This window comes from Natrinema versiforme JCM 10478 (genome assembly GCF_000337195.1).
Lineage (GTDB): Archaea > Halobacteriota > Halobacteria > Halobacteriales > Natrialbaceae > Natrinema > Natrinema versiforme.
On sequence record NZ_AOID01000045.1, the window covers coordinates 1 to 55,712 of the forward strand.

Sequence of the window (55,712 nt, forward strand, 5' to 3'; positions counted from 1 at the left end):
CGACGACGCGGGCGACGAGCCGTTCGTCGAAACGGGCTTTGGCCCGGCGGTCGCCGTCGGCTACGACGACGGCGGCGATCTGATCGCGGCTGATCCGGACGGCCGCCTCGCGTGTCGAGCGGCCGGATCCGAGGAGTGGGCCACGCTCGAGGACGAGACCGTCGCCGCGGTGCGGGCGATCGACGGCGACCTCGTCGGCACCGACAGCGGCGTCTACCGCGCCCACGACGGCGGGCTCGACCACGCCGGACTGACTGACGTCCGGGACGTCTCGGCCGCCGGCGTCCCGCTCGCGGCCACCGCCGAGGGGCTCTACAAGCTCGGCAACGGCTGGATGGAGATCCTCGAGGGCGCGTTCGACACCGTCGCGGCGGACCCGCGCTCGGAGCCCGGCCGGCTCGTCCGCGCCCACGCGGTCGCCGGCGACGCGGTCTACGAGTACGCGGCCGACGACGACGAGTGGCGAGAGCGAGCGAGCGAGCGCTCGAGCGGCCGGATCGTGGGCGTCGGCTACGGCGACACGGTGTACGCCGTCACGGAGTCGGGGACGTTCTGCTCGGCGAGCGAGGGGGAATGGCGGACGCGAACGCTGGGTGTCACCGGCGTCACGGGCCTCGCCGTTCCGCCGCGGTAGGCGGAACGCTACTCTCGAGTGCGGGACCGAGATCGCGGCCGATGTCTGACGGACGTTTATCTACTCGGCATCTCTCTGCTGCGGTATGACCGAGCTACCGCGGCGACGGCTACTGGCCGCGACCGGCACCGCACTCACCGGTGCGGTCGCCGGCTGTATGGGCAGCGACGACGGAAACGGAGATGGTGGGAACGGAGACGAAAACGAGAGCGCGAGCGCGGACCCGGAAACCGGAAGCGAGACCACCGAGGCGACCAGCGGGACGCTCCTCGGCGAAATCTCCCTCGAGAACATAGACGACGAGGCGCACACGATCGACGTCATCGTCGAGTTCGGCGACGGGCCCGAACACTGGTCGACCAACGAACTCGCCGAGGACGAGGGCGCGGAACTCGAGCGAAACTGGCCGACTGAATCGGGATCGTTCAGCGTCATGTTCCGACTCGACGGCGGCGAGCCGATGCAGGTGACGCCGGCGCGGTGGAACGATCCGGACTGTGTCAACGTCTTCGCGATGGTGGGTCGCGACGGCCAACTGAAGATCCTGAGCGACACTGAGGGCGGTCCCTGCGGCGACGGCGATGTGGACTTAGACGACGCAGAGGAGTGACTGAGCCGGTCGGGAGCCGAGTGCACGATCGCAGACGGACGCGTCGAGTCGCGCCGAGTTCGTTTAAGTGCTTCTGGTCACAAGGTGAAGCTACGAGGAGCTTTTCGCGGACTGCGAAATTGCCCGGCGAGCTGCCGCTGTCGGTCCGAGAACGAAAACTGGTTTAGCCCCCGCGCTGTCGAACCGACTATGATCGTCAGCGGATCCGCGTCGCAGGCTCTCGCCGCGGCGCTCGCACGCCATCTCGAGGAACCGCTCGCCGCCGTCGAGTACGACCGCTTTCCCGACGGCGAACTGCTCGCGGCCGTCCCCGGCGTCGCCGAGGCCGAGCCGGACCGAGCGGTGATCGTCGCCTCGACCGTCTCGAGCGACGCCCACCTCGAGGTGCTTCAGCTACAGGACGCCGTCCGCGAGGCCGGCGTCGAAGAGGTCGTCACCGTCCTGCCGTACATGGGCTACGGGCGACAGGACGACGCCTTCGAGCCGGGCCATCCGGTCTCCGCGAGAGCGGTCGCCCGCGCGATTTCGACCGGTTCGGACCGCGTGCTGACGGTCAATCCCCACGAGGCGGCCGTCTGTGACTTCTTCGAGCCGACGGCGACCGCCGTCGACGCGGCCGGCCGACTCGCCGAGCCCCTGCCCGCGGACCTCACCGATCCCGTCTTTCTCTCGCCCGATGCGGGGGCCGTCGACCTCGCCGAAACGGTTCGAGACACCTACGGTGCGGGCGATATCGACTACTTCGAAAAGACCCGCCACTCCGGCACCGAGGTCGAAATCTCGCCGAGCGACGTCGACGTGGCCGGCCGCGACGTCGTCGTCGTCGACGACATCATCGCGACGGGGTCGACGATGAGCGAGGCCGTCGCCGTCCTCGAGGATCGCGGCGTCGATCGGGTCTTCGTCACCTGCGTCCACCCGCTGCTCGCCCGCGACGCCGTCACGAAGCTCTCGCGGGCGGGTGTCGAGGCGATCTACGGCACCGACACCATCGAGCGCGGCGTCGAGACCGTCTCCGTCGCGCCGGTGCTCGCGGCACACCTGTAACTAAACGATTAAGTAGTATCCACCCAGTGGCCTAGTTGTTAGCGCGTGGCACGAGACCGACTCGGCCACACGAGCAGCCGCGGACAACGGACTACAGCAGTTAGATGCACGGAATCGTCCACAAGACCCTCAAGGAATACGTCGTCGAGCGGACCGACGACGGCACCTGGGACACGATCGTCGAGCAGTCCGGCCTCGAGCCGCAGCTATACCTCCCCGTCTCGAACTACGACGACGAGGAAGTCGACGCCATCCTCGAGACGCTCTCGACGATGGCCACCCAAGACAGGCAGGCGATCGAGCGCGACTTCGGCAAGACGCTCGCCCCCGAACTGCTCTCGACGTTCAGCGCCCACATCCGGCGCGACTGGGACCTCCCCGAACTGCTCGCCGGTTTCGATGACGTCTACGACAACATCGAGGCCGCCACGGAGAACACCGAACTCCCGGCGCTCTCCTGTACCCGCGAGGACGACCACGCGATCGTCACGTACGACACCCACCGGGAGCAGCGGTACTGCGGGCTCGCCCACGGCATCCTCGAGGGCACCGTCGCCGCGTTCGACGCGGACGCGCCCGTGACGAAAACCGCCTGCGTCGACGACGGTGCCGACGCCTGCCGGTTCCGCGTCGACCTCGAGTGATCGGCTGGATACCCATCTCAAAATCGTTCTCGGCAGAATCGACGGTTCATCGGGGTAGCTGCCGTCGTACCGACTCTTCGTCGAACTGTGTCAGTAGTCTCGGCGCTACCCACGGGACCGAACGAGCCGCGAATCGGCGCGCCGCCCGATCCGTTACCGGCGACGAGCCAGCAGTGCGCTCAGCAACGCCGCCGCCACGGCGACCAGCGCGGTCGAGATACCGAAGCCGGGGACCTCCTCGAGCCCCGCTACCGTACCGCCACCGACAGCTGCCGTCGTCGTCCGATCGTGGACCGCGATCTCGTACCGCCCGTCCTCGTCGAACCGGATCTCGGCGTCGACCGTCATCGCCTCGCCGGGCCGAATCGCGACCGGTCGCTCGGCGACGACGCCGTCGACGGTCCGGAACGCGAGGACCGCCGCTCCCGGTCGATCATCGGCGGCTTCGATCGTCGCAGTCGCAGTCACCGATTCGCCGGCGTCGATGCCCTCGGGCGCGTGCTGCAGATCGGTGACGGCCACGCTCCCGGACGATCTGACGATGGCGGTGAGTCGCTCCGACCCGACCCGAACCGTGTACTCGCCGGGTTCGGACGGCGTCCACGAGAGGGTATGGGTCGCCGCCGCTCCGGGCTCGAGGGTCCCCCGTCGGCTATCGACCACCCGGCCGCCCGCCTGGAGCGTCGCGTCGTAGGTTCCCGCCCGCTCGCCGGCGTTTGCGACCGTCGTCGGGATTGTCACGGACTCGCCGGCCGGGACCGCGATGACGGTGCGGTCCTCGCTATCGGTGCGGCCGAGGGCCGACGCGTTCCAGCGGGGCCACTCCTGTCCCGCCACCGTGAGCGATTCGACCTCGATACCGTACTCGAAGGCCGCGACCGACTGCCCGAACGCGGCCTCGTGGTGGCTTCGGTTCCACGTCTCCGGCGTCGCCTCGGTCCGCGTGTACCGCTCCGCGGCGGCGCGAACCTCCGCCCCGCCGGCGTCCTCGATCGCTTGCAGGAAGTCCGCCTCGGTCACCGTCTCTTCCTGCGCGTTCAGCGTCCGGAACACGTCCTCGAGCGTGCGGTCGCCGTCAGTGGCGAGCCGGAGCCGCCGGTCGATTTCGCCGGCGACGAGCGCCCCTTTCGCGTAGTCGGTCTCCGGGTCGTCCCACGTCGATCGATCGGCGAGGACGCCATCGGCGTAGGGCGATCGCTCGCCCCGCTCGAGGAGGGTGCTGAACTCACCGAACTCGATCCGGCCGCTCTCGAGGGCGAGCAGGCCTGCGTAGTAGTCGGCCTGCCCTTCGACGACCCAGTCGATTTTGGGAGCGGTGTCGACCGCTGCGGTCGAAAAGCGCTGGCGGACGTGGACGTACTCGTGGACCCAGACCGGGTTCCGCTCGTCGAGCGTGGCGTTTTCGACGACCCACGCGTCCGACTGGCCGTACTGGATCCCCCGATTCGAGCCCCAGTCGACATCGCTCGGAACCGCGACCATGAACACCTCGTCGCTTCGCATGCCGACCTCGAGTCGCCCGCTCGCGTCCGCGAGGGCTGTGAGGATATCGTCGGGCGACTCCTCAAGCTCCGCGACTTCGGGGACTGCCAGCCGGAACGTCTCCCCGTCGACATCGCGTTCGTACTCCCGTACCGCTCCGAAAAAGGCGATGTCGCCGCCGGTCGCGCCCGGCCCGTCGACGGTCACCGTCTTCTCGATACCGACCGGCTCGGTCCGGTGCAACGAGATCTCGACGCCTGGGACCCCCACGACGCCCCACTCGCCGGTATCGACGAACGTGTATCCCGCACTCGAGTCGGTTCCGCGCTGTTCGCCGCCCCCGCGCTGATCCGCCGGCATCGCGTACTGGATCGTCGGTTCGGCGGTTTCCTCGTCCCACCGGAAGGTCCGCTCGCCCGTTCGCTCGAAGCCCGCGATGGACTCGACGGTCGCACCCCGCTCGAGTTTGATCTCGAACTGCGTGACGGGATCGGGGACGCGGAAGGTCATCTCCGTCCCGAACGTCTCGGGGTCGTCCGGCCGATGCCGGAGGACGGTCGTCCGGTGGAAGACATCGTCGGAGCCGGCGCTCGTCCCGACCGACGCGAGCGCCTGACTCGACTCGAGTTCGGACCCCTGGACGAACTCGGCAGTTGCCGAGGGCTCGACCGCACCCGCAGACTCGAGGGAGACAGCACCGGCCGGGGGACTGGCGACGAGCAAGATGACGAAGGCGAGAACGGCGACTCGAGAGTTCACTAGCCAATGCTGGCCAGTCAGCGCCCAAGACGTTTATGGCAGCGGCACTGTCACGTCTCGGAGAAACACGTCCAAATAAGAACGATCGGGTAACGTGAGTATCGCGGTGAGTCAGTCTGACGCTTCAGCCGCCGCCAGCGGCTCGATCGCGATCTCGGCATCCACCTTTTTCCGCTCGGGTGACTCCCTCCGGTCGTCACCCTCGCGCAAAAATCTGGTCCAAAAATCCGCCTCACTACGTTCGGCGGACTAGTCCGACGCTTCCGCTGCCGCCAGCGGTTCGATCGCGATTTCCATCGTCACGCCTTCGACATCCCACTCCTTACGGTGGCCGTCCTCGACCGGGCGGCGCTCGTCGGCGCGGACCTCCTCGCTGATCAGGTCCTCGTGGTCGGCGGCGAGGTCGGCGACGCGGTCGTCGTCGATTGCGAGGTCGAGCGCGATTCGCTCCTCCACGTCGAGATCGAGGTCCTTGCGCATCTCCTGAACGCGGCGAATGACCTCGCGAGCGTAGCCCTCGCTCTCGATGTCGTCGGTCAGCGAGGCGTCGACGTAGGCGACGCCGCGGTCGTCGCCGTCGGTTCCGAACGCGGTGCCGGCGACGCTGTCGGGCGTCTGGGTGACGAAGGAGACCATCTCGTCGGTGATCTCCTCGCCGTCCTCGAGCGCGTCCGCGACAGCGTCCTCGATCGCGTCGAGGCTCGGTTCGTCGATCCGGGCCTCGTTGAGCGCGTTCATGACCCGCCCGGCGCGGTCGCCGAAGGTCGGGCCGAGTTCGCTCATGTCCGCTTCGGCGCTGTACTGCAGTTCGCCCCAGCGGTCCTCGGGCGAGACGAGTTCGATCTCGCGGGCGTTGAGCCGGTCCTCGAGCAGCCCGGTGTGGCGCTCGACGGCGTCGACGACCCGCTGGTCGTCTGCCGCCACGACGACGCGCGGAACGGGCCAGCGCAGCTTGCGGCCGGCCTGCTGGCGCGCGTTCGCGCCGGCCTCCTCGATCGCGCGGAGGAGGGCGACGTCCTCCTCGAGTTGCTGGTCCTGCCAGTACTCGTCGACTTCGGGCCAGTCCTCCATATGAACCGTGGGGTGGCCCTCGTCGCCGGTCAGGGTGCCGTAGATCTCCTCGCTGATGAACGGCGCGTAGGGCGCGAGCAGGGCGACGCTCTCCCGGAGGACCCGGTAGATCGTCGCGTAGGCGGCCTGTTTCGAGCCGCTGTCCGCTTCGTCCCACATCCGCTCGCGGACCGCCTGCACGTAGAACCGCGAGACGTCTTCGACGACGAACTCGAGCAGGGCGTCGATCGCCTTGTCCTGCCGGAAGTCCTCGAAGTGGGCGGTCATCTCGGCTTTGGTGGACTGGAGGCGAGCGAGCACCCACTCATCGATCAACTCGAGGTCCGAGTCGACATCGTCCAAGGTCGTCTCCTGTGGATCGAACTCGTCCAAGCGCATGTACGGCAGCGGGAACCGGAAGACGTTCCACAGCGTCCGGAGGTGGTTCTCCATCGTCTGCATCCCGTCCCAGTCGAAGCGCATGTCCTCGCCCTGCGGGTTGTTCGACAGGAGGAACAGCCGCATGGTGTCCCGGCCGTGGCGGTCGATCGCCTCGTGGGGATCGATCAGGATGTCCTTGGACTTGCTCATCGCGCGGCCGTCGGGCATCAGCGCGTGGCCGTGCATCAGGACCTCCTGATACGGGCTCTCACCGATTGCGGCGGTGCCCATCCCCAGCTGGGACCAGAACCAGCCCCGCGTCTGATCGTGAGCCTCGAGGATGAAGTCAGCGGGCCAGAGTTCGTCGAACTCGCTGTCGTCGGACGGGTAGTCGAGGGTTCCCCACGACGCGACCGAGGAGTCGAGCCAGACGTCGAACACGTCCTGGACGCGGGTGTAGGTGGTTCCGTCCTCGGTGATCGTCAGGTCGTCGACAGTGTCCTTGTGGAGGTCGACCGCCTCGGGGTCGATATTCTGGTCGACCCGTTCGGCGAGTTCCTCGCGGTCGCTGACGACGATTCGATCCTCGTCGTCGTCCCGGTCTTCGGGCGTCCACACCGGCAGCGGGATGCCCCAGTAGCGCTGTCGCGAGACGTTCCAGTCGGGGGCCTCCTCGACGAAGTCCCGGAAGCGGTTGTCCCGTGCCCACTCGGGGTGCCACTCGCTGTCCTCGATGTTCTTGAGGAGTTCGTCCTTAACGTCGGTGATCGTGATGAACCACTGGTCGGTGACGATCTGGAGGATGCCCGTGTCACAGCGCCAACAGTGGCCGTAGCTGTGCTGAACCGTTCCGGACGCGAGCAGCGCGCCGTTGTCCTCGAGGTCGGCCGTGATCTCGTCGTCGGCGTCCTTGACGAACTGGCCCTCGTACTTGCCGGCCTCCTCGGTGTAGACGCCGTCGCCGCCGACGGGACAGAAGATCGGGAAGCCGAGTTCGCGGCCGCGCTCGAAGTCCACTTCACCGTGGCCGGGCGCGGAGTGGACGAGGCCGGTGCCGTCGCCGCCCGTATCGACGTAGTCGGCCGCGTAGACCTCGAACGCGCCCTCGGCGTCGACGTGGTCGGGAACCTCCTCGGCCAGCGGGTGCTCGTAGGCCCAGCCGAGCAGTTCCTTGCCCGTGTGTTCCTCGACGACCTCGTAGTCGTCGTAGCGGCCCTCGCGGAGGACTTCCTCGTGTTTTGCCTCGGCGATATAGAGGAGTTCCTCCTCGCCGTCTTTCTCCGCGCGGACGCCGACGTAGTCGCCCTCCTCGTCGACGGCGACAAAGGTGTTCGCCGGCACCGTCCACGGGGTCGTCGTCCAGATGACGAGTTTCCCCTCGCGATCCTCGAGGTCGAATTTGACGTAGATCGAGGGGTCCTCGACGTCCTCGTACTCGACCTCGTTGTTCGCGATGGCGGTCTCACAGCGCGGACACTGCGAGATCGAGCGGTGGCCCTTCTCGACTAAGCCGCGGTCGGCGGCCTTCGAAAAGCCCCACCACGCCGCTTCCATGTACTCCGGTTCGACCGTCTTGTACGGGTCGTCCCAGTCCATCCAGACGCCGAAGTCCTGGAAGTCGGACTGGAGCCCCTCGAGTTGCTCCTCGGCGTAGTCCTTGCACTCCTGAATGAAGTTCTCCTCGCCGAACTCCTCGATGTCCTTCTTGTTCTCGAAGCCTAGTCGCTCCTCGACGCGGGTCTCGATGGGGAGCCCGTGCATGTCGTAGCCCGGCCGGTCGGTGACGTCGTACCCCTGCATCCGCAGGAAGCGCAGGTAGACGTCCTTCAGCGACTTGTTCCACGTGGTTCCCATATGCGCCGATCCCGACGTGTACGGCGGGCCGTCGACGAAAAAGTAGGACTCGCCGTCCGATCGGTGCTCGACCGTCTGCTCGTAGGCGTCGACGTCGTCCCAGTACTCGAAGACCCGCTGCTCGAGTTCGTGTGGGTCGTACTGGTCGTCGACCTCGCCGAACCTGCTCATACCCGACCTAATCGCCTCCGGCAGTAAAGAGGAATCGATATTGCAGGTCGCTCGCGGAACGTCGGCTCGAAAACGAAGACGGTGCTCGCGGCCGCTCAGACGTACTGCGAGAGGACCTTCTGGTAGCCCAGTCCGTACGCGCCGGCATAGAGCATGACGCCGCCGAGGGCGGCCAGCCACAGCGCGATCATCGCCTCACCGGCCCCGTAGTGTTGCAGGCTCGCCTGTTCGACGAGGACGCCGCCGACCGTCAGCGCACCGGCGACGACGGTATAGAGGACCAGTTGGAGTGATTCCGCGAGTAGTTCCGGACCGATCGATGTCATTAGCCTCCTGTTACCGGCCCATCGAAGGTAAACCTGTCCCCTCGCGTGTGACGCGACCGCACGATAGGCCGCACGAACCGACTCGCATAACTCGTCGCAGACGTATCCCCGTGTGTGCCCGCGTCCGAACCCGATCCCGATACCGGAGCCGATTCGGCCGCAGCCGGAGAGCCGCCCTACCCGACCAGCCGCAACATCCTCGAGCCCGATTGCGCGCGCTGTCCCGCCCTCGCGGAGAGCCGCGAGTGCATCTCGTGGGGGACCGGTGATCTCGAGGCCGGTATCGTGGTCGTCGGCGAAGCACCCGGCTACGGCAACCCCGAGGCCGACCCGTGGCGGGGCGGCAACTGGACCGGCAAGGCCTACACCTCGCGCCACTCCGGCCGGCGCATCCGCCGGATGGTCGAGCAGGTCGGCTACGGCGACGACGCCTACTACACGAACGCGGTCAAGTGCTTTCCAGCCGACCCCGAGGAGCCGACGAGCAACCGCGAACCCACCGCCGAGGAGCGCACGAACTGCCGCACCCACCTGTTGACCGAACTCGAGACGATCGATCCGACGGTCGTGCTCGCGACGGGCAAGCACGCGACGCAGACAGTGCTCGCGGCCGAGGACCGGGACCTCGAGGGCTTTATCGACAGCGTCCTCGAGCCGGTGTGGTGTGAACGGCTCGACGTTTCCCTCGTGCCGATTCTGCATCCGTCCTATCAAGACGTCTGGATCGGCCGGCTGGGGTACGAGCCGGCGGACTATCTCGAGGCGATCGGCGAGACGCTCGACGACCTGTGTGGGCCCAGCGAGCGCGAGTAGCTGCTCCCCCGACCGCGTCGAACGTCGGGTAACCTTCATACGACGAGACGACACACACTCGAGTATGAGTACGATCTTCAGCCAGATCGTGGAGGGAGAGATCCCCGCGCGAATCGTGTACGAAGACGAGACGACGGTCGCCTTCCTCGACGCCAACCCGCTCGCGCCGGGCCACACGCTGGTGATCCCGAAAGACGAGTACGAGCGGCTGAACGACGTTCCCGACGACATCGCGACGGATCTCTACGCGACCGTCCACCGGATGGTCCCCGTCGTCGAGGACGCGGTCGACGCCGACGCGACTACCGTCGCGTTCAACAACGGCGAGGAGGCGGGACAGGAAGTTCCCCACGTCCACTGTCACATCGTCCCGCGCTTCGAGGGCGACGGCGGCGGCCCCATCCACGCCGTCGCGGGCGACCGACCCAGCCTCGCCGACGACGAACTCGACGACATCGCCGACGATATCGAGTCTCGAGTCTGAGTCCCCCGAAGACTCGAGGCGTCGCTTCTCGCCGTCAGTTCGTGGCTCGACCGACCGCCGATACCGCCGAAGATGTTCGTAGCGAGATCCTTGCGCCGCCGCCGTGATCGGGGACACATGAGCGATCGAGAGGCGGCCCTCGAGGACCTCGCGACGAGGCTCCGCGGATACGACGCCGTCGCCGACGCCTTCATCGCGAAGAGTTTCACCGATCAACACCTGATTCTCGACCTCGAGGAGGGCACGTCGGTTCCGCAGGCGGTCCGCGAGTTGCTCGTCGACCACGACCTTCGCGGGGCCAACGAGGTGTACGGAAACGGCGGCGAGAACCCGTCGTTCGCGGGTGATCTCGACAGAGGAACCCGCCATCAGTTCGTCGACACGCGGACCCGCGGCGACCACCAGTCGTACGTCGTGGATTGACGCCGCCGACCGCCGTTGGACGATGCCGCAGGCCGCCGTGACGTTTTTACGATCACCGGACGAGGCTCGCGTATGGCTATCGCCGGCATCGTCGCCCAACTTCGTGCCCACCCCGTCGCTACCGTTCTCGAGGTCGGCAGCGTCCTCGTCTGTTGTCTGCTGTTCATCGGGACGTTCGTCCTCCTCTCGAGCGGGGTGCCGACCGGCAGGGGCGACCCGTGGCTGGCGCTGATCGGCGTCGGTGTCGTCTTCGTGCTTTTCTGGACCGTCGTCGTGCCGCTGTACGAGCGGACGTTGTAGGTAGTTCGTGGAACAGTCACGACAAAAATAGTGCCCTGCTACCGTGGCGGCAGGGAATCGCCACGCCCTCCCCAGCCGATTCGCTCACTCACTCCGTTCGCTCGCTCATCCCTCGCACGGCTTCATGCCGTGGTTCGGTATCCACTCGCGGTTCCCTGCGGTCACCGCTCGTTTTTCGAGGCCTCGCTTCGCTCGGCCTCGTAGCCTCACCACGGCACAGCGCGCGCCACCGCACTCGGTTGATTAGACGGGACGAGATATCGCTGGCCGATATCAACCGCGGGTTCCGCGGATAGCTCGAACGCGAAAAGCGCACGCGCAGTGGCTGTCAGAACAGCGTTCCCAGCAGCAGATCGCCGTAGACCAGCGCGATGACCAGTCCGACGAACACCGGGACGAGGAACGGCGTTCCCGGCGAGATCCAGACCGTCTCTTCGTCGGCGAGCACCTCGAGGCCCTCGCGCAGCGTCTCAGGGGTCGTGCCGTAGGCCGAGCCGTCGATGTCCGCGAGGAACGCGTCAGCACCCCACGGATCGTCGTAGTCGGCGGGTCGCGTTTCCGACTCGGACTCGGCCGCGGGCGTCTCATTGTCAGCAACCGACTCGAGCGCGCCGCCGTCGCTGCGAGTTTGACTATCCGCGGCCACCGCGCCGTCGGTCGGCGAATTCGGCTCGGCGGGCAGCGTGGCCGGATTTCGGTAGCGCTCGGGCGCGTCCCGCAACTCGGCCAGCGAGAGGCCCCGCCAGCGCAGGTACATCCGCAGTGCGTCGAGGTCGAGGCCGGCGCGGGAGAGCCCCGCCGGCGTCGAGAGCAGGCGGCCGTGGGTCTCCGGCACCCGGTCCCACGAGATCGGCCAACCGACGAACATGACCGGAGCGATCCGGCCCGCGGCGGCGTTGCGGACGGCGAGGGCGAGCGGCAAGGCGATACCCACGAGGACGGCATTCGTCAGGATGGTAAACGAGAACGTCCCGACGTTTGTCGGTCCGGCGAGCGGGAACGTCCACGATCCCAGCGCGTACTCGGGAAAGGTCGGAAAGAGCACGGCGAGGACGAGCAGGGCCTTCGCGTCGGCCCCGCCGAAGCCGCCGAACCACCAGAACAGATAGGCGATGGGGACGACCAGCCCGAGGCTGATCGCCGTCGGGATCAGGAACTCGTAAGTCCAGGCGTTCCCGCCGGCGGCCCACGCCAGTCGGGCGTCCCAGCAGAGCAAAACGGCTCCGAGAAGCGCGAGGGGAATCCAGACGGTACTCGAGACGCGGCGGGTCTCGATGTCGCGGTAGGCGACCAACGCGAAGACGGGCACGGCGACGAGTCGAAGGAGATCCGGACCCGTCGCGACGGCACCAGCGATCGTCACGACCGTTCCTCCGAAGCGCGGTGCCGTTACGTTTTCGGCCTCCCGCCGAGTCGGCGGCGGCTCGGTCGCTTCGGGTTCAGGTTCGGTCGCGGACTCGAGCAAGGGCCCCCAACTCGCGGGAGTACCGGCGTGTCACGGGGAGACCGCCGAAAAGTGAACGGCGCGGCCGATCATGACTGGTATCAGCCGATTTCGGGCGATTAATCGCTCGAATCAGTGACAATCGTGACAACGAACGGCATATCAGGCCGTCTCGCCAATGCGACGAGCATGAGGGAGGGCGCGGCGTTTTCGACCCTGTACGTCGGCGTTTTACTCGCGGTCCCGGGACTGCTGGCGTGGGTGACCGGGCAGCCGCTTATCTTCCCGAGTCTCGGCCCCTCCGCCTTCCTGCTCGCGACGGTCCGAGAGGGGGAGGTGACCGCGCCCCATCGGGTGATCGGCGGTCACGTCATCGGCGTCGCGGCTGGGCTGGTGGCCTATCACGCGATCGCGCCCGAACTCGGCGTGAGCGTGACCGCGGCCGCGCCGATGCTTGCCACCGCACAGCTCCGTTTCGTCGCCAGCGGCGTGGTCGCCGTCGTCCTCACCACCGGCGGCATGCTCGCGACCGAGACGGCCCATCCACCCGCCTGCGCGACGACGCTGATCGTCTCGCTCGGCTTGCTCCCCTCGATCATAGACGGCGCGCTGATCGTCGTCGCCGTCGTCGTCCTCGTCGCCGTCCACGAACTCGTCACGCACGAGCGCTCGGTCGGCGAGTCCGTGCCGATCTGAACCGGAAAACGGGAACCGAGTGCGCTCGAGTTATGCGGGATCGCTGAACTCGTCGAACAGCGCGACGACCCGCCGCTCGATCTCGTCGCGGGTCTCGCGGACCTCCTCGAGGTCGCTCCCGTCGGGATCCTCGAGCGCCCAGTCGCGGATATCGACATCGTCGCCGACCTCGCCGACATCGAGCGTCGAACAGCCCATCGTCGCGACGATGTCACACGACTGGAGTTCCTCGAGCGAGATCTCCCGCGGCGTTCGGTCGGCGAGATCGAACCCCGCTTCGGCCATCACCTCGATCACTTCCTCGTGGACGCGGTCGGCGGGATGGGTCCCGCCAGTGCGGAGTTCGACGCGGTCCTCGAGCCCGCGCCGGTCGCGTTCGCGCTCGGCGAAGGCGGTGGACATCTGGGAGCGGCCGGCGTTTTGGACGCACATGAAGGCGATACGAATCGGGTCGTCTGCGGTGGGTTCAGTTGTCATGATCGTGGACTGTGTGTCATTAGTCGTCACTCGGTGAGTCGGCTGTCGTCGGCTCGAGGCTGCCGGTGTCGAACCCGCCCCAGTCGAAGCGGCGCTGGAAGTACAGCGCGACGTTGACCAGCGCGAGCAACACGGGGACCTCGATGAGCGGGCCGACGACGGTCGCGAAGGCGACGCCGGAGCCGACGCCGAAGACGGCGACGGCGACGGCGATCGCGAGTTCGAAGTTGTTCGAGGCCGCGGTGAAGCCGATCGCGGTCGTCGTGGAGTAGTCGGCACCGATGCCCCGTCCCATCCCGAAGCTCACGAAGAACATGACGACGAAGTAGATCGTTAGCGGGACGGCGATCAGCAACACGTCTGCGGGCGCGGCGACGATGTTCTCGCCCTGCGTGGCGAACATCACGACGATTGTGAACAGCAGAGCGACCAGCGTGAGCGGGTCGATCGTCGGAATGAACTCCTCGTCGTACCACTCTTCGCTCTTCGATCGAGTCCCGACGTATCGGGTGAGAATTCCCCCGGCGAAGGGGATCCCGAGGAAGACGACGATCGCCCAGAACACCTGCTCGGGCGAGACGTTGAACGTCGTGATCTCGGCCGCGAGAGCGTCCATGCCAAGCAGCGGCGGCAGGACGAGCGCGAAGAACCAGACGTACACCCCGTAGGTGACTATCTGGAAGAGGCTGTTGAACGCCACGAGACCGGTCACGTACTCGGTCGAGCCCTCCGCGAGTTCGTTCCAGACCAGTACCATCGCGATACACCGGGCCATCCCGATGAAGACGAGTCCGAGGAAGTACTCGGGGCGGGCCGGCAGACCGGGAACGAGGCCGCTGAAGAAGAATACCGCGAGCCCGAACATCAGCGTTGGGCCGATGAGCCAGTTCTGGACGAGGCTCAGGCCGAGGACGCGCCAGTTGCTAAAGACCGTCGGGAGCCGCGAGTAGTCGGCCTTCGCCAGCGGCGGGTACATCATCGCCACGAGCCCGATCTCCACGAGGTGGAGGTCTCGGATCGGCCCCGTCACCGACGGGGCGACCTGCCCGAGGCCGACGCCGACGATCATCGCCGCGAAGATCCACACGGTGAGATACTTATCCAGAAAATCCATCGAACTCGGGTCACCGCAGCTCTCGCAGCCGCAGTCCGGCCCGTGCTCGTGGGTCGCGTTACTCATGAACGGTCCCCTCGAGGACGGTCACGAGAGCGACGGCGCGGTTGGTCGCCCGGTACTTCTTCCAGCGGCCGTCCTTCCGACCGTCGACGAGTCCGGCGTCGACGAGTTGCGAGAGCGCGTGACTGAGCCCGCTCTCGGTCACGTCGACGACCGCCTGGAGCTCGCAGACACAGAGCTCCGCCTCGGCCGCGACGAGCACGCGGACGAGCGTGTACCGCGTCTCGTTTGCCAGCGCCGAGAGCACGTCGAGTTCCGTCTCGACCTGCTCCGCGCCGATCGCCGTCTCGAGCGTCTCGAGTTCACCCAGTCGCCGTTCGACGTCCTCCTCGCGACACGCGTCGAGTTCGTCCTCGAGATAGCGTTGTAATCGGTCCGTAGCTTGTGCCATCAACACTGAGTTGAGCGACAACTAAATTAATAGCTTCGGTCCGACAGCGAGTATCGCCGCTATGGTGCAGGAAGTGGGATTTCTTGGACCCGTATAGCAACCAGTCCGCATAAGTTGGTTGAGTATATACACAACTGTATGTCGAACGAATCGGCGACCCGATCTCGCGTCGTCTCACGTGCAAGCGAACCGTATCCGGCTCGATCGACGGTCGGCGTCTGCGACCTGCTCGGCGGTGCGACGGTGATGATCGACGCTGTCGTTGCGATCGAGTAACGCGGGTCGCTGCGCGCTGGCCCCTTCCGCGACCGAAACGGGGCGATGGCTCTCGAGTCCGGTGAGACGGCAGTCACTGAGCGTCGCCAACTGAGCGAGCGGTCTCGAGAGCGCGCCGATCGCGGACACGTCAGTAACGGGCGTGAAAACGCGATCCCGAAGCGGGATCGCCGGCAACGGCACACCGCAGTGCCAGTGTCAGTTTAAATAACGCGGTTCTGCAGGTAGTCGAGGTGCTTTGCGTTGTAGACGATCTTGACCTCGTCGGTCTCGGCCGATCCGATGCAGGTCAGGCGGACGTTCTTCTCCTCGACCTCCTCGTCCGAGAGGATCTGCTGCATGTCCATGTTGATCTCGCCCTCGAAGACGATCGCTGCACAGTTCGCACAGGCACCGGCGCGACACGAGAAGGGCCAATCGTAGCCCTGCGCCTCGGCCGCCTCGAGGATGTATTCGCCCTCGGCGACGTCGAGCGTCCCGTAGTCCTCGTCGTCAAGGCCGGCGTCTGCGGCCTCCTCGAAGAGGTCGTCGTCGTCCATGTCCCAGCCCTGGTCGTCCAGTACTTCGTAGTTGAGGTATTCTACCGTGGGCATCACTTGGCGATTCAAGGGCCGCACTGGTATAGCTTGCTGTTCAGTCCTAAATTGTCTTTGAGTCGGAATTGGCCAATTCGAAGGAAAGAACGCGGCGATTCCTGACAAGAACGGGGATCGAACGGGAGAGGGGAAAGAAACGTCCGAACCTGTTCGACGGAGCGTCGTGTTTGTTTCCGAACCCGAAACCACCGGTTTCGGCGGCCAGCGAGTTCGATGTCGACCGCTCGATCTCGAGACGCGGTACAGCGCCACGACGAGGAAGAGTGCGGAGGCCGGCCCGGCCGCGGCGAAGGGGCCGGTGATCCAGAACGTGACGAGCCCGCGTTCCGATCAGAACCCGAAAATCGGGATGAACCGGAACGTGAGGTAGGCACCGATCGTCGAGATGGCCGGCACGACGTTCTGCATGAGGATCACGCGGGCCGTCGTCGAGGGGTCGAACAGGTCCGAGGCCTTCGGGATGTCCTCGACGTCTTCCTCGCCGATTTCGGGGGAACGTTCTCCTTCCTCCTCGGCAGTGAGTGCGCCGACGGAGACGCGAGTTTCTTCGCCGCGGGCGGCATCGGACAGCGTCGTCGTCCGGGTGGCTCGGCCCCAGCCCAGTCCGACGATGCTCATCGTCGCGATGACGACGAAACTCGCGGGGATCCCGATCGACGAGAGACCGATGACGATCCCGGAGCTGATGACGGCGACGACGATCGCCGCGGTCAGCGGGAGGTTCGTGATGTCGTTGCCAAGCGTGTCGAGGGTGCGGCGGGCGATCGTAAAGCAGCCGACCGCGACCGCCGCCGAGCCGATCAGGATCAGCGGGATCATATCGACGTCGCCGGTGCCGTAGATCGGCGCGATCGCGTTGGCGATGTTGCTCGTCCCCGAGGCAAAGCCCATCAGACAGCCGATCCCGACGACGGTCAGCGCTCCTGTGATCTCCCGGCGATCGGCGTCGACGCCGAACTGGAGTCGCGGGACGAGTCCGGACCGGTCGACCGAAACCATCGGGCGTCCCCCCTGTTTCTCCTCGATTGCGACCCACGCGTTGATCTGCGGATAGAAGTACCGGCCGACCACACCGGCCACCCAGAACCCGATGATCGGCGCGACGACCCACCAGACGGCGATCTGGCCGAGTTCGTTCCAGTTGAGTTCGCCGGTCGCCATCCCCAGCGCGGCGATCGCACCGACCGCGGTCATCGACGTCGAAGCGGGGACGCCGGCGTAGTTGCCGATGAACAGCGCGCCGCCGATGAAAAAGAGGACGGCGACGTTCGAGCGCAGCGTGAAGATCGACGTGTCAGTAACGAGTTCCTCGCCGAGGGTGGTGACGACCTGCGGACCGATGGTGTAGGCCCCGATGAAGAAGAAAATCGACATCAGGCCCGCGGCCATCACCTTCGTGATCACGTTCGCGCCGACGGCCGGCCCGAACGCGGGACCGGTCGTCGAGCCACCGATGTTATACCCGACGAAAATCGCAGTGAGGATCCCGATGATAAGTAGCGGTTCCGCGTTCACGTTCGGAAGTCACGCGATCCGATAGTAAAAACGCGCCTATTCGTTCCCGCTCGTGAAACGAACGGGGAGCGATCCCGAGAAACGGGTAGCGGCTCAGACGCCCCAGAAGAACGCGATGCCGAGAACGGTCGGCGAAACCGTCGCCTTTACTCGCGTTGGCCTCGCGGACACGGGTATGACCAGCGACGACGCGAGCGGCGAGTTCGAGAGCTTCGAGGTGATCCCCGCGGTCGACATTCAAGACGGCGAGGTCGTCCAACTCGTCCAGGGAGAACGCGGGACCGAGAAGCGCTACGGCGACCCCGTCGAGGCCGCCCGGCGGTGGATCGACGCCGGTGCCGAAACGCTGCACCTCGTCGACCTCGACGGCGCGTTCGAGGGCGAGCGGGGAAACGCGGCCGCGATCGAGGCCGTGATCGACGCCGTCGACGTGCCGACGCAACTCGGCGGCGGAATCCGTACCGCCGAAGGTGCGATCGACCTGCTCGAGCGCGGCGTCGACCGCGTCATCCTCGGCACGGCAGCCGTCGAGAACCCCGAAATCGTCGCGGAAATCAGCGAGACACATCCCGACAGCGTGGTCGTCAGCCTCGACGCGAAAGACGGCGAAGTCGTCGTCGAGGGCTGGACCGAAGGTGCTGGGATCTCGCCGGTCGAGGCCGCCGAGCGATACGAAGAACTGGGGGCCGCCGCGATCCTCTTTACCAACGTCGATGTCGAGGGTCGACTCGAGGGCGTCGCGACCGACCCCGTCCGCGAACTAGTCGACGCGACCGAGATCCCCGTGATCGCCAGCGGCGGGGTAGCGACGCTCGCGGACGTGCGCGACCTCGAAGACGCCGGCGCAGCGGCCGTCGTCATCGGGAGCGCGCTCTACGAGGGGAACTTCACGCTCGCGGAAGCGCAGGCGACGGTCGAACCGGACGAGTAGCCGGCTCGCGCGACGAACGAGATTGAAGGCGATGGACGACGAACCGTCTCCCGATGGCTGACGCGGACTCTCACTGGTCCGACCACATCCGAATGGCCGCCGTGTTCGCTCTGCTACCGGCGATGATCTTCGTCGGCCCGCTCGCCGCGATTCTCGGACTCGCAGTCGTACTATTCTTCCTTCCCGACGACGACTCGAACGATGATGCGCTGTCCGAGACGGCGTAAGCAACCGAGAACAAGCTATTTTCGGTGGCCGGGAGCACGGCTCGAGCGCTGCGAGAGCCGTGCGAACCTACGGAAGAGCAAGCTCTTCCGAACTGCGAGGGACCTTTGGTCCCTCGAGCAGTCGGCGCGAAGCGCCGACGACCTCGCGGAAGCGAGCTTCCGCTCAGCGGGGGAGGGCAGGCGGTTTACCGATATCACCGCGAGCGAACCCGAAGGGTGAGCGAGCGGGCGGACGACCGACCTGTAAGGGAGGGAGGAGTGCTTTTATACTAAATTTTGCCGAGGGCCAGCTGTGCTGGCCCGCAGAGCAAAATTTAGGAACGCCAGAACGCCGGCGTCAACAGCACGAGAACGGGGATGATCTCGATGCGGCCGATCCACATCATGACGATCATGATCGTCCGGGTCAGCGGCGAAAAGGCCAGATAGTTGTCGAACGGGCCGGCGACGCCGAACGCGGGGCCGATGTTGAGGAAGATCGAAGCGGCCGCGCCGAGGGCGTCGAACTCGTCGACCGGGGTCCCGACGCGGGCGGCGTCGACGACGATCACGACCGTCAGCAGGAAGAAGATGACCAGCGCGAGGGTGACGTACGTGAAGACGTCGCTGATCGTCTCCTCGTCAACTACCGAGTCGTCGAGCCGGAGCGGCCGCACGGCGTTCGGGTGAACGGCGGTAAACAGGGTCCGGCGGAACGCCTTCAGGATGACCAGCCAGCGCAGCGACTTGATCGAACACGTCGTCGAGCCGGCCATCCCACCGGTGAACATACAGAGAAAGAGCATGTGTTTCGCGCCGGGCGACCAGAGATCGAAATTAACCGAGGCGTAGCCCGTCGTCGTCAGCATCGAGACTACGTTGAACAGCCCGTGACGGATCGTCGGCTCGAGCCCCATCGCGAGATCGGGGTCGAGGACGAGCATGGCGATGACGATCGCCGTGACCGACGCGAGGAGGCCGGCGTAGAACCGGAATTCGTCGGACTCGAGCGGCCGGCGGATATCGCCCTGGGTCACGGCATAGAGGAGCACGAAGTTGGTCGCGCCGAGGAACATCACCGGGATCAGCGTCCACTGAACCGACGCGGAGAACGCGCCGATGCTGTCGGGTTGGGGCGAGAATCCGGCGGTGGAGACGCTGGTAAGCGCGTGCGCGACGGCGTTGTAGAGGTCCATGTCCGGCGCGAGACCGACGAGAGAGAGCGCGAAGAGCGCGACCGTCGTGAGAACCGTCAGGCCGATGTACAACCCCCAGATGAGCCGTGCGGTCTCGTCGAGATGGGGGCGGAGCTTGTGGACGTTCTGGGTCTGCGATTCGGTCTCCATCAGCTGGGCACCACCGACGAGCAGGTGCGAGAACAGGCCGATAGCGACGATCAGGATTCCGAGACCCCCGAGCCACTGGAGGACCGCCCGCCAGAGCAGGATTGCCCGCGAGTGCGCACCGAAGTCCTCGATAACGGTCGCGCCCGTCGTCGTCACGCCGCTGGTGCTCTCGAAGACGGCGTTGACCGGGTGTGCGAGCACGCCGTCCCCCGCGACGAGAAACGGGATCGCGCCGACCAGCGCGACCCCGAGCCACGTCAGGGCAACCATCAGGAACGCCTCCCGTTGTTGAATCTCGCGGTCGGCGGTCAGTCGCTCGAGGGCGGTCCCGAGGACGACCGTGACGGCGACGGTGAGCAAAAACGGGACCGGGTCGTCGCCGTCGACGACCGCGAGGGCGAGCGGCCCGCCCAGTGGAACGGCGAGCCACTTCAGGACCGTCCCGGTGAGGCTACAGCTCGAGCGCCAATCGACGCGAATCGTCATCGACTGTCTGCACGTGTACTACGGGAAGGGATAACAGTTCGGAAGAGATCAGGACGAGCGGAGCAGTCGAATCCGAGGAGGGAGTCGAATTCGACTCGACGCAGCGATCTCAGCTATCGTAGCCGTGGCCGGCGTAGAGGGCGAAGACATTGGCCACCAATAGGACACCGAAAGTCAGCGTGACGGTCGGATCGCCGAGCCCCTGTGCGAGGAGGGGGAGGTGCACGAAGGGCAGGGCGATGGCGACCCAGAACGACAGGAACTGGGCGGGCCCTTTGATCGAGCGGACGACGCGGCGGGTACGCTGGGGCTCCGTCTCAGGGCTCGACGGGGGAATCGATTCGTTCGAAACGGGGGAGGGGTTGGACATGGGATCGGGACACCTCGTCTCACCTACGACATTCACCCAACCCATCATATAATCGGCCGAAGATTGGCGTGGTTTCGGTCCGTTTCACCCCGTTAGTGAGATCGAAATCACATTTTTAAACGTTTGCAGAATCGATTAGACGGTTTATAACTCTTTTTGAGTTCTTTTTCAGCATATAATATACGTCCGACGGGGTTCGGTCAGTCCCCGACCGACGACTGACTGCCGGCGATGAGCGGAATCCCCTTGTACTGGGGACGGTATGGATCCAGCATGAGCGAGCGAACGGCGACGATCACGCGCGAGACGGCCGAGACGGCGATCGAGTGCGACCTCGAGATCGACGGGAGCGGCGCGGCCGCGGTCGACACCGGGATCGGCTTCTTCGATCACATGCTGACGTCGTTCGCCAAACACGGCCTGTTCGACCTCGCAATCGACTGCGACGGCGACCTCGAGATCGACGACCACCACACGGTCGAAGACGTCGCGATCGTCCTCGGCGAGGCGATCGACGAGGCGCTGGGCGATCGCTCGGGGATCGTCCGGTACGCGGACCGGCGGGTGCCGCTGGACGAGGCCGTCGCGGGCGCGGTCGTCGACGTGAGCGGGCGACCGCGCTTTTACTTCGACGGTGACTTCTCGCAGGCGGAAATCGGCGAGTTCACAAGCGACATGGCGCGTCACTTCGGAGAATCGGTCGCGATGAACGCCGGGCTGACGCTGCACCTCACGGTCGACGGCGAGAACGCCCACCACGAGGTCGAGGCGCTGTTCAAGGCTCTCGCCCGGAGCCTCGACGACGCGACGCGACTCGACGAGCGGCGGGACGGAACCCCGAGCACGAAAGGAACGCTGTAGTTCTACGTTTCGCTCCCGAAGCCGTCGCGTCGCACACGGTCGGTCGCGCCGGCGGTCGGGATCGACGCGACCTACGTCCGGCGAAGCATTCCCCGTTTCTCCACGAACTCGCCATCCTCGACGGCGTAGTCGATGATCGCCTCGACCTCGTGACTCTCGAGGTCGTAGGCACCCGCGGCCAGTTCTTCGACGGCGGTCCGTTTCATCGGGAACTCTCGGTTACGGAGGAGGCGGATGACCTTGTTGTACGCCGTCGGCGGGCGACTGCTCGAGCCAGTCGGCTCGGCGTCGGGCGTCGACCGATCGGCATCGTCGGCGTTGTCGTCGGTATCGGACGGGGCCGCTGCGTTCGACGTATCTCCCGTCTCAGTCTCTCCGTTCGACGCTCCGTCCGCCGGGTCATCGCTGTCGTCGGCCGCCGACCCAGCGGAGTCGACCGTTCCCTCGTCGCGTTCGAAGGTGATGCCGTCCTCGAGTCCCGCTTCAGCGGTCGACCCCGAGTCGGGATCGGAGTCGGCCTCGCCGGCGGGCTGGGATGGGTTCGAGTCGTCGGACTCCGCAGGCGATCCCGAGACGGTCGCGTTCGGGCTGGTCGACCGCGGGCGTTTCTCCGTCGATTCGTCGGCGGTGGCGACGACGGACCTCGAGCCGTCGGTCCGGTCGTCGTCGGCGGTCGAGTCGGGGTCGGCGGGATCGGTTTCGGTCCCGGCCCCACTCTCGGCCCCGGCGCGGGCGAGCAGCGGTTCGAGCAGCGTCTCGAGTCGATCCTTGCAGTCGGCACAGGGGACCACGCGGCGCTGTTCGGCCTCGGTCGGCTCGAGTGCGGGCGGGACGATCTCGAACGCGCCGACGGCCTCGGCGTCACAGAAGTCACAGCTCCGGAGTTCGCGCATAGTGTCGGCTCTCACGGGGACAGTAAAAAAGCATCCGTCAGACGGCGTTCGGGACAGCGTCCGCGGCCGCGTGTGATCGACGGGATCGCCGCTCGAGACCGATCACCGGACATTATATCGGCGCGGCCGTACACCCGGCAACGAATGTTCGACGAGATCATGGAGAAATTCGAAGGGTCACCGAGCCAGCAGGCGGTGATCCGGCTGCTGCTCGAGCGGGGCTTCTCCGTCAACGACGACGGGCGGGTCGTCTCTGGCGGGATCGAGATCCCGAACACGGGGATCGCCCGCGAGATCGGCGTCGACCGACGGGTCGTCGACTCCACGACCGATGTGATCCTCAAGGACGACGAACTGCGCCGCATCTTCCAGAACATCTCGCAGGTGCCGAGCCTGATGGACTTAGCGCCGGTCTTGGATCTGACGGTGCTCTCGATCGAAGTGAACGACGCCGAGCAAGAGGGGATCGTCGCGCAGGTCACTGGGACGCTGGCCGATCACGGCATCTCGATCCGCCAAACGATCAGCGAGGACCCCGAGTTCACGGACGAACCACGGCTCTACCTGATCACGGACGAGGAACTCCCCGGCGAGACGATCACCGCGATCCGCGACCTCGAGTTCGTCCGGAAGATCGAAATCCAGTGACCGGCGTTCGGGACGTTCAGTCCTCGCCCGCGTCGACGTCGACGGTGTCCGCGAAGTCGTCGAGGACCGACTCGAGGGCGCTCGTGAGTTCCTCGAAACGCTCCATCGACATCTCGTCGGTCGTCACCCAGACGCCGTGTGGCCCGCGGATGACCCGCGACAGGTAGCCGTTCTCGAACATGCGGATCGTCGCCTGGTACTCGCCGAGTTGCGTGTTCCGGTAGGCCGACTGGGAGCGAAAGCCAAGCCGCTCGTGTTCGGCGAAGCCGATGAGGTCGGCGGTCTGCTCCAAGTCCGACCGCAGGTACAGCTGCTCGATGTCGGCCTCGGTGAAGTAGGTGATACTGCGCAGTTCGTCCCCGACCGTCGTCCGGCAGACGCTGCGGAGTTCGTCCGCCAGTTCGGCGTCGATGGTTTCGCCGTCCATGTGTGCACATAACGCATAGAGAAGTAATAGCGTACGGGTCCGGGCGAAACGTCCGCTGCAACCGCACCCACACCCGTCAAACCTCGGGGACCGATGGGCTCTTTTCGCCGGCCGAGGTACCACCGACCATCGCTATGGCCAGCCTCGAGCACCGAGATCGGCGGCGCGACCGACGAGACGCGGAGCGTGAGCGGGCGTGAGCGACGTGTATCGCACCGTCGCGGAGTCCGCCACCGCCGAGTTCGTCGTCCAAGGATCCGAGTTCCTCGGCCACGTCCGGCCCGTCGAATCCGTCGCCGCCGCCGAGTCGTTCGTCGACACCGTCCGCGAGGAGTACGCCGACGCCACCCACAACGTCCCCGCCTACCGCGTGCGGACCGACGACGACGGGACCGAGGACCACTTCCTCCGGGAGTACTCGAGCGACGACGGCGAGCCCTCCAGTTCGGCCGGCAAGCCGGCGCTGAACGTCCTGACCCAGCAAGACCTCGAGAACTGCGCGGTCGTCGTGACCCGCTACTACGGCGGGACGAACCTCGGCGTCGGCGGTCTCGTTCGGGCGTACTCCCGCGCAGTGAAAGAGGCGGTCGAGAAAGCCGGCGTCGTCGAGGAACAACCCCACGAGCAACTGCAGGTCACCGTCGAGTACGACGACTCGGGGACCGTGCGGTCGATTCTGGAGAGCGAGGGCTACGAGTTCGAGGCCGACTACGCGGCCGCGGTCAGCTTCGACGTGCGCGTCCCGCTCGCCGACGGAGAGGCGCTCCGGGACCGGATTCGGAGCGCGACGAGCGACCGGGCCGACCTCGAGTGAGCCGTCAACGGTAGAGACAGGTATTGGCCGTCAACAGACGGCTACTGTGCGGAAACCGCAGGCGCGTCGTCCGGCAGGTGGCGCTCGGTTTCCGTCTGAAGCGCCTCGAGGTCCGCGAGTTCGTCGCGGTCGAAACGAACGTCGAAGAAGCCGCGATCGATCACGAGTTCGTCCTCGCGCAGCCGAACGTGCGAGACCTCGGTCCACGGGACCAGCGAGCGCGTGTACGGCCGTCGTTTGACGAGGCCGGCCTCGTAAACCCGGACTTCGGGCGCGTCGCCAAGCGATCCCACGCGCCAGCGGCCCTCGGCGAGGCCGCCACAGACCCAGAATATCGCCAGTCCGAACCACACGATCGACGCCGTCCAATCGCCGGTGGCGGCGTTCATCCCGCCCAACAGGAGCCACAGTGCGAGCACGACGACATCCAGTATCGGGTTGCTCGGTGGGGTCCACGGCCACGCGGCCCCGGGGTCGTCGCCCGTGACCGCGTCGACGTACCGGGTCTGTGCGACCCACTCCAGTAGCGAGCCGGTGACGGCGACGGCGACCGCCGAAAGGAGCGCAACGGGCGCGAGCCGCGACTCGAGCGTGCCGAACACCGATACGGCGGTCACTACCCCGAACGGGACGGAAAACAGGACGACCGCCACCCGACGGCGACGGGTTCGACCGATTCGACCCGCGAGTCCGCGAACGCGCCTCGCGAGTACGAGACCGACGAGACAGCCGCTCGAGACCCCTGCAATGGCCGCGCCGAGCACGAGCGTCGGCTGCGCGGTAGTGAACGCGGCGACGACCGCTGCGACGCCTGCGGCGAGAACGCCGACGTACCCGCCGAACGCGAGTTGTAACGCCGCGTCCGGTCGGTCGCCGGTGCTGCCAGCGGTATCGGTCGCGGTGGACGGCTTCCGGTCGGACACGGGTAGGCGTTCGACCGCACGTGTTAAAATTGTAACCGAACCGAAAGCGAGACCGTTCGGGGCCAGCTATACCCGCATCGAGGTCGTCCGCCCGCTCATGGACCGAAACGTCGGCGGGTTCGACCGGCTCGGCCGGCTCGTCCTCGCCGCGATACTCCTCGTCGTCGGCTACCGGAATCGGGATCGAACGCGCGGTACGCTGGCGTTTATCGCCGGGAGCGACATCCTCGCAACCGCAATCATCCAGCGGTGTCCAGTGAACGCGGTGCTGGGAATCGACACCTGCGGGACCGGAGAGTAACGGCACAGTTCGAGACGAGAGGGGGCTCGAGGCGGAAAAAGGATCTCGAGAAGCACTCGAGAGCGGTCGAAAACCGCGCGGCGATCACTCCTCGGGCTCGTACGGGACGGCGTCACCGTCGACCGGCGGCGCGCCGATCGCGATCACCGAGACCGCGTCGTCGGCGTCGTCGGGGTTGTACGCCCGCTGGGGCGCGCCGGGTTCGACCGCGAACAGCGACCCCTGCGGGACCGTAAACTCCTCGTCGGGCGTCTCGACGTGAAGCGTTCCGGAAAGGACGACGAACGCCTCCTCTTGGGTTTCGTGATAGTGATAGGCCAGCGGCAACTGCTCGCCCGGCTCCGCGTCAAACCGGTTGATCGCGACGTTTTCCATGCCCGCCGCGTCGCTCAGTCGGCGGAGATCACAGGGGCGTTCATCGACTCGCTCGAGGTCGTCCGGATCGACGACGGTATAACTCATAGCAAGTCGATTCGAGGCGATCCGCAAAAGTCCGTCGCCACCCGTACGGGACGCCGGATCGGCCGGTTACGTCGTCCGGAACGCGCGGTCACCGGCGTCACCGAGGCCGGGCACGATGAAGCCGTCGTCGTCGAGGCGGTCGTCGATCGACACCGTCAGCAGATCGGCCTCGTCGACCGCCTCGTTGACCCGAAGCAGCCCTTCGGGTGCCGACACCGCGGAGAGGACGATCAGGTTCTCCGGTTGCACGGCGTTCTCGACGACGTGCTCGAGGACGGTACACATCGTACTCCCCGTCGCGAGCATCGGATCGGCGATGATGACCGTGTCCTCCTCGTGGATCTCGGGCAGTTTCACGTAGTCGACGGTGATGGGGAACGAGCCGTCCTCGGCGCGGCCGGCCTCCTCGTTGCGACTCGCGCTGATGACGCCCTGTCGCGCCCGCGGGAACGCCTTCAGTAGTCCCTCGACGAACGGCGTCGCGGCGCGCAAGACGTTGATGATGACGACGTCGTCGAGCCCGCGGACGCGCTCGCCCATCGTCTGCTCGAGGGGCGTTTCGATCTCGACGTACTCGGTCTCCATGCGGCCGTCGATGATCTCGTAGCCACAGATCCGACCGAGTTTGACCAGCCCCTTTCGGAAGCTGACCTGCTCGGTCTCGACGTCGCGCAGGCGCGAGAGCGTGTCCTTCGCCAATGCATGTGTGATGAGATACGCGTTGTCCCGGTCTTCGATCGGCATACCTCAACAGCCACTCGCCGGATAGTTCACAGTATCGATCAGCCGCGAGCCCCGCGACGGCCCGCGGTCTCGAGGGACCGACTGAGTTCGAAATCCCGGGTTGGTACCGCTAGCTCGGTATTACCGAACCGTGACCGTCGCTGCGGGCCGAATTCGATCGCCGGTCTCCCGGATCGAAAACGATGCTTGGCTGTGAGAAACGGTCGAAACGGTGGGTCCGGTTTAATCGCTCGATCGGCGTAGACTTCGGCGCTCCACCACGGGCACTGCATTCCAATGGATCACCAGAACCAACAGCCACGGCAGGGCGGACAGCAGCCGACACGGACGGCGGGCGAGTACGGCACCCCCGGCGGGCAACAGCCGACGGGCGGCCAACAGCTGGGGAGACAGCAAACCGGTGGCCAGCAGCCGACGGGCGGGCAGCAAGCCGGCGGCCAACAAATGGGTGAACAGATGGGACCGCAGGGAACGGGCGGCCAACAGATGACCCAGCAGGGGATGGGTAGCCAGCCAACGCAAGGCCGGCAATCGTTCGAGAACCACCTCACGAACGAACTCCGGATCGCGCTCGAGGACTTCACCGAACTGTCCCACATCGCCGACTGGTGTGCGAAGATGTGCGCGTCGGAGGGGCCACAGCTCGCGACCTGTGCGGCGATCTGTCGAGACATCGCGGAGCTGGCCGAATTCAACGAGAAGCTGATCGCGCGCGACTCGATGTTCGGGCCCGAGATCGCGGACACGTTCGTCCGGATCGCAACCGAGAGCCTGCCCGAACTCCAGCAGTTCCAACAGCATCCCCACGTCGCCGAGACGATTTCGGCGACCGACCGCACGATCGACTCCTGTACGACGCTGCTCGAGATGGTCGGTGGCGACCAGCAGATGAGAGGTCAACAGCAGACGAGCGGACAGCAATCCATGGGTGGCCAACAAATGGGCGGGCAGCAGTCGACGGGCGGCGGCCAACAGATGAGCGGCCAGGAAATGGGTGGACGACGCTAGCACCTCACATCATCGAGCCCGGACAGGCGAGTCACGGCAGAGAAGTTTATACCTATCCGCACGCTATCACTCGGTCAGTCGAATGGAAGAGAGCATCTCGGGGTTCAAAGTTCGCGGTGACTGGGGCGACATCGTCGAACACGGCGAGCGTATCACGCGCGCGCTTCGAGACGTCGATGTCCACGATCCTGACCAGGACGACGCACGCTTTGTGCGCGCCTTCGAGGAGTGGGACGAGTGGCGTCCCAAGGCCCACGAAACCCTCGAGTCCGACGTCAGTGAAAAGACCGCCGATCAGGCCAGCGTCGAGGAAGGCAAAGGCGAGAAAGCCGGCAAAGAGCCGGACGAAGACATCAAGACCGCCGGCGAGAAGCTCTCGGAGTCCTACGAGCAACTCGAGGACGACGACGCCGAGGCCGCGGTCGACAACTGGAAGGAGTCGATCGATTACGTCGCGCGCGCGGCCGACTCCGCGAGCCGGAAGGCCCTGCGTCGGGTCGAGGACACGGTCTACCAGAACGTGATGACCCAGCTCGCGCCCTACTACTTCGACAACGAACTCATCAGCGCCAACATCCAGCAGGCCGCGCGCAACGGCGGGAACGGCGAACAGTTCGTCTTCGAAGTCAACGTCAACGACGACGTGCTCAAAGAGAACGTCTCCGACCGACTCGCCGAGTACGAAGACGAGGTCGACCGCTGGCACGTCGAAGTCGAGAAAGACACCGACGCGGCCGAAGCCATCGAAGGTGCCGAGCCGCCGCCGGAACCCGACGACAACTCGAGATCGACAACGAACTGAGCCGGGTCGACGACGCGCAACCGACGACCACTGGCAATCGCAGGTCGGCACACACTTGTACGGTCCGCTAATAGGAAGCCAGTAGATGGTCGAAATCGCCACGCTGGGAACATTTCTCGTGGCCGCACTTGCGAGTCTCTTCATGGCATGGGCGATCGGTGCGGGCTCGAGCGGCTCGACACCCTTCGCCCCCGCGGTCGGCGCGAACGCGATTTCGGTGATGCGGGCCGGCTTTCTCGTCGGGCTGCTCGGCTTCGCCGGCGCGGTCTTACAGGGCGCGAACGTCTCCGAGGCAGTCGGGACGGAACTGATCGGCGGCGTGACGCTGTCGTCGCTGGCCGCGACGATCGCCCTGCTCATCGCGGCCGGACTGGTGGCGATCGGGATCTTCACGGGGTATCCCATAGCGACGGCGTTTACGGTTACCGGGGCGGTCATCGGGGTCGGGTTCGCCATGGGCGGCGACCCCGCGTGGGCCAAGTACACCGAAATCGCCACGCTGTGGGTGTTGACGCCGTTCATCGGGGGATCCATCGCCTACGCGGTCGCCCGGGCACTGCGCTCCGAGGTGGTCGCCGAGGAGTACCTCATCATCGTGTTGGCCGCCGTCGTCGGTGCGATCGTCGCCAACATCGAGTTCGCGCTCCTCGGATCCGGATCCGGCGGAGAATCGATCGCACAGGCCTCGAGCGGCTGGATTGGTGGACCAGCGATCGCCGGGACCGCCGCCGTGACGCTCGTGATCGCGGCGCTTTGGGCGGGCGCGATCGCGCTCGATCTCAGGAACGGAACCGAACGCGGCGAGCGCCACTTCCTACTGATCCTCGGGGGGCTCGTCGCCTTCTCCGCCGGCGGCAGTCAGGTCGGGCTCGCGATCGGCCCGCTGATCCCGCTGTCGGGTGAGCTCGATCTGCCGTTGATCGCGATGCTCGTCGGCGGCGGCTTCGGCCTGTTGCTGGGGTCGTGGACCGGCGCGCCGCGGATGATCAAGGCGATTTCGCAGGACTACTCCTCGCTGGGGCCGCGGCGGTCGATCGCCGCGCTCATCCCCTCGTTTATGATCGCCCAGAGCGCGGTCCTCTTCGGAATCCCCGTCTCGTTCAACGAAATCATCGTCAGCGCGATCATCGGAAGCGGCTACGCCGCGGCCGGCAGCGGCGGCGGCGTCAGCGGTCGCAAAATGGGCTTTACCGTGCTTGCGTGGATCGGGTCGCTCGCCGGCGCGATCATCGTCTCCTACGTCGGCTACATCGCCGTCGCCGCGGTCATCCTCTGAGTGGTGAGCGGGCCGACATCGAACGGTCTTTACACGACGGATCGTGAGTTCGAGTATGGACGAGGACGCCGTCGACGTCACCGAGACCCCCGACGAGACGATCCAGTGGCGGCGGGACGCAACCACCTCGCGCACCGTCCGCCTCCTGTGGATGGTCGGGGTCGGGACCTTCTTCGCCGCGATCGGCATCGTCATCTGGTGGCGACTGTACAGGGTCGCCGGCGAAGCCGCCGGCGGGGCCGGCCGGACCATCATCACTGCGCTCGTCGTCGCATTCGCCGCGACGGTCCTCGCGCTGGCCGCCTCGAGTCAAACCGAACGACACCTCGAGCGGCTCGTCCGGCGGCTCCCCGTCGACGCGCCCTCGGGAGCGAGCCTGAGACGGGCGATGGACGCCGCCGTCGGCACGGTCGTGATGGCGGCGGTCATCGGTGGGCTGATGGGAATCGGCCGGTACGTCTCCCAGACCGGGTTGCTGGCCGGTGCCGGTCCCTTTACCGGGCTGGCGGCGCTCTGTCTCCCGCTCGCGCTCGTCGCGCTCGTCCTCGCCTCGTTCTTGCAGTCCGTCGGCGCGCTCGACCGCGAGGAGGGAACGATCTACCTCTACGAGCCGGAGCAGGCGATCGACCTCGCGGTGATCGACGCCGTGTCAGTCCGAGAAATCGGGGACGCCGCGGTGCTGGGACTCACGTACGCGCAACCGGACGGCCAGTACGTACAGGGACCGCGCCGGATCGTCGTTCCGCCGGCGGTCGCCCGCGACGTCGCGGCGATCGTCGAATCGCGGGACTGACGGGTCGAAACACTCGAGCGGCGACGTTACTCGTCGTTCTCGTCGACTTCCATCGGCGCAGCCTCGCTTTCCGGCTCCGCCTCGCTCTCCTCGTCGGGCACCTCGAGTTTCTTGAGCCGGGCTTTCAGAATGCGGGTGTTCTCGACGGTCTCGACCGTGATGCGGACGCCGTCGTAGGTGATCTCCTCGCCTTCCTCGACGAGCCGGCCCGCGCGGTTGAAGATGAAGCCGGCGATGGTCTCGAATTCTTGGCCCTCGGGGAGGTCGATCTCGAGGGATTCGTTGACGTCCTCGATGTTGACCTCGCCGCGGACGAGGACGGTGTCGTCGTCGATCGTCTCGATGGGCTGTTCCTCGCCGCCCTCTAAGATCTCGCCGATGATCTCCTCGATCATGTCCTCCATCGTCACCAGCCCCTCCGTGGTGCCGAACTCGTCGATGACGATCGCCATGTGCATCCGGTTTTCCCGCATCTCGGTCAGGAGTTCGTCGACGTTCTTCGATTCGGGCACGTGCAGCGTCGGCTGAATGAGATCGGCGAGTTCGAGTTCGGCGTCGGCGGCCTCGCCGTAGTTGAGATCGCGCACCAGATCGCGGATGTGGACGACGCCTTGGACGTTGTCGAGGCTCCCCTCGTAGACGGGGACGCGGGCGTGACCGCTCTGAATACAGGTCTCGATCGCCTCGTCGATCTCGGCGTCTTTCGGAACCGCCGTCATGTCGAGTCGCGGGGTCATCACCTCCTTGACGATCGTGTTGTTAAAGCGGAAGATCCGCTGGAGCATCTCGTGTTCTTCCTCCTCTAAGACGCCCTCACGCTCGCCGGACTCGATCATCTCCTGAATTTCGTCGCGGGTGACGTAGGGCGACTCGATCGCGCCCGTCGACCCGATCAGGTTGTTGATCTGGCGCGTGAGATAATCGAAAAGGGCGATCAGTGGAAAGAGGAAGTACTCCGTCGCCTTCAGCGGTCTCGCGATGCGAATCGACCACGATTCGGTGTTCTCGACGGCGTAGGACTTGGGGACGCTCTCGCCGAACAGGAGGACGAGCGCAGTGATCCCGAACGTCGCCAGCAAGACCCCGACCAGCCCGCCAAAGTGCATCGAGAGGATCGCCGTCGCGATCGAGGACATCGCGATGTTGACGATGTTGTTGCCGACCAGGATCGTCACGAGCAGCCGGTGGGGGTCGTCCTTGAGCCCTTTGACCAACTCCGCGCCGGGAACGTCGTCCTCGATCATCCCTTCGAGTCGGTGTCTCGGCAGGTTGAACATCGCGATCTCGGACGAAGAGAAGAACGCGGAGAGGGCGATGAGGACGACGACGGCGAGCGCGCCGAGAGTCGTCACTACCGACTGATCGAACTCGAGTCCCACGAACGGGACTTTGTAGGCAGCCAACGGAACCGCAAGCAGCGGAGACAACGCCATTGATGTACAGCCTTATAGCCGGATCGGTTAACCGTTTCCCATTTTACAACGGGTCACGGACAGCGCCGCCGGCGACGACACGTTTACCCGATCCGTTCCCCTACAAGCGTCCATGAGCGAGACCGCAGCGCCACCGATCACGTTCTACCGGCTCCAGGGCTGTCCGTACTGCGAGCGGGTCGCTCGGCTGCTCACCGAGTACGACCTCGAGTACCGGTCGCGGTTCGTCGAACCGATGCACTCCGAGCGGAACGTCGTCAAGCGCGTCGCCGGCGTCCGGACCGTTCCCGTCGTCGTCGACGAGACCACGGGCGTGACGATGGCGGAAAGCGCCAACATCGTGGACTACCTCGAGTCGACCTACGGCGAGGACAACCGTCCCGACGCGGCCGCGGCGGGTGCCGGAGGTGACGACTGATGCCGGAGTTCGACGTCGTCGAACTCGGTCCGGCAGACCATCCCGAACCGGGCGAGCAAGCCCCCGAGTTCACCCGACCGCTCGTCACCGACGAGTTCTGGGAGGACCGAACGCTGTCGGAGTTCGTCGGCGAGGGCGACGGCCAAACGATCCTCGTCTTCACCCCGATGACCGGCTCCTTTGTCGCCAAGTACGTCTGGGACGAACTCGCGGAGCGCAACTGGGACGAGCGCGCGGATCGCGTCGTCGGCATTACAGCCTCGACGCCCTACGGCGTCAAGCGGTTCCTCGAGGACAACGACTCGCCCTTCACGTTCTTCGCCGACCCTGGCAACAGGGTCGCGGAATCGTACGGGATCGACCACGACCTCGACGGCATGACCGGCATCAGCGAGCCCCGGGTTGCCTTCTTCGCGCTCGATTCGGATCGCACCATCGAGGGCGCGTGGGTCGCCACCGACTGGCCCAACTTCCCCGACTACGACGCCCTCGAGTCGGAACTCGGCCTCGAGTGAGCGGCCGGCACTGAGCGACAGCTTTTTGCGCGCGATCCGCCGATTTCGAACCGAATGAGCGAGTTCGACCGCGCAGCCGAGGCGATCGAGGCGGGGGAGCTCGTCGTCTACCCGACGGAGACGGTCTACGGCCTCGCCGCGGACGCCCTCGAGGGAGTCGCCGTCGAGCGGGTCTTCGAGACGAAAGGCCGGGATCGATCGAAACCGATCTCGATGGCGGTGCCCTCGGTCCCGTCGGCGCTCCAACACGTCCGCGCGACCGAGCGGGAGCGGCAATTTATGGGAACCTTTCTCCCCGGCCCCGTGACGGTCCTCTGTCGGCGACGCGAGGCCGTCCCCGACGAACTCACGGCCGGGCGGGACCGCGTCGGAATTCGGGTGCCCGACAACGAGATCGCGCTGCGGCTCTGCGAGCGGACCGGCACGCCGATCACGGCGACCAGCGCGAACGTCAGCGGGCGGGAAAGCGCCCGCCGGCCCGCCGATCTCGATCCCGAGATCCGCGAGGCCGCAGCCGTCGTCCTCGACGGGGGCGAAACCGACGGCGGGACCGAGAGCACCGTCGTCGACGTCTCGAGCGGGACGATCCACCGCCGCGGCGCGAAGGCCGACGAAATCGAGGCGTGGCTCGAGCGACACTGAACCTCGACAGTCGCGACTGCCGATCGCCCGGTTCCCGCTGCTGCCGTCCCGTTTGGCGACGGTAGCTATATAAGACAACGACCCGACAGGTTCGCATACGTCGCCCCATGAGCAGTCATCCCACCAACGAGTCGTGGTTCCGGACGCAACCAGTGCTGTGGTTCCTCCTCGCCATCGCGGTCCCCGGCGGCGTGTACGCCGGCAGTGGGATTGTATTCGGCGGGCAGTCCCGCGAGAGAGCGGTGCTGATCGGCATCACCTTCGGGCTCGTCTTCGCCGTCACGACCGCGGTCCTGAAAGACGCGCTAGGTCGGTAGCTCGTGCCGACGGGCTACAATCCCAGCAGCGACCGCACGGTCCGGGTTTTGACGCCACACTCCGCGGCGAACTCACAGGACTCACACTTCGAGCGATTGCTCGTCCGAGACGGTGGCCCATCCAGTTCCCGAACCGTCCGGAGCGCGCTCCGATACTTGGCTTTCCGTCGCGTCGTCATCCGGACGGATCGGATCACACCATAGGCCGGATACTCGAGCCACGCCCGTTCGACCGGTTCCTGGTGTTCCCACGCCAGCGCCTTGGCGGCCGCGACCGCGTGGACCGACTGGGGCCCCCAGACGCCGTTTTCGGGGGGTTTGCCCGGCGAGATCACTACCGGCTCGAGCGGCTCCCCGAGCACCTTGTGGACGATCCCGCGACAGTCCCGACCGGTCGCGAACACCTCCCGATCGCGGGGGTTTCGGAGCCGCTCCCACTGGCCCGCGTCCTCGAGTCGCCGTTTGGTCCCGGCCAACCGATCGCGGTACTGGGCCGGCGAGTGGGCGATCGGTTCCGCCGCGAGGTCACCGGACGGGGCCTCGAGCAGGGCTTCGTACCGGGGCTCGAGGTCCCGAATCCGTGCGACCTCGGGTGGCGGCTCGCGGTCGACGTCGTCGCGGGTCCGCTCGTAGTAACACTTCCGCGTGCAGTAGGCGGCGGTCCGCAAATCGCTAAACGAGACTCGAGTGTCAGTCACGAACCGTCTGGCCGCCCGCTATTATAAAAAGCCTCGTCCGAAACGGCGGTGCAATCAGTCGCACCGAGCGCGCCCGCGGCGCGCTCGGCCTTTTTTCATCGAAGTTTTTTGGCCGGGTTTGAGCGAGTAGCGCGGGACCGAAGGTCCCGCGGACCGTTCGCGCGGCTTCGCCGCGCGAAGACGAAGCGAGCGAGGACCCGGTGAAAAAAGTTCGTTGTTAGAAGTCCACGTTGGTTTCCATTCCCTCCGTCGCGTCCTCGAGGCCGTCCTCACGGAGATCGGACGTTATCTGCTCGGAGAGCTCCGAGTCCGCGAGGATGCTATCGAACTCGTCGCGGTAGCGGTCGTTTGCCGCTCGCGATTCGTCTTCGGCCGCGGCGACGCGGCGGTAGCGCCGGATTCGATCCGCGCTGACGTCGTACTCATCCGCGAGCGTGGCGTCGTCTTCCTCGCGATCACGGATCGCCGCGAGGTCGACTTCGTCGGCGTCGTCCTCGCCCACGAGGTGAAGCGACATGCGGGCCTCGAAGACGTCGGCGGTGTCGACACCGAGGTCGTCGGCGATCGCCTCGTCGCTCCGGTCGTCGTAGAAGGCCCTGGCGACTGATATCAGTTCGTCGTCCGAGAGCCCCGTCTCGAACGCGTAGCGTTCGCGCATCTGTTGGACGACGCTCTCGAGGCGGTCCTCGTCCGAGCGCTCGTCTCGCTCGAGGGAACCGCGGGTGTTCTCTTGGGACTCGGTGACAGTTTCCTCGCCGTCGGTGACATCGGTGAAGATATCCCGGAGTTCCTCGGTTTTATCGTTCATGGGTGGACACTCCAGATAGGAGTCTATTTAAACCTGTTGCCAGTCTACGTTGGCTCAGACTATTGACAGCAACGACAATTATAAACTCGAAATGGCCAAGAAATTTTCGCAAGACGGCGTCGAGGTGGTCTGGCAGCCGGTGTGGCAAGAATTAAGTTACAGCCCTCCCCCTCTACTGGACATGCACGCGCTAGCACAGTCGGACGTCGCGAGGGAAACGTACTGGGGAATCACCAGCGTGGAATACGCGGTGTTTTACCTCCTCGCGTTTACCGCCATCGCCGTCTTCACCTACGGCGTGTACCGGCGGTTCGCCCGCTACGCGGCGGGCGACGACGATTCGTTCCCGCGTCTGAACGATCTGCAAAGCCGTATTGCGAGCGCGGCCAAAATCGCGCTCTCGAACGAGAAACAGTTCAACAGGGACCTCTACGGCGGCCTGATGCACTCGTTTATCCTCTGGGGCTTCCTGACGCTGTTTATCGCGACATCCATTCTGATGGTCGACGAGTACGCCGCCCAGAAGCTTCTCGGCTTCTCGTTCTGGGACGGTGACTTCTATCTCGCCTACCAGTTCATGGTCGACGCCATGGGCCTGCTCTTCGTCGTCGGCATCGGCATGGCGATGTACCGCCGCTACTGGGTCCGTAACCACCGCCTCTGGGGCCGCCACACCTCGAGCGAGGACGATCTCTTCATCTGGACGCTGTTCGCGCTCGGTATCGGGGGCTTCCTGCTCGAGGGGCTGCGCGTCTACAGCGCCGGGATTCCCGAACACGAGGTCGTCAGCTTCGTCGCCTACGGGATGGCGCTTAGCTTCGACGCCGTCGGGCTCCCGACGATGGGTGCCGAGCAGGCCGGACTGAACGGGGCCGGCTTCAACGTCGAGAACCTCCACTGGCTCGCGTGGTGGTCCCACTCGCTGATCGCGTTCTTCTTCATCGCGTGGATCCCCTACGCCAAGCCGTTCCACATGATCTCCTCGTTCGCGAACGTCGTCACGCGGGACGAGAAAGCCGGCAAGCGCCTGCCGAACGTCCCCTCGGATCTGGACGCGACCAACGCCGAGTCCATCGACGACTTCACCTGGAAGGAGATCCTCGATCAGGACGCCTGTACCAAGTGCGGTCGCTGTTCCTCCGTCTGTCCCGCCAAAGCGTCCGATCGCCCGCTCGACCCGCGGAACGTCATCCTCGACCTGAAATCCTACCGCGAGGATCTCGACGCCGGCGGCGAGGAACAACCGATCGTCGCCGACGGCGGCACCTCGGTGATCAACTCCGAGACGATGGACTCCTGTATGGCCTGTATGGCCTGTATGGACGCCTGCCCCGTCGAGATCGAACACCTCAAGAGCTTCACCCGGCTCAACCGCCAGCTGACCGATCAGGGTGACGTCTCCTCGAGCATGCAAGACGTCTTCCAGAACGTCATGCAGAACGGCAATACCTTCGGCGACTCGCCGCGCAATCGCGGCGACTGGGCCGACGAACTCGAGTTCGACGTCACCGACGCCCGCGAGGAGGAAGTCGACTACCTCTGGTACGTCGGCGACTTCCCGAGCTACGACGAGCGCAACAAGCAGGTCGCCCGCTCGCTGGCGACCATTCTCAAAGAGGCCGACGTCAGCTTCGGCATCCTCTTCGACGACGAGAAGTTCGACGGCAACGACATCCGTCGAGTCGGCGAGGAACTGCTCTACGTCGAACTGGCCGGCCACCACGTCGAGACGTGGGAGGACTGCGAGTTCGACAAAATCGTCTGTACGGACCCCCACTCCTACAACACGTTCAAAAACGAGTATCCCGAGGTCAACTTCGACGAGTTCGCGGACGACCCGATGATGCCCTTCGACTACGAGGAACAGTGGAACGAAGACGGCGAGATCGACGTCTACCACTGGACCCAAGCTGTCGAGGAACTCGTCGAGGACGGCAAGCTCGACCTCGACGGGACCGAACTCGACTACACCGTTACCTACCACGACCCGTGTCACCTCGGCCGGTACAACGACGAGTACGAGGCCCCGCGCGAACTCATCAAAGCAACGGGCTGTACGTTAGACGAGATGCCCCGCAACCGCAGCAACTCCTTCTGCTGTGGCGGCGGCGGTGGCGGCCTCTGGATGGACTTCGAAGAGGAGCCAAAACCCAGCGAGGAACGGCTCCGCGAGGCGCTCGAGGACACCGACGCCGGCAGCGGCGTCGAGAAGTTCGTCGTCGCCTGTCCGATGTGCATGACGATGTACGAGGACGGCCGCAAGACCGGCGGCTACGAGGACGAAATCGAGGTCGTCGACGTGGCCGAACTCATCGTCGAGGCGATCGGCAAGGCCGACGAGGCACAGGTCGAAGTCGCCGCGGACTGACGACTGCCGAGGCTGTGGCCGTTTTTGCGGACGGATACTGTTTTTCGCTCCGATCCCGCTACTCGAAGATCCTCATCGAAACTAGCGGCGTCGAAAATCAGTAGACCCGTCGTTAGTCTGACCCGCGAACCGCCGACACGTCTCCCGTCGCTTCATCGCCGACGACGCCGTCGGCTCGCTTTACCTCGCGGGCGAACTCGAGGAAGTTGTCGAAGACCAGTTTCGCCTCGCAGGACCGCTGATAGTTCGATTCGGTGATCTCGCCGAGGATCGACTCGAGGCGCTCGTCGGAGAGTTCCTTCCGGTGGACGAGTTCGCGGGCGGTCTTGGTGTCGTACTCGGGGTGGAACTGGACGCCGAAGACCCGGTCCTTGCGGAAGCCGTGGTTCGAGTAGTCGTTTTCCGCGAGGGGTTCGGCACCCGGCGGGAGGGCGGCGACCTCGTCGGAGTGGCTGGTAAAGGAGAGGAACCGCTCGTCGATGCCCTCGAACAGCCGCGAGTCGCCGAGTCGGTCGATCTCGCTGTAGCCGACCTCGTAGACGCCCATATCTTCGACCGTCCCGCCGAGGACGTCGGCCAGTAGCTGGTGGCCCCAACAGACCCCAAGGAAAGGGACGCCACGATCGATCGCCTCGCCGACCCACTCCTTGATGGGCTCCATCCAGTCTTCGTCCCAGTAGACCGACGATCGGGAGCCGGTGACGACGGCCCCGTCGTATGCGAAATCGTCGGGGACCGTGCCGTCGGTGGCGTCGAATTCGGCGAGCGAAGCGTCGAGTTCGCGGCGGAAGTTCCGCGTCGTGTTCTCGTCCTGATGGGCCGCGTTCAGGACGGCGATTCGGAGTTGACTCATTGGATCCTAGTGGCGACTCGACGGGAATAGGTGTTCCGCCCCGTGCCGTCGTTGCCGCGACCGCGGACGGCTATCTCGAGGCCCGCCCCCGTGTCGATCAACGGAACCGAGTACGACCGCCGCGCGTTACAGCAGGACGTAGGTGCCGTCCTCGGCTCGGCGAAACCGGTCGCCGGTGTGAAACCAGCCGTCCACGAACCGACCGTGGTCGTCGCTCTCGTCGTATTCGTCGCTCTCGAGTTCGGCGGGGTCGTACCAGTTCTCGCCGTCGGTTCCGGTAGGTGGTACGTACCCGTCCGCGACCATCGGTCCCGAAAGCTGCAGCCGACCCTCGGTCGCGCCTTCGAGGACCGCCCCCGCGTCGTCGACCAATCGAGCGCGGCAGTCCGGCACCGGCGTCCCGATGGCGGTTCCGTCGGCGTCGGATTCCATCGCCGCTTTCTCCTCCTCGAACGCCTGACTCAGGGCGATCGGACACTCGAGGCGGCCGTAGACCCGGGCGACCGAAATCCCCCGGTCGCGGTAGGCCGCGACGACGTCTTCGGCGACCGGGGCCGCACAGAGTACTCGCTCGAGCGAGTCGACGGCGGCGTCGAACCCGGATTCGGCGGCGAGATCGCGAAGAGCGGCCGCTCGGCTGGGTAGGAACGTCGCCGACTCGGCCTCGATCGCGGCGAGCGCGTCACCGGGGTCGAACGCGCGATCGAGCAAGAGCGTGCCGCCGACGTGTAGCACCGACAGCGCGGTGCGGACGAGGCCGTCGACGGCCGACAGCCGCGCGGTCAGCGGGACGGTATCGTTTGCGGCGAGCCCCCACGCCGCGACGGCCGTGGTGCAGTTGCGCTCGACGGCCGCCGCCGAATAGCCGGCGATCGGACGCCCCGTCCCACCGTGGAGGGCCAGTAGCGGGTTCTCGCCGGCCGCGTGCTGCTCGTCGAGATCGATATCGGCGCGATCAGCGTCGGCGAGTTCCTCGAGCGTCACCGTTCGGTCGAACGGAATCGATCGCACCAGATCCCGTTGGGCCGCCTCCGAGACGACCAGATCGGGCTCGAGAACGTCGAACGGGCGTTCGACGGAGGCCGGTGTCAGCAGGTGGGAAATCGGGGCGAACGTCGCGCCGAGTCGCCGGCAGGCGAAAAACAGGGCGAGCGCCGCGACCCGGTTTCGCGTGACGAGACAGACAGTATCCCCCGGGCCGATATCCAGCGCCGCGAGCCGCTCTGCCGTCCGCGTCGCGATCGTCGAGAGGTCGTCGTAGGAGACCCGATCCTCGTGGATCGTCTCCGCCGGCGCGTACAGCCGCTGCTCGGAGATGTCGACGACCGCCGTCCGATCCGGGAACTGCTCGGCCCGGCGAGCCAGCGAGAGGGTCACGATGGGCCCTCCCACGCTCGAGTACGTAGTAGATAGGTGGTCAGTCGCAAGCACGGGACGACGGGCCCCGAGAGACAGTACGCTAAATAGCGGCGAGCCGATTCAGTCGTCGTCAGTGTGCTCCGCGAGAAAGCCCAGCAACAGATCGTTGACCGTCCGGGAGCGCTCGACGAAGGCGAGGTGACCCGCGCCCTCGAGTCCTCTGAACTCCCCGCGCGGAAGCCCGCGAGCCAGTTCCCGGCCCGCCGCGGGCGACACCAACTCGTCCGCACTGCCGTGAATTACCTGCGTCGGCTGGGTCACTTCGACTAGCCACTCGGTCGCATCGAACTCCTCGAGCGCCGCGACCTGTGCCGCCCAGCCCGCCCGATCGGCGTCGCCGTCGGCCCGCCAGTCAACGATGCCCTCCACTGCGTCGGGCTGGGCCTCGCGGAACTCTTCGGAGAAACCCGCCTCGAGCGACTCCCGAAGTGCATCGGCGTCGTCCCGCGGCGCGAACAGCGGTTCGAGATCGAACGCCGAGCCCGCAGCCGCCGTCCCGAACAGCGTCAGCGTCTCGACGCGACTCGAGGTCCGGGCCGCCGACAGCGCGATCGCGCCGCCGAGCCCGCAGCCGACGAGGTGGGCGTTGGTGAGCTCGCAGTCGGCGAGGACCGCCTCGAGGTCGGCGACGAGCGTCTCGAGGTCGTAGGGGCCCGGCGGCGCGTCCGAGCGGCCCGTCCCGCGGAGGTCCCAAACGACGGCCTCGTAGGGGCCGGCGACGGCGGCGTGTTGCCAGCCCCAGAGCCAGCCGCCGAGCCCGGCCTCGGGGACGAAGACGACCGGGTCGCCCTCGCCCGCGCGGTCGTAGTACAGCGAGACCGATCCGTTCGATACAGTGGGCATGCACGCACCCAGCAGCCGAAGCAATGCGACGGTTTCGATTCCGCTCGAGCGGCGGGGCGATTGCGACAGTCGGAAACGCCATACTCGTTCTGAACACAGAACTGCATCTGGTTTCGATGAATAGCTCCGTTTTACAGAATACTAAATGAAATGGTAGATAGCAGTGAAACGCACACAGTCAACTGACTGCACCGGGGTCGCTGTCAGTCCGCGACTCGAGATCGCGGTGGCCGGTTCGATTCGTCCGGGAACGGTGTGAGACGACTCGAGGGGTCGTCACACGGTTGGCAGTGTACACAGCGATGGTGCAGGACTGAAACGGCGGCACGGACGATCGACCGTACTTCCGGTGGTTCGAGAGGATCAGACGTGGCTCTATCGACGAGTACGTCCGCTGAACCGGACCGTCGCTGACACACCGACTCTCCTCGAATCGAGCGTCGTAGAACCGGGAACGCTATACAATTATCTCTGTGACATAATAAGGGGATAGCTGTCTAATTAACATTCTATTTGAGTTGAATAGAAGCAGGTGTCAGATTTATAGAAACCAGCGTGTGAGCCGGTTTCGCGTCAATCGCAGCGGTCGGGACCGGTGTCGTCGGACACGCCTGTGATAACGACCATCGTCATCCCGAGCGACCGGGGATCCACGTCCGCGGAGATCGCCGATATCACGCCGCGTTCCCTCAGTTGGGTCAGTCGATAGTGGCCCGTCGACTTCGAGAGGTCGAACTCCGCGGCGAGAGCGCCGAGGTTCTTCTCGGTGCTTCGCTCGAGTTCGGAGAGGTGTTCGAGATCGGGTTCGTCGAGATCCGGCATGGCGGTGGTGTGGTTCATGATGATTCGTACGGCGGTGGTCAGAGAAGGTCGAAGAGCGGAGGCGTAGCGTTTCCAAAGAACAGGCCCGAAACGAATCCGCAGTCCGATAGTAGCCACTGAAACGAGAGACACACTGGTCGCGGCGCGTCGTGCGATCAGGTGTGCACTGACTTTCAGTGGCGACGGTAGTATCGGGCAGTTTGACTTGGACTTTGAGGAGCGGTTAGAAACTATTCGCCGGTTTAGTATCTTTCAGATTCGAACTACTGTTCCGAGTACTCGGATAGATAGACTAATATATTTATCTATACATTCGGTATCAAACACGGTCACACACTCGTTCACAACTGGGCCACAACGCAGATCTACAATCCGGTTTCGATCGCCGTCCGAATCACGTCGCGGTCGACGAAACGGTGATCCGACTCGACGGCGAGCGGTATTGGCTGTACGCTGGAATCGACCCGGGATCGAAAGCTAGCCATACAAGCCTTGGTTCGACCATATTGATGGGGACTAGTTCGCTCCTTACGGCATGATCCGGGAACGCGATGTCGACCGCACAGGGTTTCTCGTCGGTGGAGGAGAGTCCCTGAAGTATGCCCGTCAGCGACAGGCTCTCGATTTCGGAGACGAATGACACGGAAATCGGACCAGTATTGAACATGTACTACAGTAGGTAAAAAATATAATATGTGGTTATTTAGTTGTTATATAGGCTGCCATATAGAAACTGTCGATTAGTTTCTTATATAACCGCTTCGCGTTGGATCAGCGTCTTCGAATACTCCTGTTCGTACCGGGCTCGAGATAACGAGGGACGGTGGTCGATGATCCGAACTGCTCAGAAGAGGCAGCGATCGCCTCAACTGCTGGTCAATTCACGGGTTGTGGAACGACCCGCCGGAGCGGCGAACTCGTCAATCCGGCGGAAGTCCGCCACTGACAGCTCGATGACCGCGGGGTCTCTCGAGCACTGAGACGCGGTCGACCGTGGTGAGCTACGCGGGAGCGCCGGCGGCGAACGGCGAGTTGTGCTCGTCGTCGGGAGCGGAGATCGTCCCAGCGCGGGAGGTTCGTCGTGGTTCGGTTTCCGGGCACAGGTTCGTTTCGGGTTGTAATCGCTCGGAAGGGGAGTACAGATAGCGGTCGGAATCGGGCAGTTCGTCGCCTGTAACGGCGGCTGGCAGTCCGTCAGCGGTCCATCGCGGCGTCGGAGACCTCGAGGGCCGTATCGAGGGCCGCGACGGCCTCGTCGATATCGGTCTCGGTGATCGGCAGCGGCGGGGCGATGATGAGCGTGTTGATCATGTTTGCGACGTAGACGCCCTCGTCGTGGGCGGCCGCCGCGACCTCGTCGACGATCGTCGAGCCGGTCGAGATCTTGTCCTCGCGCTCCCCGAAGGGGACGCGCTCGTCTGGGTCCCGCGTCAGCTCGATGCCCCGGAAGAGGCCGACCCCGCGCGTGTCGCCGACGCTCGGGTGGGCCTCGGCCAGCTCCTCAAGCCGATCGCCGAGGTAGTCGCCGACCTCGTCGGCGTGTTCGATGAGGTTTTCCTCCTGATAGGTCTCGACGGCTGCGAGCCCGGCGGCGCAGGCGACGGGGTGGCCCGCGTACGTATGCCCGTGACAGAACATTTCGTCCTGGAAGTGGTCGGCGATCTCGTCGGTGACGATCGTTGCACCCAGCGGGGCGTACGCGCCGGAGAGCCCCTTTGCCATCGTCATGATATCGGGGGTCACGTCGAAGACATCACAACCGAACCACTCGCCAGTGCGGCCGAAGCCGGCCATCACTTCGTCACAGATCAACAGCGCGCCGTGCTCGTGGGCGATCTCCTTGAGCCGCGGCAGGTACTCGTCGGGTGGGACGAGGATGCCGTTCGAGCCGACGATCGGTTCGACGAGGACCGCCGCGACCGTGTCACCCTCGAGCATCAGCATCTCGTCGATGTACTCTAGGCTCTCCATGGGGTCGAGCGTCGAGCCGTAGGCGTAGGGGTCTGGAGCCTTGATCGCGCCGGGGACGCCGGGCTCGGCCATCAAGCGCCGGGGATCGCCGGTGACGCTGATCGAACCGGCCGTCGCGCCGTGGTACGAGCGGTACCGCGAGATGACCTTCTGTTTGCCCGTGTACAGACGGGCGATCTTGATCGCGGCCTCGACGGCTTCGGTGCCGCTGGTCGAGAAGAACGTCTTCGAGAGGGTGCCCGGGGTGACCTCGGCGAGTTTCTCGCCGAGGCGGGCGCGGGCCTCGGTCGCGAAGCCGGGTGCGAAGTACGCGCCCTCGCGGGCCTGTTCGGCGATCGCGTCGGCGACCGCGTCGGCCGAGTGGCCGAGGTTCGAACACATGAGTTGCCCGGAGAAGTCGATGAACTCCTCGCCCGCCCCGTCAGTGAACCGGACGCCCTCACCGCCGACGACTTCGGTTGGGTCGACCTCGCTCTGGAACGACCACGTCCCGAAAACGTACTCTTTGTCGAGCCGTTCTATCTCGCTTCGCTCCTCCGACAGTGATGTTTCGTCTGCCATCCGTTCGCATCCGTATGAAGTCGTTAGTTATTAATCTTTCCGAGATCGGTATCATTTCACCAGTAACATTCAGAATATATGCATAGAGGTGGGATAGTGTGGGGCTATTCGGAGAGATATTCGAAGAGTGTCCTAAGACACCGAAGATTTTATTTCACCGCTACCGGTAGTCAGCCTCATGGTTGAACGACAGTCGATCGGTCAGAGCAAGACGGTACGGAATTACGTCGACGGAAACTGGCGGGACGCCACCGGCGACGACGAGCTGACGAGCGTGAACCCGGCGACCGGGGAAGAGCTCGCGACCGTCCCGTTCAGTTCGGACGCGGATGTCGACGAGATCGTCGCCACGGGCAACGAGGCCTTCGAAACGTGGTCGTCCCGGCCCGTCGAAGAGCGAATCCAACCGCTCTTTCGGCTGAAGATGCTGCTCGAGGAGCACCAAGACGAGCTCGCGGAGCTACTGGTCAGGGATCACGGGAAGACGCTCGCGGAGGCCCGCGGCGAACTCCGCCGGGGCATCGAGAACGTCGAGGTCGCCTGCGGCATCCCGTCGATGATGCAGAGCGGCTCCCTGCTGAACGCCGCCCCCGATATCGACGAGAGCGCAGTCAGGAAGCCACTGGGCGTCTTCGCAGCGATCACGCCGTTCAACTTCCCCGGCATGATCCCGCTATGGTTCCTGCCCTACGCCGTCGCGACCGGGAACAGCTTCGTCCTCAAACCCAGCGAGCAGAACCCGCTTGTCGCCCAGCGGCTGTTCGAACTCATCGACGAGGCCGGCTTCCCCGATGGCGTCTTACAGCTCGTCAACGGCGGCCCCGATACCGTCAACGCCCTGCTGGACCACGAGGGCGTGGAGGGAATCTCCTTCGTCGGCAGTACGCCCATCGCGAAGCTCGTCTACGAGCGCGCGGCACAGAACGGCAAGCGCGTCCAGGCCCAAGGCGGCGCGAAGAACCACATCATCGTCACGGAGACCGCCGACCTCGAGTTCGCCGCGGCGAAGGCCGTCTCGTCGGCCACCGCCTGCGGCGGCGAGCGGTGTCTCGCCAACGACGTGATCCTCGTCGAGGAGTCGATCTACGACGAGTTCACCGACCTCGTCCTCGAGGAGGCCGCCGCGCAGGTGGTCGGCTACGGGCTCGACGAGGAGACTGACATCGGGGCGCTCATCAGCTCCGAACACGAGGAGACGGTCCGTGACTACATCCAAGCGGGGATCGAGGAGGGCGCGGAGCTCCTGCTCGACGGCCGGGAGGTCGCCGTCGACGGCTACGAGGACGGTAACTTCCTCGGCCCGACGGTCTTCGGCGACGTCACCGCCGACATGGTCATCTCCCGGGAGGAGATCTTCGGCCCGGTGCTCGGCCTCGCACCCGTCGCGGACATCGACGAGGCCATCGACCGGATGAACGAGAGCCGGTACGGGAACGCGGCGAGCCTGTTCACCGGCAGCGGCGCGGACGCACGGAAGTTCCGCCACGAGGCTGAGATCGGGAACCTCGGCGTCAACGTCGGTACTTCGGCCCCGATGGCCTTCTTCCACTTCGGCGGCTGGAAGGACTCGTTCTTCGGCGACCTCCACGCCCAGGGCGAGGACATGATCCACTTCTACACCGACAAGGGCGTCTACATCGAACGCTGGCCGGACGCCTGATACGGTTTGCCGGAACGATGTACCGTACGAACCCGACCGCTCTGGGGTTACACTGCCGTACAGTGGATCGTATGAGCCGGGGGACAATAGAACCGTGACCACCTATCGTTCGTATCCTGCTACGTCGCCGGCACGCACCTCGAGCCGATTCTCGTCGTGGCGCTGCCGATTATCTCGCCGGGCGTGCTCCGCAGTGGTGATCGTCTTCTCGTGTCGTTCGGTGCGAGGCAGTTCGCGAGCTCCGCGGACGCGACTGCGAGTCCGGTGATCATCCACGCGGCGCCCCGGTCTGGCCGGGCTCCGAGACCAGCGCCCTCTCGACGGCGCTCGCACTCGCGGTGATCGGAGCCGGACTTAGCGGCACGTTCTCGCGGTCGGGAGCGCCGCAGGATGGTGTTCGGGATCGAGACCGGTATCGCCCGACCAGTTGCGGGATCGTACCGAACGGAAGGAGTCGCACACCGATCGCACAGCCGTCTCACGCGTGCTGTCGGAACGCCGACGGAACTGCCGAACCGTCGTCCGCCCCGTCGGCTCGCTCGAGCGTGCCGCAACTCGGTGCCGATACTCCGCCAGACGACGTCGTACCGGGGACGCTCGTCCAGAGCATGACGGCGGCCGATCCGGACGCGGCGTTCGAACCGAGTTTACACCCATATGTCCGTAAGAAATGTGCGAATGTCGCTCTAGAAATGGAATACCGATTATATATTACCTATTCGTGGACTTCCGACAAGATCGGATCGGCGGTCTTGTGGGCCTCAAGTGGCGGAATAGAGGTATTTCCAGCGTGCTACTGTGCTATTACCGAACAAAATTAACGTGACAGGTATAACTGCGAGAGTGAAAAACAAGCGAAAATGATCGTCTATCGATCGAACCGGAGGAACGAACGGGAACGCGGAACCGCGGGTCGAACGGTCCGATTCCTCGAGACCGAAACGAACGGCCGACGCACCGCTAACTGACCCGTCGCGCCCGGCTGGCCCACACGGGTCCGAGGACGGCGAGGCTCAGTGCATCACGTCGCCGCCGTCCGGACTGAGCGTCTGTCCCGTGTAGTAACTGCTCTCGTCGGACGCGAGGAACACCGCCGTCGGGACCACGTCGTTGACGGTCCCGAGTCGGTCCATCGGGAGTTCCGCCTCCTTCGCGTCGCGCCACTCCTCGGAGATGTCGTCCAGCAGCTCGGTCCGGACCGGTCCCGGTGCAATCGCGTTGACGCGGACCGTCGGGGCGACCTCTCGGGCCAGCGCGCGTGTCATCGCGATCACGCCGCCTTTCGCCGCAGAGTAGTGGACGAGTTCTTCGCCGCCCTCGAGCCCGAGCTGTGAAGCGACGTTGACGATCGATCCGTTCCCCGCCTCGAGCATCCCGGGAAGCGCGAACCGCGTCGTCAGGAAGACGCCGCGGAGGTCCACGGCCATGGTCTCGTCCCACATCTCGACGGGCATCTCCGCCAGCGGGGACTGGGTGAGGATCCCCGCGTTGTTCACCAGGACGTCGATCGGGCCGAGCATCGACTCGAAGGCGTCGATCATCTCGCTGACGTCGTCGGCGTCGCTCACGTCGGCTTCGAACGCGACCGCGTCACCGCCGTCGCGTTCGATCGATTCGACGACCGCGTCGGCCGCGGCCGCCTCGCCGGGCGGGTGGTTGACGCCGACCGTCGCCCCCGCCGCCGCGAGCCCCTCCGCGATTCCGCGACCGATTCCACGGGTGCCGCCCGTTACCAGTGCTCGTTTGCCGTCTAATCGTGACATCGTCTCAGTATCTGTGTTCCGTCGGTAGTGATCAGTCGTTCGATAGCGGGCCTCACGAGTCCGATTCCGCGATATCGAGCGCGGCGTTTGCCAGCGTGTTCGCGGACGCGTAACAGTCGTCCCAGCTCGTGTACTCCGCTTCGGTGTGGCTCTTGCCGTCCTCGCTGACGGCGAACACCATCCCCGTATCGCAGATTTCGGTCAGATGGGTCGCGTCGTGGCCCGCGCCGCTGAAGATGTGCATGCTGTCGTAGCCGAGGTCGGCGGCGGCCGCGTCGACCGCGTCGATACACTGGTCCGCGAAATCGACGCTCGGCGCTCGCATCCGCTCTTCCCACTCCCAGTCGAGCCCCTCGCGGTCGGCCGCGGCTTCGGCCTCGTCGAGGACGCGAGCGAACGCCTCCTCGACCACCGCGTCGTCGGGGTCCCGGAACCCCCACGTGAACGTGACCTCGCTCGGGATGATGTTGATCGAGTTGGGTTCGGCGTCGATGTAGCCGGTCGTCCCGACGGTTCGATCGCCGAGCGTCGACGGGATGCGCCGGATCTGAGTGATGACGTCCGCCGCCGCGACCAGTGCGTCCGACCGGTAGTGCATCGGCGTCGGACCGGAGTGGTCGGCCTCCCCGTAGTAGGTGATCGCTCCCCACGTGAAGCCGACGATCCCGGTCACGACGCCGACGTCTTTCCCCTCGAGTTCGAGAGACGGTCCCTGCTCGATGTGTAACTCGAGGTAGGCCTCGTACTCGGTCGTCGGCTCGGCCGGCACGTCGCCCTTGTAGCCGATCCGCTCGAGTTCCGCCTCGAACTCGACGCCGTCGGCGTCGGTCGTGGCGTACTCCTCTTCGAGGTCGTGTGCGCCGGCCCAGACACCGCTGCCCTGCATCGCGGGCTGAAAGCGCGAGCCCTCCTCGTTCGTCCAGTTGACGATCTCGATGGGATGGGTCGTCTCGATCCCCTCCTCGTTGAGTGTGCGAACGAGTTCGAGCGCGCTGATTACGCCCATCGCCCCGTCGTAGATGCCGCCGTAGGGTTGGGAATCGAGGTGTGAGCCGACCAGAACGGGGTCCGCGTCCGGGTCCGTCCCCTCGCGTCGTCCGAACATGTTTCCGAACTCGTCGACGCGAACCTCGAGCCCCTCGGCCTCCATTCGGTCGGCGAACCAGTCTCGGATCCGTTTGTCCTCGTCGGACAACGCGAGGCGGTGGAGGCCGCCGTCTTCGGTGCCACCGATCTCGGCCTGTTCTCTCATCGTCTCGATAAACCGCTCGCGGTCGAGCTGAATACGCATACGGAAACGATTTCGCAAGTGATACCTTAAATGTTCCCTTCCAGAATTCATTCGTAGTGTAAAACACCTGTATTGCAGACAATCGTATTTCTATATCCCATATTCCATGCAATCCGAGAGTATATGTGCCAGAAGTGTTCGCGTTCGCCGTAAGGAGTAGCATTAAATAGAACCCCCGACAGGATACGATGTAATGACGGTTACCGAGATTGCGATCGAATCGTTACAGAAATCGTTCCGTAGCGAGACCGTGCTGCGGGATATCGAGCTCAACGTCGAAAAAGGAGAGTTCTGCGTCGTCATCGGCCCCAGCGGCTGTGGGAAGAGTACGCTGCTCAAGTGCATCGCCGGCCTGGTCGACCACGAAGCCGGCACGGTCACACTGAACGGAACGGATGCCGACGAACTGTCCGTCCAGGAGCGGGACATCGGGTTCGTCTTTCAGGAGTTCGAGGAGACGCTGTTCGCGCACAAGACGGTCGCCGAAAACGTCGCGTTCGGATTGGAACAACAGGACCGGGAGTTCACCGAGGGGGAAATCGACGACCGGATCGACGAGATGCTGTCGATGCTGGCGATCGAACACACGAAAGACGACTACCCAGGGGAGCTCTCCGGCGGACAACAACAGCGGGTCGAGCTCGCGCGCCAACTCGTGCGAGAGTGCGACGTCATGTTGCTCGACGACCCGCTGGCCGACCTCGACTACAAGCTCCAAAAGCGGATGGAACTCGAGATGCGCCAGATCCACCGCTCGCTGGGCAGTACGTTCATCTACGTCACGCACAACCAAGACCAGGCGCTGACGCTCGCGGATACGCTCGTCGTGATGAACCACGGGAAGATCGAACAGATCGGATCGCCGACCGAGGTCTACGAGTCGCCGGCGACGGCCTTTACCGCGCGCTTCGTGGGCGACTCGAACGTCTTCGTCGCGGACGGCACCGTGGCGACGGACGGCGACGCCGTCGCCGTCGACACGAGCATCGGGACGCTCGAGGCGGTTCCCCGAAACGGCAGCGTCTCGGGCGGGGACGGACTCTACCTCGTTCGCCCGGAGTCAGTCGAAATCGGCGACGACGACTGCGACACCGTGATCACCGGGACGCTCGAGGGGCGGACGTACACCGGCGAGACGACCGAGTTCGCGTTCTCGATCGACGGCCTCGACCGGGAGTTCCTCGCCGTCGCGGCCGGTCGCCCCGACGTCGGCACCGTCGGCGACGATCTCGCGCTCGGCTGGGACCGGACGGACGCGTGGTACTTCGAAAATATCAGTGCGACCGACACCGTTACCGCGGCGGATCTCGTGGAGGAGTGATAATGGCTAACATAGAACAGACTGGGGCGAACCCCGAGGCCGAGGACGTACAGCGGGCGACGACCGAACCCGACCGAGAGCTCACGCTCGAGGTCGACGGGCTGACGAAAATCTATCCGGACGGGACGCTGGCGGTCGACGAGATCGACTTCGGCATCGAGGCGGGCGACTTCTGTGTCCTGATCGGGCCCAGCGGCTGCGGGAAGTCGACGACCCTGCACTCGATCATCGGCAACATCCCCGTCACGGAGGGGCAGGTCCTCCTCGAAGGGGAGGATATCACCGAGACGCCGACCTACGATCGGGACATCGGGCTGGTGTTCCAGGACTTCCAGCTGTTCCCGCACATGACCGTCCGGGAGAACATCACCTACGGGCTCGAGCGGATCGACTGCCCGCCCGACGAAATCGAGCGCCGGGTCGACGACGCCATCGACCTGATGCACCTTGAGGGGCTCGAGGAGCGGACCCCCGAAGAGCTGTCCGCGGGCCAGCAACAGCGGGTCGCCCTGACCCGCAGCATCGTCCTCGAGCCACAGCTTCTCTTGCTCGACGAGCCGCTGGGGGACATGGACTACAAGCTCCAAAAGCGGATGGAGCGGGAACTGCTGCGGATCCACCGGGAGCTCGATACGACCTTCGTCTACGTGACCCACGACCAGACTCAGGCCATGCGCCTCGCCGACCAGATCGTCGTGATGAACGACGGCAAGGTCGAACAGTCCGACTCCGTCGAGAACGTCTACAACTCCCCGGCGACCGCGTTCGTCTCCACCTTCGTCGGCGACTCGAACGTGTTCAGAGGCGAGCTCGCGGACGTCTCCGAGAACGGCGAGCACGCGCTGATCGAGACGCCGCTAGGGTCTTTCCACACGTCGACGGAGAACCTCCGGTCGCCGCCGTCGTCGCTCGTCGGGGAGCGGATCCCGTTCTCGGTGCGCCCACAACACATCGCGCTCGGTCCGGAGCTGGAAAACGAACTCGAGTGCCGCGTCGACGACGTGATCCACCAGCCCGGCTCGGGCACGAAGGTGATCCTCACCGCGACGGCCGAGGACGGGACGGAGACGGAGCTCCAGCTCAAGTCGTTCGACCGGATCGACCCGGCCGGAACCGTTACCGTCAGCTGGAGCGCCGACCACGGAACCCTGCTCGAGGAAACGAGCGTCGTCGACGGGATCGACCTCGAGACGGACGTGCTGGGCGAGTGAGGCGGCCGGTGCGAAAGTGCGATCGGACACCAGTGGTCGATTCACCAATAATTACCCGAATCGTACCCGTAGTCAGGGATCGATATCGTATATTCCGCGTAATTACGGTACCGAACGGGGGTAAGTTTGGGAAACCTTTAACACACATTGGGAGAATTGGTATTGACGTGCTATGACGAACGGATCTAGCAGTAATCTCAGCAGACGCAACTTCGTACAGCTAACTGCCGCGGGAGCCGCCGCCGGAGCGGCCGGCTGTGTCGGAGGGGGAGACGGGGACGACACCATCAGCGATTCGGTCGGGCGAGACAGCGACTCGCTCGACGACGGCGAGCGACCGGTCGAGTGGATCGGCCCCGACTGGGCGGTCGCCGACGCGCAGGCTAACAAGTTCACCGAGATGACCGACGTCGACATCAACACGACGATCGCGACGATCGGGGACACGCAGGCCCAGATCCTCGGGGGCGGCTCCACGAACATCGACGTGGTCACCACCGACACGTCGGGCTCGGCCGCGATGACCCGCGATAACCCGGTCACGCTGCCGATGGCCGTCGACGACCTCGAGAACTGGAACGAGGACAACGTCTCGGACCTGTTCACCGATCCGGAGTCGGCGCTCGGCCACCTCGACGAGCAGGTCGAGACGTTCACCCGGGAGCTGTGGGCCGACGGGGACGCGAAGGACGAACTGCTGTTCTCGCCGTACGCGTACAACTTCGACGCGATGGGGTACAACCCGTCGTACGTCGACGACGTCTCCCTCTGGAGCGCGCTGTTCGACGACCAGTACAGCGGGGAGGTCATCGTCGGCGAGACCGCGGCGATCACGATTCCGCAGACGATGATGCACCTGCTGGACAACGACATGATCGACGCGAACATCGGTGAGTTGAACGATCCGTCACAGGACCAGCTCGACACCGCGATCGACTTCCTGGTCGAGCAGAAGGAGGCCGGCCAGTTCCGTTCGACGTGGGAGGCGTACGGCGAGTCGGTGACCCTGATGGCCGGCGAGGAGGCCGTCATCGGCGACGTCTGGCAGCCGGCCGCGATGGACGTCAGGCGCGACGGCACGCCGTGTACGTACGCCACCATGAGCGACGGCGTGCAGGGCTACCGGTTCTGGTACGGCGGGATGTCGATCCTCGAGGGGGCCGCGGAGCGGGACAACGTCGCGGAGGCGTACTCGCTGTACGACGACGTACACATGGGCGCGTGGTTCCCCGGCTTCGTCCAGCAACGCGGCTACTCGGTTCCCCACTACGAGAACCGAGAGCTCGTCCGGGACGGCTCGGACGACTCGGGCGAGGGCATGGGGCCGGAGTACTACGACTGGGCCTACGAGGGCGAGTCGACCTACGAACCCGTCGACGAACCGGCCCTCTTCGACCCGGCCGAGTACGACTGGTCGATGGAAGAAGGCGAGCCGGATTCGAACGGCGGCACTCGAGACAGCGGCCCCATCGAGGAGCGGATCAACCGCATCGGGTTCTTCCAGATCTGGCCCAGCGAAGCCGACTACATGACCCAGCGCTGGGAGGAGTTCCTCAGTGCATAGCACGCCGATCCCAAAGCCACGAACGATACTGCCATGAGCTCGAAAACTGCGGACGACGGGAGCGGGGTCTCACGATATCTGCCGGGGGACCGATCGGTGTCGATCACCGAAGTGACCGCGCTGACGATGCCGACCGTCGGGTGGTTCCTGCTGTTCCTGATGGTCCCGCTGTTGGTGGTCCTGTACTACAGCTTCCTCACCTATCAGTCGTTCAGCGTCGTCAACGAGATTTCGACGTTCGCCTGGGTCAACGGCGTGTTCACCTCGAGCGTCGTCCACAGCGCGTTCGTCCGCACGCTGGGCGTGGCGATCGTCGTGACGGCGATCACGCTCCTGTTCGGCTACCCGATCGGGTACTACCTGCGATTCCACACCGGACAGATCGGCGGCACGATACTGTTGTTGTTCCTCGTGATCCCGTTCTGGACGGCGGAACTGATCCGAACGTTCGGCTGGCTCCCGATCCTGGGACAGAACGGCGCCGTCAACGGCGTCCTCATGGGACTGGGAATTACCAGCGGCCCCCTCGAGTGGCTGCTGTACTCGCGGTTCTCGCAGGCCGTCGGCTACCTCCAAAACTACGTCGTGTTCATGGCCGCGCCGATCTACATCTCCCTGTCCCAGATCGACGACGACTTACTCGACGCCTCGGAGACGCTCCGGGGAGACCCCATCGACACCTTCCGGAACGTCACCTGGCCGCTGAGCAAACCGGGCGTGGCGATCGGCTGTATGTTCACGTTCGTGCTGACGATCGGGAACTTCACCGTGCCGACGTTCCTCAGCGGCGGCTCGAGTACCGTCTCCTCCCTGATCTACAACCGCTACAGTCAGGGGCTCAACTACCCCAGTGCGGCGGCGCTGTCGATCACGCTACTGGTCGTGATCTTCCTGTTCGTCTTCGTCCTGTTCCGGTACGTCGACATCACGGAGATCGCGAACTAAGCCGGCGGCCGGCGTTCTTTTCTGCGCGCGACGAGAAACCGATGGACGAGCGACCGGCTACTGGTCCCAGATCGTGTCTTCGGTTTCCTCGAGGTGGTCCTGGTGTTTCTCGGCGTGCTCGTCGTAGATCGCATCACCCGGCTCCGTCGGCTCCTTGCCGAACGTCGCGTCGATCGCGTCGTCGACCCGGAGGATCATCGTCGCGACCTCGACGGCGGCCTCGTAACATCCCAGCCGAACGTCGAGCGGATCGACGATTCCGGCCGCGAACGCGTCCGTAATCGCCCCGTCCGGCAGCGAGAGTCCGACCGACGCCGTCGCGTCGCCGTCGGTTCGCGCGCGGAGCGTCGCGAGCGTCGTCTGCGGGTCCAGTCCGGCGTTCCGGGCCAGAAGCGAGACGAAACCGTCGGCTGCATCCGCGAACGCCTCGAGCGCCAGTTGCGTTCGGGAGTCGACGCCCGGCGCGGCCTCCCGAACCGTGCGCGCGACCTGCAGTTCGGGTGCGCCGCCGCCCGGCAGGACGCCCGGTCGGGCGATGCCGTGCCCGTTCGCGGCCGCAACGGCGGCCGCGGCCTTGCGGACCTCCGTCGTCGCCTGCTCGGCGAGCTGCCCCCGGACCCCTCTGAGCATGACCGTTACCGAGGCCGGCTCGGGACAGTCGTCGAAGACGACGATCGGTCGGCGGGCTTTTCGGTTTCGGCGCGGCTCGACTCGCCGTTCCTCGACGAGTCCGGCGGTTCCGAGGTGGGCCGGATCGATGTCGTCGGGGTCGGTGACGAGCGTCGCGCCGGTCGCTCGAGCGAGTTGCGTGAGCTTCAGCCGGTTGACGCCCCGAATCCCGACGATGCCGCGGTCGGCGAGTAAGTCCTGGAAGGCGTCGTTGATACCGAGCCGGGTCGCGACGACATCGACACCGGCCTCGACGAGTCCGTCGGCGATCCGCTCGCGGCGGCGCTCGAAGACGGCCTCGTACTCGCCGATCTCGTCCGGGGAGTCGATCAGGATCCGCTCGCCGTCTCGCTGAAAGTCCGGGTCGCGGAGCCCGCCCGTCTTGCCGTCGTTGGCCGTGTCCCGCTTGAACCCCTCGAGGGCGAGCACGGTCGCGTCGGTCACGGTCCGGGGCATCCGATCGTCGACGATCTCGTCCCGGTCGAGGACCGTCCCGCGGACGAGCCGCGAGTCGGCGATCGAGCCCGAGCGGAGCTGGCGCACTGCGAAGGAGACCTCGTCCGGGGGGCCGACCGATGCGACGGCCTCGGCGGCGATCTCGGCCCACGTGTCGCCCTGCCCGCCGACGTCGTTCCCCGTCATCGCCGAGCGGGCGATCGACACGTTCGCCGCGCGCTCGTCCGGGAACGAGCCGATCGGCCGCGACAGCGACCGCAGCGTCCGGGTGGCGTGCTCGAGCCCGGCGAGATAGCCCCGTTCGATGGTCGATGGGTGGACGC

57 protein-coding genes (1 of these 57 running past the window's edge) are annotated in these 55,712 nt (G+C 65.4%); 30 read left to right on the forward strand and 27 right to left on the reverse strand.

The features are described 5' to 3' along the window. From C489_RS14000 to C489_RS14015, 4 genes are all read left to right on the forward strand, one after another. On the forward strand, window positions 1-634 hold a 634-nt coding region (locus C489_RS14000), incomplete at its 5' end, for an HVO_0234 family beta-propeller protein (protein ID WP_006431957.1). Window positions 635-719: 85 nt separating this feature from the next. Continuing rightward, complete coding sequence (locus C489_RS14005; RefSeq protein WP_006431958.1) at window positions 720-1,244, forward strand: hypothetical protein; 525 nt, start codon at window positions 720-722, stop codon at window positions 1,242-1,244. 189 nt (window positions 1,245-1,433) lie between these two features. Beyond that, window positions 1,434-2,291, forward strand: a complete 858-nt coding sequence (locus C489_RS14010; protein ID WP_006431959.1) for a ribose-phosphate diphosphokinase — start codon at window positions 1,434-1,436, stop codon at window positions 2,289-2,291. Window positions 2,292-2,395: 104 nt separating this feature from the next. Beyond that, window positions 2,396-2,935, forward strand: coding sequence for a heme NO-binding domain-containing protein (locus C489_RS14015; RefSeq protein WP_006431960.1), 540 nt, complete (start codon window positions 2,396-2,398; stop codon window positions 2,933-2,935). A gap of 153 nt (window positions 2,936-3,088) precedes the next feature. Here the strand turns inward: C489_RS14015 and C489_RS14020 are convergent, their stop codons facing one another. The 3 genes from C489_RS14020 to C489_RS14030 all read right to left on the reverse strand — a co-directional run bounded on the left by C489_RS14020 (window position 3,089) and on the right by C489_RS14030 (window position 8,958). Then, complete coding sequence (locus C489_RS14020; RefSeq protein WP_006431961.1) at window positions 3,089-5,176, reverse strand: CARDB domain-containing protein; 2,088 nt, start codon at window positions 5,174-5,176, stop codon at window positions 3,089-3,091. A 249-nt stretch (window positions 5,177-5,425) separates the two neighbouring features. Further along, window positions 5,426-8,632, reverse strand: coding sequence for an isoleucine--tRNA ligase (gene ileS, locus C489_RS14025; RefSeq protein ID WP_006431962.1), 3,207 nt, complete (start codon window positions 8,630-8,632; stop codon window positions 5,426-5,428). Between the two features lie 95 nt (window positions 8,633-8,727). Next, the gene (locus C489_RS14030) at window positions 8,728-8,958 is read right to left on the reverse strand and encodes a hypothetical protein (RefSeq protein WP_006431963.1); all 231 of its coding nucleotides are present in this window, start codon (window positions 8,956-8,958) and stop codon (window positions 8,728-8,730) included. A 114-nt stretch (window positions 8,959-9,072) separates the two neighbouring features. Here C489_RS14030 and C489_RS14035 point away from each other — a divergent pair, with 114 nt between their 5' ends. The 4 genes from C489_RS14035 to C489_RS14050 all read left to right on the forward strand — a co-directional run bounded on the left by C489_RS14035 (window position 9,073) and on the right by C489_RS14050 (window position 10,978). Further along, window positions 9,073-9,771, forward strand: a complete 699-nt coding sequence (locus tag C489_RS14035; protein WP_006431964.1) for a uracil-DNA glycosylase — start codon at window positions 9,073-9,075, stop codon at window positions 9,769-9,771. A 64-nt stretch (window positions 9,772-9,835) separates the two neighbouring features. Beyond that, entirely contained in the window at window positions 9,836-10,255 is a 420-nt protein-coding gene (locus C489_RS14040) for an HIT family protein (protein WP_006431966.1), read from the forward strand. Window positions 10,256-10,372: 117 nt separating this feature from the next. Further along, window positions 10,373-10,678, forward strand: a complete 306-nt coding sequence (locus tag C489_RS14045; RefSeq protein ID WP_006431967.1) for a hypothetical protein — start codon at window positions 10,373-10,375, stop codon at window positions 10,676-10,678. Between the two features lie 72 nt (window positions 10,679-10,750). After that, the gene (locus C489_RS14050) at window positions 10,751-10,978 is read left to right on the forward strand and encodes a hypothetical protein (RefSeq protein ID WP_006431968.1); all 228 of its coding nucleotides are present in this window, start codon (window positions 10,751-10,753) and stop codon (window positions 10,976-10,978) included. Window positions 10,979-11,306: 328 nt separating this feature from the next. Here the strand turns inward: C489_RS14050 and C489_RS14055 are convergent, their stop codons facing one another. Then, entirely contained in the window at window positions 11,307-12,341 is a 1,035-nt protein-coding gene (locus tag C489_RS14055) for an A24 family peptidase (RefSeq protein ID WP_049890895.1), read from the reverse strand. A gap of 270 nt (window positions 12,342-12,611) precedes the next feature. Between C489_RS14055 and C489_RS14060 the strand changes: the two genes are divergently transcribed. After that, on the forward strand, window positions 12,612-13,118 hold the full coding sequence (locus C489_RS14060) for an HPP family protein (RefSeq protein ID WP_006431970.1): 507 nt from the start codon (window positions 12,612-12,614) through the stop codon (window positions 13,116-13,118). A 30-nt stretch (window positions 13,119-13,148) separates the two neighbouring features. Here the strand turns inward: C489_RS14060 and C489_RS14065 are convergent, their stop codons facing one another. Genes C489_RS14065 through C489_RS14075 form a run of 3 tightly spaced genes read right to left on the reverse strand, consistent with a single transcriptional unit; the run spans window position 13,149 to window position 15,163 of the window. Beyond that, entirely contained in the window at window positions 13,149-13,595 is a 447-nt protein-coding gene (locus C489_RS14065; RefSeq protein WP_006431971.1) for a low molecular weight phosphatase family protein, read from the reverse strand. A 19-nt stretch (window positions 13,596-13,614) separates the two neighbouring features. Then, the gene (gene arsB / locus C489_RS14070; protein WP_006431972.1) at window positions 13,615-14,775 is read right to left on the reverse strand and encodes an ACR3 family arsenite efflux transporter; all 1,161 of its coding nucleotides are present in this window, start codon (window positions 14,773-14,775) and stop codon (window positions 13,615-13,617) included. Continuing rightward, complete coding sequence (locus tag C489_RS14075) at window positions 14,768-15,163, reverse strand: ArsR/SmtB family transcription factor (protein ID WP_006431973.1); 396 nt, start codon at window positions 15,161-15,163, stop codon at window positions 14,768-14,770. The genes arsB and C489_RS14075 overlap by 8 nt, the downstream gene beginning before the upstream one ends. Window positions 15,164-15,301: 138 nt before the next feature. On the opposite strand from C489_RS14075, the gene C489_RS22220 reads away from it, so the two are divergent. Next, window positions 15,302-15,439 (forward strand): hypothetical protein, encoded by a 138-nt coding sequence (locus C489_RS22220; RefSeq protein WP_006431974.1) that lies wholly within the window; start codon window positions 15,302-15,304, stop codon window positions 15,437-15,439. A 203-nt stretch (window positions 15,440-15,642) separates the two neighbouring features. Here C489_RS22220 and fer read toward each other — a convergent pair whose 3' ends face one another. Together fer and C489_RS14085 are read right to left on the reverse strand one after the other, a co-directional pair. Continuing rightward, the gene (gene fer, locus C489_RS14080) at window positions 15,643-16,032 is read right to left on the reverse strand and encodes a ferredoxin Fer (RefSeq protein ID WP_006431975.1); all 390 of its coding nucleotides are present in this window, start codon (window positions 16,030-16,032) and stop codon (window positions 15,643-15,645) included. Window positions 16,033-16,365: 333 nt separating this feature from the next. After that, a complete protein-coding gene (locus tag C489_RS14085) occupies window positions 16,366-17,550 on the reverse strand; it encodes an inorganic phosphate transporter (protein ID WP_006431976.1) in 1,185 nt (394 codons plus the stop codon). 175 nt (window positions 17,551-17,725) lie between these two features. Here C489_RS14085 and hisA point away from each other — a divergent pair, with 175 nt between their 5' ends. Together hisA and C489_RS21910 are read left to right on the forward strand one after the other, a co-directional pair. Next, window positions 17,726-18,481: a 1-(5-phosphoribosyl)-5-[(5-phosphoribosylamino)methylideneamino]imidazole-4-carboxamide isomerase gene (hisA, locus tag C489_RS14090; RefSeq protein WP_049890897.1), complete on the forward strand. Its 756-nt coding sequence runs from the start codon at window positions 17,726-17,728 to the stop codon at window positions 18,479-18,481. Window positions 18,482-18,534: 53 nt separating this feature from the next. Further along, window positions 18,535-18,708 (forward strand): hypothetical protein, encoded by a 174-nt coding sequence (locus tag C489_RS21910; protein WP_160163644.1) that lies wholly within the window; start codon window positions 18,535-18,537, stop codon window positions 18,706-18,708. 314 nt (window positions 18,709-19,022) lie between these two features. Here the strand turns inward: C489_RS21910 and C489_RS14095 are convergent, their stop codons facing one another. Together C489_RS14095 and C489_RS14100 are read right to left on the reverse strand one after the other, a co-directional pair. Next, window positions 19,023-20,519, reverse strand: coding sequence for a TrkH family potassium uptake protein (locus tag C489_RS14095; protein ID WP_006431978.1), 1,497 nt, complete (start codon window positions 20,517-20,519; stop codon window positions 19,023-19,025). A 109-nt stretch (window positions 20,520-20,628) separates the two neighbouring features. Then, window positions 20,629-20,889 (reverse strand): hypothetical protein, encoded by a 261-nt coding sequence (locus C489_RS14100; protein WP_006431979.1) that lies wholly within the window; start codon window positions 20,887-20,889, stop codon window positions 20,629-20,631. A 273-nt stretch (window positions 20,890-21,162) separates the two neighbouring features. On the opposite strand from C489_RS14100, the gene hisB reads away from it, so the two are divergent. Continuing rightward, window positions 21,163-21,750, forward strand: coding sequence for an imidazoleglycerol-phosphate dehydratase HisB (gene hisB / locus C489_RS14105; RefSeq protein WP_006431980.1), 588 nt, complete (start codon window positions 21,163-21,165; stop codon window positions 21,748-21,750). A 71-nt stretch (window positions 21,751-21,821) separates the two neighbouring features. On the opposite strand, the gene C489_RS14110 is transcribed toward hisB, so the two are convergent. Continuing rightward, window positions 21,822-22,643: a hypothetical protein gene (locus tag C489_RS14110; protein WP_006431981.1), complete on the reverse strand. Its 822-nt coding sequence runs from the start codon at window positions 22,641-22,643 to the stop codon at window positions 21,822-21,824. A gap of 144 nt (window positions 22,644-22,787) precedes the next feature. On the opposite strand from C489_RS14110, the gene C489_RS14115 reads away from it, so the two are divergent. Continuing rightward, window positions 22,788-23,291 (forward strand): hypothetical protein, encoded by a 504-nt coding sequence (locus tag C489_RS14115; RefSeq protein ID WP_006431982.1) that lies wholly within the window; start codon window positions 22,788-22,790, stop codon window positions 23,289-23,291. 16 nt (window positions 23,292-23,307) lie between these two features. On the opposite strand, the gene C489_RS14120 is transcribed toward C489_RS14115, so the two are convergent. Then, on the reverse strand, window positions 23,308-23,718 hold the full coding sequence (locus tag C489_RS14120; protein WP_006431983.1) for a DUF7522 family protein: 411 nt from the start codon (window positions 23,716-23,718) through the stop codon (window positions 23,308-23,310). Between the two features lie 196 nt (window positions 23,719-23,914). Between C489_RS14120 and C489_RS14125 the strand changes: the two genes are divergently transcribed. Next, window positions 23,915-24,532 carry an IMPACT family protein gene (locus C489_RS14125; RefSeq protein WP_006431984.1) on the forward strand — a complete coding sequence of 206 codons (618 nt, stop codon included), beginning with the start codon at window positions 23,915-23,917 and terminating at the stop codon, window positions 24,530-24,532. A 41-nt stretch (window positions 24,533-24,573) separates the two neighbouring features. Here the strand turns inward: C489_RS14125 and C489_RS14130 are convergent, their stop codons facing one another. Then, window positions 24,574-25,455 (reverse strand): hypothetical protein, encoded by an 882-nt coding sequence (locus C489_RS14130; RefSeq protein WP_006431985.1) that lies wholly within the window; start codon window positions 25,453-25,455, stop codon window positions 24,574-24,576. 97 nt (window positions 25,456-25,552) lie between these two features. Here C489_RS14130 and C489_RS14135 point away from each other — a divergent pair, with 97 nt between their 5' ends. Further along, complete coding sequence (locus tag C489_RS14135; RefSeq protein ID WP_006431986.1) at window positions 25,553-25,756, forward strand: YgaP family membrane protein; 204 nt, start codon at window positions 25,553-25,555, stop codon at window positions 25,754-25,756. 84 nt (window positions 25,757-25,840) lie between these two features. On the opposite strand, the gene C489_RS14140 is transcribed toward C489_RS14135, so the two are convergent. Continuing rightward, a complete protein-coding gene (locus tag C489_RS14140; RefSeq protein WP_006431987.1) occupies window positions 25,841-26,218 on the reverse strand; it encodes a cupin domain-containing protein in 378 nt (125 codons plus the stop codon). Window positions 26,219-26,284: 66 nt separating this feature from the next. Next, the gene (gene upp, locus C489_RS14145; protein WP_006431988.1) at window positions 26,285-26,962 is read right to left on the reverse strand and encodes a uracil phosphoribosyltransferase; all 678 of its coding nucleotides are present in this window, start codon (window positions 26,960-26,962) and stop codon (window positions 26,285-26,287) included. A 276-nt stretch (window positions 26,963-27,238) separates the two neighbouring features. On the opposite strand from upp, the gene C489_RS14150 reads away from it, so the two are divergent. The 4 genes from C489_RS14150 (at window position 27,239) to C489_RS14165 (ending at window position 30,841) form a co-directional block, all read left to right on the forward strand. Further along, window positions 27,239-27,970, forward strand: a complete 732-nt coding sequence (locus tag C489_RS14150; RefSeq protein WP_006431989.1) for a hypothetical protein — start codon at window positions 27,239-27,241, stop codon at window positions 27,968-27,970. Between the two features lie 82 nt (window positions 27,971-28,052). Next, entirely contained in the window at window positions 28,053-28,772 is a 720-nt protein-coding gene (locus tag C489_RS14155) for a DUF5828 family protein (RefSeq protein ID WP_006431990.1), read from the forward strand. Window positions 28,773-28,857: 85 nt separating this feature from the next. After that, window positions 28,858-30,048 carry an inorganic phosphate transporter gene (locus C489_RS14160; protein WP_006431991.1) on the forward strand — a complete coding sequence of 397 codons (1,191 nt, stop codon included), beginning with the start codon at window positions 28,858-28,860 and terminating at the stop codon, window positions 30,046-30,048. Window positions 30,049-30,103: 55 nt separating this feature from the next. After that, complete coding sequence (locus tag C489_RS14165; protein WP_006431992.1) at window positions 30,104-30,841, forward strand: hypothetical protein; 738 nt, start codon at window positions 30,104-30,106, stop codon at window positions 30,839-30,841. A gap of 26 nt (window positions 30,842-30,867) precedes the next feature. Here the strand turns inward: C489_RS14165 and C489_RS14170 are convergent, their stop codons facing one another. After that, complete coding sequence (locus C489_RS14170) at window positions 30,868-32,274, reverse strand: hemolysin family protein (RefSeq protein WP_006431993.1); 1,407 nt, start codon at window positions 32,272-32,274, stop codon at window positions 30,868-30,870. Between the two features lie 112 nt (window positions 32,275-32,386). Here C489_RS14170 and C489_RS14175 point away from each other — a divergent pair, with 112 nt between their 5' ends. The 4 genes from C489_RS14175 (at window position 32,387) to C489_RS14190 (ending at window position 34,166) form a co-directional block, all read left to right on the forward strand. Next, window positions 32,387-32,692, forward strand: coding sequence for a glutaredoxin family protein (locus C489_RS14175; RefSeq protein ID WP_006431994.1), 306 nt, complete (start codon window positions 32,387-32,389; stop codon window positions 32,690-32,692). Further along, window positions 32,692-33,207, forward strand: a complete 516-nt coding sequence (locus tag C489_RS14180; RefSeq protein ID WP_006431995.1) for a redoxin domain-containing protein — start codon at window positions 32,692-32,694, stop codon at window positions 33,205-33,207. Before C489_RS14175 ends, C489_RS14180 begins: the two co-directional genes overlap by 1 nt. A gap of 54 nt (window positions 33,208-33,261) precedes the next feature. Then, window positions 33,262-33,849 carry an L-threonylcarbamoyladenylate synthase gene (locus tag C489_RS14185; RefSeq protein ID WP_006431996.1) on the forward strand — a complete coding sequence of 196 codons (588 nt, stop codon included), beginning with the start codon at window positions 33,262-33,264 and terminating at the stop codon, window positions 33,847-33,849. A gap of 107 nt (window positions 33,850-33,956) precedes the next feature. Beyond that, complete coding sequence (locus tag C489_RS14190) at window positions 33,957-34,166, forward strand: hypothetical protein (RefSeq protein ID WP_006431997.1); 210 nt, start codon at window positions 33,957-33,959, stop codon at window positions 34,164-34,166. 14 nt (window positions 34,167-34,180) lie between these two features. Here the strand turns inward: C489_RS14190 and C489_RS14195 are convergent, their stop codons facing one another. Together C489_RS14195 and C489_RS14200 are read right to left on the reverse strand one after the other, a co-directional pair. Continuing rightward, window positions 34,181-34,864 carry a CRISPR-associated protein Cas4 gene (locus C489_RS14195; RefSeq protein ID WP_049890889.1) on the reverse strand — a complete coding sequence of 228 codons (684 nt, stop codon included), beginning with the start codon at window positions 34,862-34,864 and terminating at the stop codon, window positions 34,181-34,183. Between the two features lie 217 nt (window positions 34,865-35,081). Next, window positions 35,082-35,672, reverse strand: coding sequence for a hypothetical protein (locus C489_RS14200; protein WP_006431999.1), 591 nt, complete (start codon window positions 35,670-35,672; stop codon window positions 35,082-35,084). Window positions 35,673-35,853: 181 nt separating this feature from the next. Between C489_RS14200 and C489_RS14205 the strand changes: the two genes are divergently transcribed. Continuing rightward, window positions 35,854-38,040, forward strand: a complete 2,187-nt coding sequence (locus C489_RS14205; RefSeq protein WP_006432000.1) for a (Fe-S)-binding protein — start codon at window positions 35,854-35,856, stop codon at window positions 38,038-38,040. 112 nt (window positions 38,041-38,152) lie between these two features. On the opposite strand, the gene C489_RS14210 is transcribed toward C489_RS14205, so the two are convergent. The 5 genes from C489_RS14210 to C489_RS14230 form a co-directional block, all read right to left on the reverse strand. Continuing rightward, window positions 38,153-38,893 carry a type 1 glutamine amidotransferase gene (locus C489_RS14210; protein WP_006432001.1) on the reverse strand — a complete coding sequence of 247 codons (741 nt, stop codon included), beginning with the start codon at window positions 38,891-38,893 and terminating at the stop codon, window positions 38,153-38,155. 126 nt (window positions 38,894-39,019) lie between these two features. Continuing rightward, the gene (locus C489_RS14215; protein ID WP_006432002.1) at window positions 39,020-40,270 is read right to left on the reverse strand and encodes a class I adenylate-forming enzyme family protein; all 1,251 of its coding nucleotides are present in this window, start codon (window positions 40,268-40,270) and stop codon (window positions 39,020-39,022) included. Between the two features lie 102 nt (window positions 40,271-40,372). Next, entirely contained in the window at window positions 40,373-41,155 is a 783-nt protein-coding gene (locus C489_RS14220; protein ID WP_006432003.1) for an alpha/beta fold hydrolase, read from the reverse strand. Window positions 41,156-41,728: 573 nt separating this feature from the next. Then, entirely contained in the window at window positions 41,729-41,995 is a 267-nt protein-coding gene (locus C489_RS14225) for an Lrp/AsnC family transcriptional regulator (protein ID WP_006432004.1), read from the reverse strand. A gap of 1,176 nt (window positions 41,996-43,171) precedes the next feature. Then, window positions 43,172-44,509: an aminotransferase family protein gene (locus C489_RS14230; RefSeq protein ID WP_006432005.1), complete on the reverse strand. Its 1,338-nt coding sequence runs from the start codon at window positions 44,507-44,509 to the stop codon at window positions 43,172-43,174. Window positions 44,510-44,687: 178 nt separating this feature from the next. On the opposite strand from C489_RS14230, the gene C489_RS14235 reads away from it, so the two are divergent. Next, window positions 44,688-46,169 carry a CoA-acylating methylmalonate-semialdehyde dehydrogenase gene (locus C489_RS14235; RefSeq protein ID WP_006432006.1) on the forward strand — a complete coding sequence of 494 codons (1,482 nt, stop codon included), beginning with the start codon at window positions 44,688-44,690 and terminating at the stop codon, window positions 46,167-46,169. Between the two features lie 1,013 nt (window positions 46,170-47,182). On the opposite strand, the gene C489_RS14240 is transcribed toward C489_RS14235, so the two are convergent. Together C489_RS14240 and C489_RS14245 are read right to left on the reverse strand one after the other, a co-directional pair. Then, window positions 47,183-47,932, reverse strand: coding sequence for an SDR family NAD(P)-dependent oxidoreductase (locus tag C489_RS14240; protein ID WP_006432007.1), 750 nt, complete (start codon window positions 47,930-47,932; stop codon window positions 47,183-47,185). Window positions 47,933-47,984: 52 nt separating this feature from the next. Further along, on the reverse strand, window positions 47,985-49,223 hold the full coding sequence (locus tag C489_RS14245) for a Zn-dependent hydrolase (RefSeq protein ID WP_006432008.1): 1,239 nt from the start codon (window positions 49,221-49,223) through the stop codon (window positions 47,985-47,987). Between the two features lie 193 nt (window positions 49,224-49,416). Here C489_RS14245 and C489_RS14250 point away from each other — a divergent pair, with 193 nt between their 5' ends. From C489_RS14250 to C489_RS14265, 4 genes are all read left to right on the forward strand, one after another. Then, entirely contained in the window at window positions 49,417-50,544 is a 1,128-nt protein-coding gene (locus C489_RS14250; RefSeq protein ID WP_006432009.1) for an ABC transporter ATP-binding protein, read from the forward strand. A 2-nt stretch (window positions 50,545-50,546) separates the two neighbouring features. Beyond that, window positions 50,547-51,755 carry an ABC transporter ATP-binding protein gene (locus tag C489_RS14255; protein WP_006432010.1) on the forward strand — a complete coding sequence of 403 codons (1,209 nt, stop codon included), beginning with the start codon at window positions 50,547-50,549 and terminating at the stop codon, window positions 51,753-51,755. Window positions 51,756-51,927: 172 nt separating this feature from the next. After that, on the forward strand, window positions 51,928-53,319 hold the full coding sequence (locus C489_RS14260; protein WP_006432011.1) for an extracellular solute-binding protein: 1,392 nt from the start codon (window positions 51,928-51,930) through the stop codon (window positions 53,317-53,319). A gap of 33 nt (window positions 53,320-53,352) precedes the next feature. Continuing rightward, window positions 53,353-54,264, forward strand: a complete 912-nt coding sequence (locus tag C489_RS14265) for an ABC transporter permease (protein ID WP_006432012.1) — start codon at window positions 53,353-53,355, stop codon at window positions 54,262-54,264. Between the two features lie 57 nt (window positions 54,265-54,321). Here C489_RS14265 and C489_RS14270 read toward each other — a convergent pair whose 3' ends face one another. Continuing rightward, window positions 54,322-55,712 carry the 3' portion of a TCP-1/cpn60 chaperonin family protein gene (locus tag C489_RS14270; protein ID WP_006432013.1) on the reverse strand. Its footprint extends 388 nt past the window's final position, so the window shows 1,391 of its 1,779 coding nt (coding positions 389-1,779); the start codon falls outside the window, past its right edge; the stop codon is at window positions 54,322-54,324.

What these genes read in the sequence shown, in the direction of transcription:
- C489_RS14005 (WP_006431958.1), top strand. Translation starts at nt 720, where the DNA reads ATGACCGAGCTACCGCGGCGACGGCTACTGGCCGCGACCGGCACCGCA.
- C489_RS14010 (WP_006431959.1), top strand. Translation starts at nt 1,434, where the DNA reads ATGATCGTCAGCGGATCCGCGTCGCAGGCTCTCGCCGCGGCGCTCGCA.
- C489_RS14015 (WP_006431960.1), top strand. Translation starts at nt 2,396, where the DNA reads ATGCACGGAATCGTCCACAAGACCCTCAAGGAATACGTCGTCGAGCGG.
- ileS (WP_006431962.1), bottom strand. Translation starts at nt 8,632, where the DNA reads ATGAGCAGGTTCGGCGAGGTCGACGACCAGTACGACCCACACGAACTC.
- C489_RS14030 (WP_006431963.1), bottom strand. Translation starts at nt 8,958, where the DNA reads ATGACATCGATCGGTCCGGAACTACTCGCGGAATCACTCCAACTGGTC.
- C489_RS14040 (WP_006431966.1), top strand. Translation starts at nt 9,836, where the DNA reads ATGAGTACGATCTTCAGCCAGATCGTGGAGGGAGAGATCCCCGCGCGA.
- C489_RS14045 (WP_006431967.1), top strand. Translation starts at nt 10,373, where the DNA reads ATGAGCGATCGAGAGGCGGCCCTCGAGGACCTCGCGACGAGGCTCCGC.
- C489_RS14050 (WP_006431968.1), top strand. Translation starts at nt 10,751, where the DNA reads ATGGCTATCGCCGGCATCGTCGCCCAACTTCGTGCCCACCCCGTCGCT.
- C489_RS14060 (WP_006431970.1), top strand. Translation starts at nt 12,612, where the DNA reads ATGAGGGAGGGCGCGGCGTTTTCGACCCTGTACGTCGGCGTTTTACTC.
- C489_RS14065 (WP_006431971.1), bottom strand. Translation starts at nt 13,595, where the DNA reads ATGACAACTGAACCCACCGCAGACGACCCGATTCGTATCGCCTTCATG.
- arsB (WP_006431972.1), bottom strand. Translation starts at nt 14,775, where the DNA reads ATGAGTAACGCGACCCACGAGCACGGGCCGGACTGCGGCTGCGAGAGC.
- C489_RS14075 (WP_006431973.1), bottom strand. Translation starts at nt 15,163, where the DNA reads ATGGCACAAGCTACGGACCGATTACAACGCTATCTCGAGGACGAACTC.
- C489_RS22220 (WP_006431974.1), top strand. Translation starts at nt 15,302, where the DNA reads ATGTCGAACGAATCGGCGACCCGATCTCGCGTCGTCTCACGTGCAAGC.
- fer (WP_006431975.1), bottom strand. Translation starts at nt 16,032, where the DNA reads ATGCCCACGGTAGAATACCTCAACTACGAAGTACTGGACGACCAGGGC.
- hisA (WP_049890897.1), top strand. Translation starts at nt 17,726, where the DNA reads ATGACCAGCGACGACGCGAGCGGCGAGTTCGAGAGCTTCGAGGTGATC.
- C489_RS21910 (WP_160163644.1), top strand. Translation starts at nt 18,535, where the DNA reads ATGGCTGACGCGGACTCTCACTGGTCCGACCACATCCGAATGGCCGCC.
- C489_RS14095 (WP_006431978.1), bottom strand. Translation starts at nt 20,519, where the DNA reads ATGACGATTCGCGTCGATTGGCGCTCGAGCTGTAGCCTCACCGGGACG.
- C489_RS14100 (WP_006431979.1), bottom strand. Translation starts at nt 20,889, where the DNA reads ATGTCCAACCCCTCCCCCGTTTCGAACGAATCGATTCCCCCGTCGAGC.
- hisB (WP_006431980.1), top strand. Translation starts at nt 21,163, where the DNA reads ATGAGCGAGCGAACGGCGACGATCACGCGCGAGACGGCCGAGACGGCG.
- C489_RS14110 (WP_006431981.1), bottom strand. Translation starts at nt 22,643, where the DNA reads ATGCGCGAACTCCGGAGCTGTGACTTCTGTGACGCCGAGGCCGTCGGC.
- C489_RS14115 (WP_006431982.1), top strand. Translation starts at nt 22,788, where the DNA reads ATGTTCGACGAGATCATGGAGAAATTCGAAGGGTCACCGAGCCAGCAG.
- C489_RS14120 (WP_006431983.1), bottom strand. Translation starts at nt 23,718, where the DNA reads ATGGACGGCGAAACCATCGACGCCGAACTGGCGGACGAACTCCGCAGC.
- C489_RS14135 (WP_006431986.1), top strand. Translation starts at nt 25,553, where the DNA reads ATGGACCGAAACGTCGGCGGGTTCGACCGGCTCGGCCGGCTCGTCCTC.
- C489_RS14140 (WP_006431987.1), bottom strand. Translation starts at nt 26,218, where the DNA reads ATGAGTTATACCGTCGTCGATCCGGACGACCTCGAGCGAGTCGATGAA.
- upp (WP_006431988.1), bottom strand. Translation starts at nt 26,962, where the DNA reads ATGCCGATCGAAGACCGGGACAACGCGTATCTCATCACACATGCATTG.
- C489_RS14150 (WP_006431989.1), top strand. Translation starts at nt 27,239, where the DNA reads ATGGATCACCAGAACCAACAGCCACGGCAGGGCGGACAGCAGCCGACA.
- C489_RS14155 (WP_006431990.1), top strand. Translation starts at nt 28,053, where the DNA reads ATGGAAGAGAGCATCTCGGGGTTCAAAGTTCGCGGTGACTGGGGCGAC.
- C489_RS14160 (WP_006431991.1), top strand. Translation starts at nt 28,858, where the DNA reads ATGGTCGAAATCGCCACGCTGGGAACATTTCTCGTGGCCGCACTTGCG.
- C489_RS14165 (WP_006431992.1), top strand. Translation starts at nt 30,104, where the DNA reads ATGGACGAGGACGCCGTCGACGTCACCGAGACCCCCGACGAGACGATC.
- C489_RS14170 (WP_006431993.1), bottom strand. Translation starts at nt 32,274, where the DNA reads ATGGCGTTGTCTCCGCTGCTTGCGGTTCCGTTGGCTGCCTACAAAGTC.
- C489_RS14175 (WP_006431994.1), top strand. Translation starts at nt 32,387, where the DNA reads ATGAGCGAGACCGCAGCGCCACCGATCACGTTCTACCGGCTCCAGGGC.
- C489_RS14180 (WP_006431995.1), top strand. Translation starts at nt 32,692, where the DNA reads ATGCCGGAGTTCGACGTCGTCGAACTCGGTCCGGCAGACCATCCCGAA.
- C489_RS14185 (WP_006431996.1), top strand. Translation starts at nt 33,262, where the DNA reads ATGAGCGAGTTCGACCGCGCAGCCGAGGCGATCGAGGCGGGGGAGCTC.
- C489_RS14190 (WP_006431997.1), top strand. Translation starts at nt 33,957, where the DNA reads ATGAGCAGTCATCCCACCAACGAGTCGTGGTTCCGGACGCAACCAGTG.
- C489_RS14200 (WP_006431999.1), bottom strand. Translation starts at nt 35,672, where the DNA reads ATGAACGATAAAACCGAGGAACTCCGGGATATCTTCACCGATGTCACC.
- C489_RS14205 (WP_006432000.1), top strand. Translation starts at nt 35,854, where the DNA reads ATGCACGCGCTAGCACAGTCGGACGTCGCGAGGGAAACGTACTGGGGA.
- C489_RS14210 (WP_006432001.1), bottom strand. Translation starts at nt 38,893, where the DNA reads ATGAGTCAACTCCGAATCGCCGTCCTGAACGCGGCCCATCAGGACGAG.
- C489_RS14220 (WP_006432003.1), bottom strand. Translation starts at nt 41,155, where the DNA reads ATGCCCACTGTATCGAACGGATCGGTCTCGCTGTACTACGACCGCGCG.
- C489_RS14225 (WP_006432004.1), bottom strand. Translation starts at nt 41,995, where the DNA reads ATGAACCACACCACCGCCATGCCGGATCTCGACGAACCCGATCTCGAA.
- C489_RS14230 (WP_006432005.1), bottom strand. Translation starts at nt 44,509, where the DNA reads ATGGCAGACGAAACATCACTGTCGGAGGAGCGAAGCGAGATAGAACGG.
- C489_RS14235 (WP_006432006.1), top strand. Translation starts at nt 44,688, where the DNA reads ATGGTTGAACGACAGTCGATCGGTCAGAGCAAGACGGTACGGAATTAC.
- C489_RS14240 (WP_006432007.1), bottom strand. Translation starts at nt 47,932, where the DNA reads ATGTCACGATTAGACGGCAAACGAGCACTGGTAACGGGCGGCACCCGT.
- C489_RS14245 (WP_006432008.1), bottom strand. Translation starts at nt 49,223, where the DNA reads ATGCGTATTCAGCTCGACCGCGAGCGGTTTATCGAGACGATGAGAGAA.
- C489_RS14250 (WP_006432009.1), top strand. Translation starts at nt 49,417, where the DNA reads ATGACGGTTACCGAGATTGCGATCGAATCGTTACAGAAATCGTTCCGT.
- C489_RS14255 (WP_006432010.1), top strand. Translation starts at nt 50,547, where the DNA reads ATGGCTAACATAGAACAGACTGGGGCGAACCCCGAGGCCGAGGACGTA.
- C489_RS14260 (WP_006432011.1), top strand. Translation starts at nt 51,928, where the DNA reads ATGACGAACGGATCTAGCAGTAATCTCAGCAGACGCAACTTCGTACAG.
- C489_RS14265 (WP_006432012.1), top strand. Translation starts at nt 53,353, where the DNA reads ATGAGCTCGAAAACTGCGGACGACGGGAGCGGGGTCTCACGATATCTG.